Origin of the sequence: Limobrevibacterium gyesilva (genome assembly GCF_025989185.1) — a bacterium.
In the GTDB taxonomy this organism is placed as follows: Bacteria; Pseudomonadota; Alphaproteobacteria; order Acetobacterales; family Acetobacteraceae; genus Limobrevibacterium; species Limobrevibacterium gyesilva.
The window spans coordinates 1-55,969 of sequence record NZ_JAPDNT010000006.1 but is presented as its reverse complement, the minus strand read 5'-3'; the positions used below and the strand labels follow the sequence as shown (position 1 = coordinate 55,969).

Annotated in this window: 53 protein-coding genes, 2 tRNA genes and 6 pseudogenes (1 of these 61 cut by a window edge); 41 read left to right on the top strand and 20 right to left on the bottom strand. The window is 66.7% G+C overall.

Annotated elements, in window-relative coordinates:
* The 3 genes from OL599_RS10440 to OL599_RS10430 form a co-directional block, all read right to left on the bottom strand.
* A protein-coding gene (locus OL599_RS10440; protein WP_264713671.1) for a DUF2066 domain-containing protein crosses the window boundary here: on the bottom strand, positions 1-131 show its start. 637 nt of this gene lie to the left of the window's left edge; the window shows 131 of its 768 coding nt (coding positions 1-131); its start codon is at positions 129-131; its stop codon lies off the left edge, out of view.
* 64 nt (positions 132-195) lie between these two features.
* Positions 196-756 (bottom strand): hypothetical protein, encoded by a 561-nt coding sequence (locus OL599_RS10435; protein WP_264713669.1) that lies wholly within the window; start codon positions 754-756, stop codon positions 196-198.
* A 122-nt stretch (positions 757-878) separates the two neighbouring features.
* Positions 879-1,340: a hypothetical protein gene (locus tag OL599_RS10430; RefSeq protein WP_264713668.1), complete on the bottom strand. Its 462-nt coding sequence runs from the start codon at positions 1,338-1,340 to the stop codon at positions 879-881.
* A gap of 177 nt (positions 1,341-1,517) precedes the next feature.
* On the opposite strand from OL599_RS10430, the gene OL599_RS10425 reads away from it, so the two are divergent.
* Both OL599_RS10425 and OL599_RS10420 read left to right on the top strand, forming a co-directional pair.
* On the top strand, positions 1,518-1,919 hold the full coding sequence (locus tag OL599_RS10425; RefSeq protein WP_264713667.1) for a hypothetical protein: 402 nt from the start codon (positions 1,518-1,520) through the stop codon (positions 1,917-1,919).
* A gap of 63 nt (positions 1,920-1,982) precedes the next feature.
* Complete coding sequence (locus OL599_RS10420) at positions 1,983-2,135, top strand: entericidin A/B family lipoprotein (RefSeq protein ID WP_264713665.1); 153 nt, start codon at positions 1,983-1,985, stop codon at positions 2,133-2,135.
* An 18-nt stretch (positions 2,136-2,153) separates the two neighbouring features.
* Here OL599_RS10420 and OL599_RS10415 read toward each other — a convergent pair whose 3' ends face one another.
* Positions 2,154-2,375, bottom strand: a complete 222-nt coding sequence (locus OL599_RS10415; protein WP_264713664.1) for a hypothetical protein — start codon at positions 2,373-2,375, stop codon at positions 2,154-2,156.
* Between the two features lie 18 nt (positions 2,376-2,393).
* Between OL599_RS10415 and OL599_RS10410 the strand changes: the two genes are divergently transcribed.
* Together OL599_RS10410 and OL599_RS10405 are read left to right on the top strand one after the other, a co-directional pair.
* Positions 2,394-2,546 (top strand): DUF3309 domain-containing protein, encoded by a 153-nt coding sequence (locus OL599_RS10410; RefSeq protein ID WP_264713663.1) that lies wholly within the window; start codon positions 2,394-2,396, stop codon positions 2,544-2,546.
* Between the two features lie 273 nt (positions 2,547-2,819).
* Positions 2,820-2,954: a hypothetical protein gene (locus tag OL599_RS10405; protein WP_264713662.1), complete on the top strand. Its 135-nt coding sequence runs from the start codon at positions 2,820-2,822 to the stop codon at positions 2,952-2,954.
* Between the two features lie 46 nt (positions 2,955-3,000).
* Here the strand turns inward: OL599_RS10405 and OL599_RS10400 are convergent, their stop codons facing one another.
* The 5 genes from OL599_RS10400 to OL599_RS10380 form a co-directional block, all read right to left on the bottom strand.
* On the bottom strand, positions 3,001-3,963 hold the full coding sequence (locus OL599_RS10400) for an ATP-grasp domain-containing protein (RefSeq protein ID WP_264713661.1): 963 nt from the start codon (positions 3,961-3,963) through the stop codon (positions 3,001-3,003).
* A gap of 102 nt (positions 3,964-4,065) precedes the next feature.
* Positions 4,066-4,782, bottom strand: coding sequence for an SDR family oxidoreductase (locus OL599_RS10395; protein ID WP_264713660.1), 717 nt, complete (start codon positions 4,780-4,782; stop codon positions 4,066-4,068).
* A gap of 1 nt (position 4,783) precedes the next feature.
* Positions 4,784-5,923 (bottom strand): serine hydrolase domain-containing protein, encoded by a 1,140-nt coding sequence (locus OL599_RS10390; protein WP_264713659.1) that lies wholly within the window; start codon positions 5,921-5,923, stop codon positions 4,784-4,786.
* Between the two features lie 179 nt (positions 5,924-6,102).
* A complete protein-coding gene (glnA, locus tag OL599_RS10385; RefSeq protein WP_264713658.1) occupies positions 6,103-7,548 on the bottom strand; it encodes a type I glutamate--ammonia ligase in 1,446 nt (481 codons plus the stop codon).
* 152 nt (positions 7,549-7,700) lie between these two features.
* On the bottom strand, positions 7,701-8,039 hold the full coding sequence (locus OL599_RS10380) for a P-II family nitrogen regulator (RefSeq protein WP_264713657.1): 339 nt from the start codon (positions 8,037-8,039) through the stop codon (positions 7,701-7,703).
* Between the two features lie 317 nt (positions 8,040-8,356).
* Between OL599_RS10380 and OL599_RS10375 the strand changes: the two genes are divergently transcribed.
* From OL599_RS10375 to OL599_RS10365, 3 genes are all read left to right on the top strand, one after another.
* Positions 8,357-9,538: an aminotransferase gene (locus OL599_RS10375; protein ID WP_264713656.1), complete on the top strand. Its 1,182-nt coding sequence runs from the start codon at positions 8,357-8,359 to the stop codon at positions 9,536-9,538.
* A 105-nt stretch (positions 9,539-9,643) separates the two neighbouring features.
* Positions 9,644-9,719: transfer RNA gene (locus tag OL599_RS10370), tRNA-His, on the top strand.
* A gap of 46 nt (positions 9,720-9,765) precedes the next feature.
* The gene (locus OL599_RS10365; RefSeq protein WP_264713655.1) at positions 9,766-10,569 is read left to right on the top strand and encodes an aspartate dehydrogenase; all 804 of its coding nucleotides are present in this window, start codon (positions 9,766-9,768) and stop codon (positions 10,567-10,569) included.
* Positions 10,570-10,640: 71 nt separating this feature from the next.
* Here OL599_RS10365 and OL599_RS10360 read toward each other — a convergent pair whose 3' ends face one another.
* Positions 10,641-11,285, bottom strand: coding sequence for a DUF4412 domain-containing protein (locus tag OL599_RS10360; RefSeq protein WP_264713654.1), 645 nt, complete (start codon positions 11,283-11,285; stop codon positions 10,641-10,643).
* A gap of 279 nt (positions 11,286-11,564) precedes the next feature.
* Between OL599_RS10360 and OL599_RS10355 the strand changes: the two genes are divergently transcribed.
* Positions 11,565-12,407: a transporter substrate-binding domain-containing protein gene (locus OL599_RS10355; protein WP_264713653.1), complete on the top strand. Its 843-nt coding sequence runs from the start codon at positions 11,565-11,567 to the stop codon at positions 12,405-12,407.
* 9 nt (positions 12,408-12,416) lie between these two features.
* Positions 12,417-13,079, top strand: a complete 663-nt coding sequence (locus tag OL599_RS10350; RefSeq protein ID WP_264713652.1) for an amino acid ABC transporter permease — start codon at positions 12,417-12,419, stop codon at positions 13,077-13,079.
* Between the two features lie 61 nt (positions 13,080-13,140).
* Here the strand turns inward: OL599_RS10350 and OL599_RS10345 are convergent, their stop codons facing one another.
* Both OL599_RS10345 and OL599_RS10340 read right to left on the bottom strand, forming a co-directional pair.
* A complete protein-coding gene (locus tag OL599_RS10345) occupies positions 13,141-14,328 on the bottom strand; it encodes a M20 aminoacylase family protein (protein ID WP_264713651.1) in 1,188 nt (395 codons plus the stop codon).
* A 10-nt stretch (positions 14,329-14,338) separates the two neighbouring features.
* A complete protein-coding gene (locus tag OL599_RS10340; RefSeq protein WP_264713650.1) occupies positions 14,339-15,190 on the bottom strand; it encodes an NAD(P)H-binding protein in 852 nt (283 codons plus the stop codon).
* A gap of 160 nt (positions 15,191-15,350) precedes the next feature.
* Here OL599_RS10340 and rplM point away from each other — a divergent pair, with 160 nt between their 5' ends.
* The 6 genes from rplM (at position 15,351) to OL599_RS10310 (ending at position 19,496) form a co-directional block, all read left to right on the top strand.
* Positions 15,351-15,815 carry a 50S ribosomal protein L13 gene (gene rplM / locus OL599_RS10335; protein ID WP_264713649.1) on the top strand — a complete coding sequence of 155 codons (465 nt, stop codon included), beginning with the start codon at positions 15,351-15,353 and terminating at the stop codon, positions 15,813-15,815.
* Between the two features lie 4 nt (positions 15,816-15,819).
* Entirely contained in the window at positions 15,820-16,308 is a 489-nt protein-coding gene (gene rpsI / locus OL599_RS10330) for a 30S ribosomal protein S9 (protein ID WP_264713647.1), read from the top strand.
* A gap of 117 nt (positions 16,309-16,425) precedes the next feature.
* On the top strand, positions 16,426-17,259 hold the full coding sequence (locus tag OL599_RS10325; RefSeq protein WP_264713646.1) for an FkbM family methyltransferase: 834 nt from the start codon (positions 16,426-16,428) through the stop codon (positions 17,257-17,259).
* An 81-nt stretch (positions 17,260-17,340) separates the two neighbouring features.
* Positions 17,341-18,312, top strand: coding sequence for an N-acetyl-gamma-glutamyl-phosphate reductase (gene argC, locus OL599_RS10320; RefSeq protein WP_264713644.1), 972 nt, complete (start codon positions 17,341-17,343; stop codon positions 18,310-18,312).
* On the top strand, positions 18,305-18,859 hold the full coding sequence (locus OL599_RS10315; RefSeq protein WP_264713643.1) for a gamma carbonic anhydrase family protein: 555 nt from the start codon (positions 18,305-18,307) through the stop codon (positions 18,857-18,859). Before argC ends, OL599_RS10315 begins: the two co-directional genes overlap by 8 nt.
* Before the next feature lie 73 nt (positions 18,860-18,932).
* A complete protein-coding gene (locus OL599_RS10310; protein WP_264713642.1) occupies positions 18,933-19,496 on the top strand; it encodes a hypothetical protein in 564 nt (187 codons plus the stop codon).
* A gap of 33 nt (positions 19,497-19,529) precedes the next feature.
* Here the strand turns inward: OL599_RS10310 and OL599_RS10305 are convergent, their stop codons facing one another.
* Positions 19,530-21,347 (bottom strand): PHA/PHB synthase family protein, encoded by a 1,818-nt coding sequence (locus OL599_RS10305; protein ID WP_264713640.1) that lies wholly within the window; start codon positions 21,345-21,347, stop codon positions 19,530-19,532.
* 157 nt (positions 21,348-21,504) lie between these two features.
* Here OL599_RS10305 and OL599_RS10300 point away from each other — a divergent pair, with 157 nt between their 5' ends.
* From OL599_RS10300 to OL599_RS10250, 11 genes and pseudogenes are all read left to right on the top strand, one after another.
* Positions 21,505-22,470 (top strand): OmpA family protein, encoded by a 966-nt coding sequence (locus tag OL599_RS10300; protein WP_264713639.1) that lies wholly within the window; start codon positions 21,505-21,507, stop codon positions 22,468-22,470.
* Between the two features lie 94 nt (positions 22,471-22,564).
* A complete protein-coding gene (locus OL599_RS10295) occupies positions 22,565-23,785 on the top strand; it encodes an LL-diaminopimelate aminotransferase (protein ID WP_264713637.1) in 1,221 nt (406 codons plus the stop codon).
* A complete protein-coding gene (locus OL599_RS10290) occupies positions 23,782-25,074 on the top strand; it encodes a homoserine dehydrogenase (protein ID WP_264713636.1) in 1,293 nt (430 codons plus the stop codon). The genes OL599_RS10295 and OL599_RS10290 overlap by 4 nt, the downstream gene beginning before the upstream one ends.
* 14 nt (positions 25,075-25,088) lie before the next feature.
* Positions 25,089-26,072 (top strand): class II fructose-bisphosphatase, encoded by a 984-nt coding sequence (gene glpX, locus OL599_RS10285; protein ID WP_264713635.1) that lies wholly within the window; start codon positions 25,089-25,091, stop codon positions 26,070-26,072.
* A 67-nt stretch (positions 26,073-26,139) separates the two neighbouring features.
* Positions 26,140-27,858: a single-stranded-DNA-specific exonuclease RecJ gene (recJ, locus tag OL599_RS10280; protein WP_264713634.1), complete on the top strand. Its 1,719-nt coding sequence runs from the start codon at positions 26,140-26,142 to the stop codon at positions 27,856-27,858.
* Between the two features lie 61 nt (positions 27,859-27,919).
* Positions 27,920-27,995 (top strand) — tRNA-Glu (locus tag OL599_RS10275).
* Between the two features lie 59 nt (positions 27,996-28,054).
* A complete protein-coding gene (locus OL599_RS10270; protein WP_264713632.1) occupies positions 28,055-28,219 on the top strand; it encodes a hypothetical protein in 165 nt (54 codons plus the stop codon).
* A 78-nt stretch (positions 28,220-28,297) separates the two neighbouring features.
* A complete protein-coding gene (locus OL599_RS10265; RefSeq protein WP_264713630.1) occupies positions 28,298-29,395 on the top strand; it encodes a site-specific integrase in 1,098 nt (365 codons plus the stop codon).
* An 86-nt stretch (positions 29,396-29,481) separates the two neighbouring features.
* Positions 29,482-31,137: pseudogene (locus OL599_RS10260) on the top strand (efflux RND transporter permease subunit).
* The gene (locus tag OL599_RS10255) at positions 31,134-31,274 is read left to right on the top strand and encodes a hypothetical protein (protein ID WP_264713629.1); all 141 of its coding nucleotides are present in this window, start codon (positions 31,134-31,136) and stop codon (positions 31,272-31,274) included. Before OL599_RS10260 ends, OL599_RS10255 begins: the two are co-directional and overlap by 4 nt.
* 66 nt (positions 31,275-31,340) lie before the next feature.
* A complete protein-coding gene (locus OL599_RS10250) occupies positions 31,341-32,360 on the top strand; it encodes an efflux RND transporter periplasmic adaptor subunit (RefSeq protein ID WP_264713628.1) in 1,020 nt (339 codons plus the stop codon).
* A 234-nt stretch (positions 32,361-32,594) separates the two neighbouring features.
* Here OL599_RS10250 and OL599_RS10245 read toward each other — a convergent pair.
* Positions 32,595-33,250: pseudogene (locus OL599_RS10245) on the bottom strand (IS6 family transposase).
* An 810-nt stretch (positions 33,251-34,060) separates the two neighbouring features.
* A complete protein-coding gene (locus OL599_RS10240; RefSeq protein ID WP_264713627.1) occupies positions 34,061-34,192 on the bottom strand; it encodes a hypothetical protein in 132 nt (43 codons plus the stop codon).
* A gap of 1,213 nt (positions 34,193-35,405) precedes the next feature.
* Between OL599_RS10240 and OL599_RS26160 the strand changes: the two are divergent.
* Together OL599_RS26160 and OL599_RS10235 are read left to right on the top strand one after the other, a co-directional pair.
* Positions 35,406-35,558 (top strand): annotated as a pseudogene (locus OL599_RS26160) (DDE-type integrase/transposase/recombinase); the annotation flags it as partial.
* Between the two features lie 61 nt (positions 35,559-35,619).
* Positions 35,620-36,132 (top strand): annotated as a pseudogene (locus OL599_RS10235) (transposase); the annotation flags it as partial.
* On the opposite strand, the pseudogene OL599_RS10230 reads toward OL599_RS10235, so the two are convergent.
* Together OL599_RS10230 and OL599_RS10225 are read right to left on the bottom strand one after the other, a co-directional pair.
* Positions 36,120-36,656, bottom strand: a pseudogene (locus OL599_RS10230) (IS110 family transposase); the annotation flags it as partial. The pseudogenes OL599_RS10235 and OL599_RS10230 sit on opposite strands and share 13 nt — an antisense overlap.
* 257 nt (positions 36,657-36,913) lie before the next feature.
* Positions 36,914-37,183 (bottom strand): annotated as a pseudogene (locus tag OL599_RS10225) (transposase); the annotation flags it as partial.
* A gap of 473 nt (positions 37,184-37,656) precedes the next feature.
* On the opposite strand from OL599_RS10225, the gene OL599_RS10220 reads away from it, so the two are divergent.
* Entirely contained in the window at positions 37,657-38,121 is a 465-nt protein-coding gene (locus OL599_RS10220) for a cation:proton antiporter domain-containing protein (RefSeq protein ID WP_264713626.1), read from the top strand.
* Here the strand turns inward: OL599_RS10220 and OL599_RS10215 are convergent.
* Positions 38,087-38,898 (bottom strand): IS5 family transposase gene (locus OL599_RS10215; protein ID WP_264713625.1). Its coding sequence is split into 2 segments (ribosomal slippage): positions 38,087-38,553 and positions 38,553-38,898, totalling 813 coding nucleotides; the frame shifts between segments, so codons are not numbered across the junction. The two genes, OL599_RS10220 and OL599_RS10215, sit on opposite strands and share 35 nt — an antisense overlap.
* 432 nt (positions 38,899-39,330) lie before the next feature.
* Here OL599_RS10215 and OL599_RS10210 point away from each other — a divergent pair.
* Both OL599_RS10210 and OL599_RS10205 read left to right on the top strand, forming a co-directional pair.
* Positions 39,331-40,587, top strand: coding sequence for an efflux RND transporter periplasmic adaptor subunit (locus OL599_RS10210; protein WP_264713624.1), 1,257 nt, complete (start codon positions 39,331-39,333; stop codon positions 40,585-40,587).
* A gap of 13 nt (positions 40,588-40,600) precedes the next feature.
* Positions 40,601-43,774 carry an efflux RND transporter permease subunit gene (locus tag OL599_RS10205; RefSeq protein ID WP_264713623.1) on the top strand — a complete coding sequence of 1,058 codons (3,174 nt, stop codon included), beginning with the start codon at positions 40,601-40,603 and terminating at the stop codon, positions 43,772-43,774.
* Positions 43,775-44,082: 308 nt separating this feature from the next.
* On the opposite strand, the gene OL599_RS10200 is transcribed toward OL599_RS10205, so the two are convergent.
* Positions 44,083-44,922, bottom strand: a complete 840-nt coding sequence (locus OL599_RS10200; RefSeq protein WP_264713622.1) for an IclR family transcriptional regulator — start codon at positions 44,920-44,922, stop codon at positions 44,083-44,085.
* An 80-nt stretch (positions 44,923-45,002) separates the two neighbouring features.
* On the opposite strand from OL599_RS10200, the gene OL599_RS10195 reads away from it, so the two are divergent.
* The 6 genes from OL599_RS10195 to OL599_RS10170 all read left to right on the top strand — a co-directional run bounded on the left by OL599_RS10195 (position 45,003) and on the right by OL599_RS10170 (position 52,993).
* Positions 45,003-46,076, top strand: a complete 1,074-nt coding sequence (locus OL599_RS10195; protein WP_264713621.1) for an extracellular solute-binding protein — start codon at positions 45,003-45,005, stop codon at positions 46,074-46,076.
* Positions 46,077-46,145: 69 nt separating this feature from the next.
* Entirely contained in the window at positions 46,146-47,222 is a 1,077-nt protein-coding gene (locus OL599_RS10190; RefSeq protein WP_264713619.1) for an ABC transporter ATP-binding protein, read from the top strand.
* Positions 47,222-48,082 (top strand): ABC transporter permease, encoded by an 861-nt coding sequence (locus OL599_RS10185; RefSeq protein ID WP_264713618.1) that lies wholly within the window; start codon positions 47,222-47,224, stop codon positions 48,080-48,082. Before OL599_RS10190 ends, OL599_RS10185 begins: the two co-directional genes overlap by 1 nt.
* A gap of 86 nt (positions 48,083-48,168) precedes the next feature.
* Complete coding sequence (locus OL599_RS10180; RefSeq protein ID WP_264713617.1) at positions 48,169-48,882, top strand: ABC transporter permease; 714 nt, start codon at positions 48,169-48,171, stop codon at positions 48,880-48,882.
* Positions 48,879-50,933, top strand: a complete 2,055-nt coding sequence (locus OL599_RS10175) for a hydantoinase/oxoprolinase family protein (RefSeq protein ID WP_264713616.1) — start codon at positions 48,879-48,881, stop codon at positions 50,931-50,933. The genes OL599_RS10180 and OL599_RS10175 overlap by 4 nt, the downstream gene beginning before the upstream one ends.
* Positions 50,930-52,993 (top strand): hydantoinase B/oxoprolinase family protein, encoded by a 2,064-nt coding sequence (locus OL599_RS10170; protein ID WP_264713615.1) that lies wholly within the window; start codon positions 50,930-50,932, stop codon positions 52,991-52,993. Before OL599_RS10175 ends, OL599_RS10170 begins: the two co-directional genes overlap by 4 nt.
* 13 nt (positions 52,994-53,006) lie before the next feature.
* On the opposite strand, the gene OL599_RS10165 is transcribed toward OL599_RS10170, so the two are convergent.
* Positions 53,007-53,531 carry a transposase gene (locus OL599_RS10165; protein WP_408886932.1) on the bottom strand — a complete coding sequence of 175 codons (525 nt, stop codon included), beginning with the start codon at positions 53,529-53,531 and terminating at the stop codon, positions 53,007-53,009.
* Positions 53,532-53,639: 108 nt separating this feature from the next.
* Between OL599_RS10165 and OL599_RS10160 the strand changes: the two genes are divergently transcribed.
* The 4 genes from OL599_RS10160 (at position 53,640) to tnpC (ending at position 55,841) form a co-directional block, all read left to right on the top strand.
* On the top strand, positions 53,640-54,107 hold the full coding sequence (locus OL599_RS10160) for an IS701 family transposase (RefSeq protein WP_264713614.1): 468 nt from the start codon (positions 53,640-53,642) through the stop codon (positions 54,105-54,107).
* 46 nt (positions 54,108-54,153) lie between these two features.
* Positions 54,154-54,537, top strand: a complete 384-nt coding sequence (gene tnpA / locus OL599_RS10155) for an IS66-like element accessory protein TnpA (protein ID WP_264713613.1) — start codon at positions 54,154-54,156, stop codon at positions 54,535-54,537.
* Positions 54,534-54,881, top strand: coding sequence for an IS66 family insertion sequence element accessory protein TnpB (gene tnpB, locus OL599_RS10150; RefSeq protein ID WP_264713612.1), 348 nt, complete (start codon positions 54,534-54,536; stop codon positions 54,879-54,881). Before tnpA ends, tnpB begins: the two co-directional genes overlap by 4 nt.
* A gap of 63 nt (positions 54,882-54,944) precedes the next feature.
* Entirely contained in the window at positions 54,945-55,841 is an 897-nt protein-coding gene (gene tnpC / locus OL599_RS10145) for an IS66 family transposase (protein ID WP_264713611.1), read from the top strand.
* The last annotated feature ends 128 nt before the right edge of the window (positions 55,842-55,969 follow it).

The following is a 55,969-nucleotide window of genomic DNA, read 5'->3' as shown; positions in this document are numbered from 1 at the left end:
TCGGCGCGGGTCGTGGCCACGGTGCCGGTGACGATGGCGCTTGACTGGTAGAGGTCCTGCCAGCCGGCTGCCTGGGCCGTGGCGGCCAGGCAGGGCAGGGCGAACGACATCAATGCGGCGGCAACACGCATGGGCCGGATCCGTTCTGCGGCGAGGCAGCGGTGATGGCAGCGCCGGACAGCGGTCCGCTTGAGATCACCGCGCGGCCGAGCGCATCTGGTCGAGATCGGCGGGCTGGCAACTGACGACGTACCAGGACCCCTGCGGGTCGTAATTTCGCTGGATCGTCCGCGCGGTCTCGGGGGGTGGCGGCGCCGCGGTCCACAGCATGCCGCGCGGCGCCAGCGACGCCGGCACCTCACCCATGACACGATGCGGCTCGACCATGTCGTCGCCGCGTTGCTGCCCGCCGAGCTGGATCAGCGCGATCGTCCCCTTGGCCGGCACCGGACCGCCTGCCACCACCGCGGCATCCTGGTAGACGCCGACCCATTGGCCGGATGAGCAGCGGAACCTGACGAGGGTTGACGACTCCAGGCTTTCCGGCGGGAAGAAAGCGAACACCGCACTGGAATGCAAGCGCGAGGCCTGGGCCTGCTTCTCCTGGTCGATGTCCTGGCGGGTGAGGGGCGGCCCGATCTCGCCGGCCACCAACCGGCCCTCGGGCGGGCGGACCGAGCAGGCGGAGGCCAGGAGGACGAGCGCGGTCACGCCGGCGCCGCGACGGACGCGGGCGCCATGCACGAGGGGAGGCATCGGTGGATCGGAATGGCGCAGGCAGTGCGGCTTCATGTGTCGTTCGGTCCTGTTCGGCAGCGCCGGACGCGCGAACCGTGCGCAGGCAGCATAGCAGCCGCAGCATATTCTTATGCAGGGTCTCAGAAGAGCAGGTTGAAGAGACCGCTCAGGCACGCCGCCAGCAACAGCCCGCCGACCACCCAGATCGAGTAGCCACGGAGGCTCGGTGCTGGCGCGCCCGCGGACGTGGGGCGGGGATGGGCCGGGAGCAGTGCTACGAGACGGGCCGCAATCGTGCGGGCATCGGCCTGGCTCCATACGCTTTCCGGCATGGCCGCGATGGTGCGGGCGAGGCTGTCGGCGGCGGCGGCGACCGGCAGGCCGGCCAGGCGCCCGGCCTCGCGCCAGGGGTCGCTGCCAAGGCGCGCGAACACGGACACGACAGAAAGGGTCATGCCATTCCGTTCGATGCCGACATCTGCGAACAGGAAGGGATTGAGATCGGAGTGGCGCAGGGCGAAGACGTCTGGTGCGTTCATGGAATACCCTTTCAAATCGAAATACAGCAAAGTATTACTACGGTATATTTCCGAAAAATTCAATAAAATACCTCATCTGCCTGCCTTCTCACCATGCACGATAATTGCTCTTGGCTGGTGATCGGCCGGTGTGAAGCGAATATCTGGTCGGGCCTTGTAATGAGCAGGTATCGGATTATGTCAATGACACCTGATGCGTGACGATCCTCTCGGGGTCTGCTTGATGGACTGCCGGAGGCAATGCTGAGTGCGGCGTTGCTTGCCCAAACGGGCCGCCGTCTGGACGATCCGCAGCCACACGATGGCGGCATCCGATTTCGGGTGTCGCAGGGCCGGTTCCGCGACGATGCGCCGGACCCAGCAATGAGCGACACAACAGTGAAGCGAACAATCATGTCACGCGGCATCACGACGATCCTCGTTCTCGCCGGGCTGGCGTCTGGTCTTGTCGCATGCGGTCAGAGCACGGGCGATCGTGCCGTCTCCGGCGGCCTGATCGGTGCCGGCGCCGGCGCCGCGGTCGGCGCGGTCAGCGGTGGCAGCGTCGGCGGTGGTGCCTTGATCGGCGGCGCCGTCGGTGCCGTAGGCGGTGCCGCGACCAGCAGCCGCGACGTCAATCTCGGGCGGCCGGTCTGGCGCTGAGGCGCGATGCCGGCTCCATCGGACGGCCGAAACCAACCCGCATTCACAGCAAAGGACACGCCCATGACCCGGACCTTCCAACTGACGCTGACGCTTCTGGCCCTGCTGACGGCCGTGCCGTTGCTGGCTGCGTGCCATACGACCGCAGGCGCCGGTGAAGACATCTCCCAGACGGGCAAGGCGATCGAGAAGAGCGCGGTCAAGCACACGCCGTGACCAACGGCTCAGGCGGCTTCACCATTTTCGTGCACCATGGGGGATCAGCGTGGCCAAGGGTCGGAAACGAAGCAGCCGTGAACCCAAGAAGCCGAAGGCGAAGAAGCCGGGCATCAGGCCGGTCAAAGTGACCGGCGCCTCGGTGCCCGGCAGGGAAATGCCGCTGAAGCCATGAGCAAATAGCCGCGCCTGCCGGAGGCGGCTTTCAGGTCGCAGGCGGCGGCGTCGCGCACCCGTCATATGGACGGTGGGGGTGTCATGTCGACGATTCTGCTGATCATCGTTCTGTTGCTGCTTGTCGGCGCGTTGCCGACCTGGCCGCACAGCGCCAATTGGGGCTACGTCCCCAGTTCCGGTCTTGGCCTGGTGCTGGTGATCCTGGTGATTCTGCTGCTGACGGGACGCCTCTGACACGAGCGGAAAAATCTGCGTATAGCCACTCTGCCGGCTCCACCATGTGCCGAAGCAGCGCCACGCGAAAGCCGGGCGTCGGATCTGATTTTGTCAAAAGGCGATACGATATAATACTGTCTGTGCTGGTGCTGGCGGCCTGCCACGCCGTGGCGGCTGCAAACGAAGGCGGCTTCCAGGCCGGCAAGGCGGTCCAGAAGACGGTGGCCAGGCGGGCGCCGAAGGCGCGCTGTTTGGCTGCGGCATCCTATTCGTGCAACCCGGAGAACAGACATGGCCAAAGGTCAGAAGCGCAGCGGCCGCGAACCCAAGAAACCCAAGGCAAAGAAGATCAGCACCGGGCCGGCCGGAACGACCGCCCCGTTCCTGCCCGAAAAGAAGCCGTCGCCGAAACCCGCGGGCAAATAGCCCTGCGGGTCAGCGTCGGCTCCGACGCCGTCGTACGTGTCGGCGCTCAGGCCGCGGCGGTGTGGGTGCGGGCGAGTTCAGCGCCCAGGTATTCGGCGAGTGCCCCCATGCCGGAACGCCCGGTTCCGGCAACCCCTGCGCGTGCTTCCGCCTCGGCATTGTAGTTGGTGTTGGTGTTCACGTCGTAGACCAGCACGCGGCCGGTTTCGTCGACGATGAACTCGATGCCGGCGACGTCGATGCCGACGCCGGACAGGAACCGCTCCAGCCGGGCGCGGAAGGCGGGGGCGATGCCGTCGGTCACGGTGAACTTGTGCGCTGGGCGGTCGCCGACCGGGCACACGGCGTCGCCAATGGCGCAGACATCGGCCGGGCACAGTTCGAAGCCTTCGCTGGTGTCCACCTCGACCGCGTAGACGAAGCGGCTGCCGACGAACTCGGCACGGGTGATCACCGGGCGCGGCGCATGCACGTATTCCTGCAGCAACTGCAAGCCGTCCACTGGTTCAACGTAGCCGGCACCCTGGACGTGCGCCTCCAGGCCCTCGAGCGTATGGAACAGTTGCACCCCCAGGCCCTTGCCGCCGCGGTTGGGCTTCAGGATCACCGGGCCGCCGGCAAAATGGGCGCGGGCGGCGGCCACGATCTCGTCGCGGCCAGCGACCAGCACGGTACGCGGCGTGCGGATGCCCGCGGATTCCAGGGCGGCGTATTGGCGGACCTTGCTGATCTCCAGGTCCAGCGCCGCCGGGCCGTTGATGACGCGCCGGCCCCAGCGACTCAGCCAGGCCAGCACGCCGGCGGTGAGCTCGGCGGCGTAGCGGTGGTCGCGCGTGTGCGAGGAGGCGCTCATGCGGTTGTAGAACACGCCCTCGGGCGGTGGCGCCGATAGGTCGAAGGTGCCGGTGTGCAGGAACCACTCGGCCCACGGCAGATGGCGCTGATCGAGCGCGGCGGCCAGCGGCACCACCCAGGCCGCGTTTTCATGCAGGACGTGGATGCGGCTCATGGCGTAGGTCCTCCGGATGGGACGCGACGGCGCGTGGTGGCCGCCAATTTCCGGAAGATAGGAGTCTTATCCGCAATTCACAATATTCATCAGTATTTACAATTATTCAACGTAGATCATCTTTCGCGTCATGCCGCCATCCACCACGAATTCGCTGCCGGTGACGAAGCCGCTTTCAGGCCCCAGCAGGAAGGCGGCCATGGCGGCGACGTCCTCGGGCGTGCCGACCCGCCCGGCTGGATGCTGGGCGTGGTCCTGCGGGCGCAGATCGCCACCCGTGGTGTCGATCCAGCCAGGGCTGATGCAGTTCACGCGTATGTCCGGACCCAGGCTGGCCGCCAGCGCATGGGTGAGCGCCAGCAGGCCGCCCTTGGAAGCCGAATAGGACTCGGTGTCCGGCTCGGACATGTGGGCGCGGGTGGAGGCGATGGTGACAATGGCGCCGCGCGTGGCCCGCAGCAGGTCCTCGGCGGCGCGGGCAAGCAGGAACGTGCTCGTGAGGTTGGTCGCGAGCACGCGGTGCCAGTCGCGAACGGTCAGGTCGGCGAGTTTCTTGCGGACCATGATGCCGGCGTTGCACACCAGCCCGTCCAGGCGTCCCTCGCGCTCACGCAGGACGTTGACGATGCGGATCACCTCGCTCTCATCGGCGATGTCGGTCTGCTCGAAGCGGGCGGGGGCGCCGATGCCGGCGGCGGTTGCCGCACCCCGGGGATCGCGGTCGGCCAGTACGACGCGCCAGCCGCCGGCGGCCAGTCGGCCGGCGATGGCCGCGCCGATGCCGCGCGCGGCCCCGGTGACAAGGGCGGTCTTCGTCATCTCACCCGGCCGGGACCTCCGCCTTCAGCGCCGCCATGACCTGGCCGATCCAGGCATCGAGGACGGCGGTGTCGATCCAGCGTAGCACGGCAACCAGGTCGTTCGCCGGGTCGATCCAGGTGACATTGCCGCCAGCGCCGAGGGCGAAATAGCTGTCCGCCCCGGCGGACGGCCTGGAGCGGCGCCCCGTGTTCAGCCACCACAGCAGGCCGTAATCGGGATTGATGGCGCAGGGGGCGACGGACTCCGCGATCCAGCTTTGCGGCAGGATGCGCCGGCCGCCCCAGCTGCCGCCTTGCGCCATCATCAGGCCGATCCGCGCCTGGTCCTCGGCGTGGATGAACACGCCGCCGCCCCAGTGGCCGCCGCCGGAGACGGATTGCACCTGCCGGCCGCCGATCTCGACAAAGGAGTTGTGGTAGCCTTCCCAGTGCCACTCGGTGGAGGCGCCGAGCGGCTGCATCACGCGCTCGGCGAACACATCGGGCAGGGCGCGGCCGAAGCGGCGCAGCAAAGCGAGGCTCAGGCGGTTCACCCGCACGTCGTTGTATTCCCAGTAGCTGCCGGGCGCCTGCAGCGGCCGCGCCGTGCCCTTCTGGTGTGCGGGGCTGCCACGGAACTCGGTGGCGAGCGTGCGGTAGCGGTCGATCATGTCGGCCTTGCCGAACAGCGTGCCTTCCCATTCGCTGGTCTGCTGCAGCAGGTGGCGCCAGGTGATGGCGCCGTTGTGCGGACCGTCGAAGCCGCCGTCATGGACGGTGCGGCCGACGGGTTCGTCGAGGTCGGCGATCAGGCCGTCGGACACGGCGAGGCCGGCGAGGATCGACAGGTAGCTCTTGGCCACGCTGAAGGTCATGTCGACCTGGCGCGTGTCGCCCCAGCGCGCGACGAGGCGGCCGCCGCGAAGCAGCAATCCGTTGGGGCCGCCGCGCGGGGCGGTGGGGCCGATGATCGCGTTGTCCGGCGGCGGCTCGAAATTTCCGGCTTCGAGCTGGGCCTTGATGTCGCGGCGCCAGGGCGATTCGTGCGCCTCGGCGAAGGCGATGGCTTCGGCCAGCCTCGCGGAGTCGAAGCCGGCCTCGGCGGGGGTGATGCGCTGCCAGTCCTGGCCATGCGGCGGGGGCACGTAGCGGTCGGTCATCGTGGCGTTCCGTTGCTTCGGGTGGGGCCGCATCTTGCGGGCACCACGGAGCGGCGGAAAGGGGCGTGTCCGCAAGGTGGCGCAGGGCGGATCACGGCGCGCCGGCTGCGCCATCCGGACATGAAAACCCCGCCTCCGTTGCCGGAGGCGGGGCGTTCAGCCGGAAAAGCCGGTCGGTGTCAGACGGAGTAGTACATCTCGAACTCGACGGGATGCGGCGTGTGCTCGAAGCGGTACACCTCGTTCCACTTCAGTTCGATGTAGCTCTCGATCTGGTCCTTGCTGAACACGTCGCCGGCCAGCAGGAAGTCGTGGTCGGCGGCGAGCGCGCCGAGGGCCTCGCGCAGGCTGCCGCAGACGGTGGGAATGCCCTTCAGCTCTTCCGGCGGCAGGTCGTACAGGTCCTTGTCCATCGGGTCGCCCGGATGGATCTTGTTCTTGATGCCGTCCAGCCCGGCCATGGCCAGCGCCGCGAAGGCCAGGTACGGATTGGCGGCGGCGTCGGGGAAGCGGACCTCGACGCGCTTGGCTTTCGGGCTGGTCGTATACGGAATGCGGCACGACGCCGAGCGGTTGCGGGCGGAGTAGGCCAGCAGCACCGGCGCCTCGAAGCCGGGGATCAGGCGCTTGTAGCTGTTGGTCGACGGGTTGGTGAACGCGTTGATCGCCTTGGCGTGCTTGATGATGCCGCCGATGTAATACAGGCACAGCTCCGACAGGTCGGCATAGCCGTTGCCCGCGAACAGCGGCTTGCCCGCCTTCCAGATGGACTGGTGGGTGTGCATGCCCGAGCCGTTGTCGCCGTAGATCGGCTTCGGCATGAAGGTCGCGGTCTTGCCGTAGCTGTGGGCGACATTGTGGACGCAGTATTTGTAGATCTGCATCTGGTCGGCCATCGTTGTCAGCGTGCCGAAGCGGGTGCCCAGTTCGTGCTGGGATTGCGCCACCTCGTGGTGGTGCTTTTCGATCGGCAGGCCCATCTCGCCCATCGTGGACAGCATCTCGGCGCGCAGGTCGCTGTCGCTGTCCACCGGCGGCACCGGGAAATAGCCGCCCTTCACCACCGGACGGTGGCCCATGTTGCCTTCGGGGTAGTCCTTCAGGCTGGCTTCGGGGCCTTCGATGCTGTCGATGTGGTAGGTGCCGTAATTGCCGCCGGTGCCGAACTTCACGCTGTCGAACACGAAGAATTCGGCCTCGGCGCCGACCAGCAGGGCGTCGCCGATGCCGGTGGCCTTCACATAGGCCTCGCAGCGCTTGGCGGTGCCGCGCGGGTCGCGGCTGTAGGATTGGCCGGTCGACGGCTCGAAGATGTCGCAGAACAGGATCAGGCTCGGCTTGGCCGAGAACGGATCCATCACCGCCGTGTCGGCATCCGGCATCAGGATCATGTCGCTCTCGTTGATCGCCTTCCAGCCGACGATCGAGGAGCCGTCAAACATGATCCCGTCGCGGAACGCATCCTCGTCGATGGTGGAGATGTGCTGGGCGGTGTGCTGCCACTTGCCGCGCGGATCGGTGAACCGCAGGTCCACGTATTCGACGGAGTGCTCCTTCATCATGTCCAGCACACGCTCGATGCTGCCTTTGCCTGCGCTCGGCGCGGCCGCGGCCTTCTTCGCCATACCCCGATTCCCTCGTCAAAACAGCCGGCGGATCGCTCCGCGGCGATGGGTCGAAGCCGCCCCACGCGGCCCCGATGCCGGCCCCCTTTGGCGGTGTGCCGCAGGGGCCGGAAGATGAGTCCCCCGGGCGCACCGCGCCCGAAGCGATGTTGTCAGATCGCGTCTTCGCCGCGCTCGCCGGTGCGGATCCGCACGACCTCCTCGACGCTGCTGACGAAGATCTTGCCGTCGCCGATACGGCCGGTGCGGGCGGCGTTGACGATCGCCTCCACGGCCCGCTCCACCACATCGTCCTCGCAGACCACTTCGATCTTCACCTTGGGCAGGAAGTCCACGACGTATTCGGCGCCGCGGTACAGTTCCGTATGCCCCTTCTGGCGGCCGAAGCCCTTGGCTTCGACGACCGTGATGCCCTGCAGGCCGACCTCGTGCAGCGCCTCCTTCACCTCGTCCAGCTTGAATGGCTTGATAACCGCCTCGATCTTTTTCATCCGTACCTGTGCGCCCGGACTGCCCCGGGTACCTCCCTCGTGCCAACGAACCGCGCATCCCGCGGACAGGGAAGGCGGGATAATAGGGTTGCATGTTGCGTGCCACCCGGCAATCAGCGGCACATGGCGCCGTTTTCCCGGGGCTTGCACATTGTTTTTGCAGGGGTTCCCGCCTGTTGCTTGGGCGAGCGCTGCCTGTTTTCCGGGCAGGTCAGGCGATATGCGAGCGGCGCGCGGGCGGGCGGCGGTTGAACCACCGGCCCGGGCGACCCATACTGGGCGACCCGATCTGGCACCCATCAAAAGGCTCGCACGCGGTGAAGACTCCGAACTCCCTGCTTTCCAATGTCGGCACGACGATCTTCACGGTGATGTCGGCGCTGGCCGTGCAGCATGGCTCGATCAATCTCGGCCAGGGCTTCCCGGACACCGACGGGCCCGAGGACGTGCTGCGGACGGCGGCCGAGGCGCTGCTGGACGGGCGCAACCAGTATCCGCCGATGACCGGCGTGCCCGAGCTGCGCCGGGCGGTGGCGGCCACCAATGCCCGCTTCTACGGGCTGGAGGTGGACCCCGACAGCGAGGTGGTGGTGACCTCCGGCGCCACCGAGGCGATCACGGCGAGCCTGATGGCCCTGGTGAATCCGGGCGACGAGGTGGTGCTGATCGAGCCGCTGTACGACACCTATCTGCCGGTGGTGCGCCTGCTGGGCGCCATCCCGCGGCTGGTGCGGCTGACGCCGCCGAAATGGGAGCTGCCGCGCGCCGAGCTGGCCGCCGCGTTCGGGCCGAAGACCAAGGCGATCCTGCTGAACACGCCGATGAACCCGACCGGCAAGGTGTTCACCGGCGCCGAGCTCGCCTTCATCGCCGAGCTGCTGCAGAAGCACGACGCCTATGCCATCTGCGACGAGGTCTATGAGCACCTGACCTTCGATGGCTGGAAGCATATCCCCCTGATGACGCTGCCGGGGCTGCGCGACCGCTGCCTGCGCATCGGCAGCGCCGGCAAGACGTTCTCGCTGACCGGGTGGAAGGTCGGCTACATCACCGCACCCAAGGCGCTGGCGGCGGTTGCGGCCAAGGCGCACCAGAACCTGGTCTTCACCACGCCGCCGAACCTGCAGCGCGCCGTGGCGGTGGGGCTGGGCAAGGACGACGCCTATTTCGCGCAACTGTCCGCCGACCTGGCGGCGCGGCGGGACCGGCTGTCCGAGGGCCTGGCCCGCATCGGGTTCACGGTGCTGCCGGTGCAGGGCAGCTATTTCGTGACCGCCGATTTCCGCCCGCTGGGGTTCAACGGCGACGACGTCGCTTTCTGCCGGCACATCACCGAGCAGGCCGGGGTGACCGCGATTCCCGTGACCGCGTTCTACGAGGGCGCGGCGCCCAACCATTTCGCCCGCTTCGCCTTCTGCAAGCGGCCGGAGGTGCTGGACGAGGCGGTGGCGCGGCTGGTCAGGCACTTCGCGCGGGAGGCTGGACGCGCGACCGCCTGACGGCCGCGCCGGCGCGATGCCGTGCGGCATGCACGACATTGACGCGGCAGGGCGCTTCGTCCTAAACGGCCCCCACTGGAAGTCGGGGGGTGATCCCTCTCGATGGCGGGCATAGCTCAGTTGGTAGAGCGCCAGGTTGTGGTCTTGGATGTCACGGGTTCGAGTCCCGTTGCTCGCCCCAGTTTTCCTTCCCTGAATTTCTCGTCCCGACGCATGAGGCCGACACCATGACGCTCACGGTTGCCATTGGCGGGCTGGGCGCGATCGGGCTCGATGTCGCGCGCGCCCTGGATCGGGGCGTGGACGGGCTGCGATTGATTGCGGTCAGTGCCCGCGACAAGGACCGGGCGCGCGCCAATGTGGCCGGGTTCGCCGCGCCGCCGGCGGTGGTGGACCTGCCGGAGCTGGCGCAGGCCGACATCGTGGTGGAGGCGGCGCCGGCCGCGGTGTTCGAGCAGATCGCCGGGCCCGCCATCGCCGCCGGCCGCATTTTCGTGCCGAGTTCCGTGGGCGCGCTGCTGCCGCGCATGCACCTGGTGGAGCAGGCGCGCGCCACCGGCGCCCGCATCGTGGTGCCGACCGGCGCGCTGCTGGGCCTGGACGCGGTGCGGGCCTGCGCCGAGGGCGCGGTGGACAGCGTCACCATCGAGTCCCGCAAGCCGCCGAAGGGGCTGGTGGGGGCGCCGTACCTGGACCAGCACGGCATCGACGTGCTGGCGGTGACCGCGCCGACCGTGATCTTCGAGGGCAATGCCTTCGACGCCGCCGCCGGCTTTCCGGCCAACGTGAACGTGGCGGCGGCGCTGGCCTTGGCCGGTATCGGGCCGCAGCGCACCACGGTGCAGATCTGGGCCGACCCCGGCGTGACCCGCAACATCCACACCATCCGCGTGGAGGCCGCGGCGGCGCGGCTGACCATGACCGTGGAGAACGTGCCGAGCGAGGCCAATCCGCGTACCGGCAAGCTGACGCCGCTGTCGGTGCTGGCCTGCCTGCGCGGGCTGACCTCGACCTTGAAGATCGGCAGCTAGGAGCTGCTGCCGCTGGGGGGGATCTCGTTCGCCGGAGGGTGATCGGTGCAGATAGAAGCACCGAGCGTGGTTCAGCGCGCGGGGACTGCCGGGCGGCCCACACCGGGCGGCATCATGCCCGGCGTCATCCCCGCCGGCAGCTCCAGCTTCCTGAAGTCGGCCGGGGGCTGGAACACGCTGTCGGGCAGTGTGGCGTAGCTGACGGCGGTGGCGGTCACGTGCGTCGGGGCTCCGCCGCCTTCGCTCGATTCGCCGCGCAGGACCACGCCGTCGTCGGCGATGCAGGCGGTGCCGCCATGCGCCGCATCCTTGCGCACCTCCCACACCGTGCAGCGCAGGCCGGCGACTGTGTCCGTGCCCTTGCGGGTGAAGGCCATCTTGTCGTTCAGCGTAAGCATGGCCGTGCGCGACGGGTCGAGGGGAATTTCGGTGTACATGCGCTGCTCGGCCATCACCATGACCACGCGACTGGCGGCCCGGTCCATGAGCATGTAGCCGGGCATGCCTGGAGCCTCCATGCGCATCCGCTTGCCGCCGGCGGCGAGATAGATGCGCATCGTGTTCGGCATGTTCGGGGCGCGGCTGCGGGCGTCGGTGACGTAGTCCACGGTCACGTCGCGGGTGGGCTCGAACGGCGGGTGGTCCTGGGCCGCAGCGGCCTGCAGGCTGGTCCCGACCAGCACGACGGCCGCCAGCCGAGCGGTTGATGCCTTCATCCATGCCTCCCTGAACCGGACGATCGCGCCATGGTCCGGTGAGGCGCATGGAACGTCAACTCACTGTCGTGTTGCCACGGCGATCGTTCCGCCTTGCCTGCGGACGCGGGCCGTGCATGTGTTCACGGGTCACCAGGGTGGTTTCGAGCAGTTCTGCCGCGTCCACCCGCACGACGAGGTGCTCGTCCAGGCGCTGTTTGTATGCCGGCGATATCGATCCGGACAGCGTACGTGCCGGGCATGATTGGGGATGGCCCGCAAACAAGGGGAGGAAAGACGATGACGAACCGACTGTCACGCCGTGGCCTGGCCGGGATCGCGGCACTCGCACCGGTGGCCCTGATCGGCAGCGCGCAGGCGCAAACCGCCAACGAAAGCACCTTCGAGCGGGTGACGCGCACCAAGGTGCTGCGCATCGCCGCCCTGCCGGGCGAATTGCCGTATTTCCAGAAGGACATCACCACCGGCGAATGGTCCGGTGCGGCGATCGACATGGCCAAGGACATCGCCAGGATCTGGGATGCGAAGCTGGAATATGTCGAATCCACCTACGGCAATTCGGTGCTGGATCTGCAGTCGAACAAGGTCGATCTCGCGTTTGCGCTGAACCCGACGCCGCAGCGGGCGCTGTCGATCGGGTTCACCCATCCGATGATCATTCATCCCTTCGGCTGCATCGCGCGCAAGGGCTTCGACCCCAGGACGTGGGACGATATCAACAAGCCCGAGGTGCGTGTGGTCTGCGATCTCGGCTCGCTGCACGAGGTGTCGGCGCGGCGATTCGCGCCGAAGTCGCAGATCACCGCCTTCAAGACGCGCGACGATGCCATTCTGGCGCTGCAGGGCGGGCGCGCGGACGTGGACATCCTCGCGGCCATGCTGGGCCTCACCGCGCTGGCCAAGAACCCCGGCCTGGGCAGCTATCGCCTGCTGACCAATCCGACGGTGGCGCTGCCGAGCAACCTGGGCGTGCGGCGCGAGCCGGACACGCGGTTCCTGGAGGTGCTCAACGCCTGGCTGGACATGAATCGCGGCACCGGCCAGATCCGCGAGTGGATGATCGCGGGCATCGAGAAGACCGGCGCCAGGCGCGCGGACATTCCCGCCGAGCTGTCGTTCTGAGGCGGGTTGATGGGATACGAGTGGAGCTTCGGCTTCCTGTGGCGATACCAGAGGCTGTTCGTCACCGGGATCGAGGTGACTCTCGCTTTCACCCTTGGCACGATCTTCCTGGGCCTGGTGCTGGGGCTGGTCATCGGCATGGCCAGGCTGTCGAAGTCCTGGCTGGTGAACGCGCCGCTGGTGGCACTCATCGAGATCTTCCGCTGCACGCCGTTGCTGGTGCAGATCGTGTGGTTCTACTACGCGCTGCCGGTGCTGTTGGGCGTGCAGATCCCCGCCATCGCCGCAGCCACGATGGTGTTGTCGCTCTATACCGGCGCCTTCTATGCCGAGATCTTCCGCGGCGGCATCGTCTCGATCGAGCGGGGGCAGTGGGATGCGGCGCGGGCCATGGGTTTGCGGCCCTGGTACATGATGCGGCTGGTGATCCTGCCGCAGGCGATCCGGCGCATGGTGCCGCCGTTCATGAACCAGTCGATCATCCAGTTGAAGAACACCTCGCTGGTCTCGACCATCGCGGTGCCGGATCTGTTGTACCAGGGCCAGCTCATCACGGCGGACACCTACCGGCCGCTGGAAGTGTACACCGTGGTGGCGGTGATCTATTTCGTGCTGCTGTTCCCGGCGACGCTGATGGCGCAGGCGTATGAGAAGCGGCTGGCGAAGGCGTAGCCGGCGCAGGTGATGCGCTGGCCCGAAGCGGCGGGGAAACCGGCGCTTCGGGCGGCGTGCCTCAGCGCCGCGGCAGGAGCTGCTCGGCCAGCGTCGCCCAATAGCTGGCGCCCACCGGCAGGACTTCGTCGTTGAAGTCGTATTTCGGGTGGTGCGGCATGGCGTCGTCGGGACCGCGGCCCGCGCCGAGCATGATGTAGCTGCCCTGCTTGGCGTTCAGCATGAAGGCGAAATCCTCGCCGCCCATGGTTGGCTTGGCCATCGGCGCCACCCGGGCATCGCCGGCCACCGCCTGGGCGGCGCGGACGGTGAGCGCGGTGGCGTCGGGATCGTTCACGGTGGGCGGATAGGCGCGGTCGAACATCACCTCGGCCTGGGCGGAGAAGCTTTCGGCGATGCCGGTGGCGAGCTTGCGCACGCCGGCCTCCAGGCGGTCGCCCACTTCGGGCGTGAACCAGCGCGCGGTGCCTTTCATGTGCACCGTCTCGGGGATGACGTTGTAGATGTGGCCGCCGGAGATGTGGCCGATGGTGACGACGCCGCTCTCCACCGGCTCGATGCTGCGGGCCACGATGGTCTGCAGGGCGGAGACGATCTGGGCGGCGACGACGATGGGGTCGATGCCGCGATGCGGGTGGGCGCCGTGCGCGCCCTTGCCGGTGATGGTGATCTCGATATTGGCGACGGCGGCCATGGTGGGGCCGTTGCGCCACAGGAAGCTGCCAGCCGGAGCGGCGGGCCAGTTGTGCATGCCGAACACCATGTCCATCGGGCAGCGCTCGAACAGGCCCTCTTTCACCATGATCTCGCCGCCGGCCAGGTTCTCCTCGGCGGGCTGGAAGATGACGTAGACGGTGCCGTCGAAGTTGCGTGTCTCGGCCAGGTACTTGGCGGCGCCCAGCAGCATGGTGGTGTGGCCGTCATGGCCGCAGGCATGCATCACGCCGGGGGTCTGGCTCGCATGGGCGGCGCCGGTTTCCTCGTGGATGGGCAAGGCGTCCATGTCGGCGCGCAGGCCGATCGCCTTGCCGCCGGCGCCGGAATGGGGGCCGCGACCGCGGATGACGCCGACCACGCCGGTGCGGGCCATGCCGGTGATGATCTCGTCCACGCCGAATTCACGCAGCTTCTCCTGCACCACGCCGCTGGTGCGGACTTCCTGCAAGGCGAGCTCGGGGTGGCGGTGCAGGTCGTGGCGCCATTCCGTCATCTCGGCGTGGAAGTCGGCGATGCGGTTGATGATGGGCATATGCAAGTCCTCAGGATGGGAAGGTGCGGGCCAGCCCTTCCTCCAGGGGAATGGGCCGGACGCCCAGGGTGCCCAGCATCGCGTCGATCGGGAAGGCCTTGTCCTCCAGCAGCCGGCGGATTTCGGCGGCGGTGATGCGCGGCACGAAAGGCAGCAACCCGGTGAGCGGGGCGAGCGCCATCAGCACAGGGGCGGGAACCGGCATGATGCGCGGGCGGCGCTGGCCGGCGGCCCTGGCGACCGCACGGACGAAGTCGGCATAGGGCAGGGGCGCCGGGCCGGCGATGACGACGGCGCGCGGGCCCGGCCAGTCGATTGCCGTGGCGGCGAGGATGCAGCGGGTGACGTCGTCCTGGTGGATGGGCTGGACCAGGGCCCGGCCCCCGCCGGGCAGCGGCACCACGGGCAGGCGGCGCAGCAGGGCGGCCAGGCGCTGCACGTTGTCCTCGCCTTGGGCGCCGTAGATCATGGTGGGGTGCAGCATGACGCCGGACCGCCCGGAGCCGAGCAGCGCCGCCTCGCCGGCCTGCACGCCGATGCCGTGACCGTCCGGCCAGCGCGTGTAGCGGCGGGTGCTGCCGAGCAGCACGAAGCGGGCCTGGTCGGGCGCGGCCGCCAGGATCGCCGCGGTATGGCGGGCATGCGCGCAGGAGACGACCACTCGTGCATCGCCGAGGGCGTCCGCCAACGACAGGCCATCGGTAAGGTCGGCGGCCCGGCGCTCGCCGGGCAGGCCGAGCGCACGCCATTTGGCGCTGTCGCGCACCACAGGGACGTAGGGAATGCCGGAGTCCGCGAGCGTCCGGCACAGCGCCGAGCCGGAACGGCCGGCAGCGCCGATGACGTGAATCCGGTCAGGCATGGTCGGCCGAGTCATCACCCATTATGTCAATATAACGCAATCGAGAGCCTGGTCACAGGCTGCTGGCGGGTTGTGGTATCATGATACCACCACTGGAAACCCTTGACGGAATGCGGTCCCGACGGCATAAGCCGCCGCCTGTTTCAAGGGATACCCCCAGATGAAGACAACCCTCTCGCTGAAGCCCGCGGAGGTGCAGAAGGACTGGGTGCTGATCGACGCCGAGGGCGTGGTTCTTGGCCGCCTCGCCGTGATCATCGCCAGCCGCCTGCGCGGGAAGCACAAGCCGCAATTCACCCCGCATGTCGACTGCGGCGACAATGTCGTCGTGATCAACGCGCAGAAGGTGAAGGTCACCGGCAAGAAGGCCGACCAGTCGGTGTTCTACTACCACACCGGCTATGCCGGCGGCATCAAGGGGCGCAGCATCCGCCAGCGGCTGGACAGCGCGCATCCCGAGCGGGTGCTGGAGAAGGCGGTGGAGCGCATGATCACGCGCGGCCCGCTGCAGCGCAAGCAGATGAAGCACCTGCACATCTATGGCGGCGCGGCGCACCCGCATGACGGGCAGCAGCCCAAGACGCTCGATGTCGCCGCCATGAATCCGAAGAACAGGAGGGGCTGATCCGATGTCCGGAACCCAGACCCGTACGCTCGCCGACCTGAAGGACCTCGCCGTCGCCCAGGCGGTGCCGACCGACAAGCCGAAGGCCGAGCCGAAGCGCGACGCGCTTGGCCGCAGCTATGCCACCGGCCGCCGCAAGAACGCAGTGGCGCGCGTGTGGATCAAGCCCGGCAAGGGCGAGATCCTGGTGAACGGCAAGAAGGTGGGCCAGTATTTCGCCCGCCCTGTGCTGCGTATGCTGATCACCCAGCCCTTCCTGGTGGCCGACCGCTACAACCAGTTCGACGTGTTCTGCACGGTGACCGGCGGCGGCCTGTCCGGCCAGGCCGGGGCGCTGCGCCACGGCATCAGCCGCGCGCTCACCTATTACGAACCGGAGCTGCGCGGCATCCTGAAGGTGGCGGGCTTCCTGACCCGCGACAGCCGCGTGGTCGAGCGCAAGAAGTACGGCCGCGCCAAGGCACGCCGCAGCTTCCAGTTCAGCAAGCGCTGACTGGCGGGACTTTCCTGCGCCGCGAAGAAGGGGTTGCCTTTGGGCAACCCCTTTTTTGTGCCTGCGGCCCGTGGTCTGGTGGCGGACGGCGCGGCACAGCCGCGATTCGGGGGGCCGATGGATCTGCTGGTGTCGCGGCTGGCGAAATGCGGCGCGATCGCGCGGCGGATGCTGGTGCCGGTGGACGGCATCCGGCTGCTGCCGGCTGGTGCCCGGCGGTGGCGCGTGGCGACCGCGGGGCGGTGGGCCGATGTCCGGATGCGGGCGGGGACGACCGATCTGGCGGTATTTTTCCAGGTCTTCGTCGCGCTCGAGTACCGCCTGTCGAACTGGGGTTTCTGGGGCGCCCTGTCGCAGGCCTATGCGCGCATCCTTGCCGACGGGAAGCGGCCGCTGATCGTCGATTGCGGCGCCAATATCGGATTGTCGTCGGTCTATTTCCGCCTGCTGTTCCCCGACGCGCTGATCTGCGCGGTGGAACCGGAGCCCGGAAACGACGCTGCCTTGCGTGCCAACGTGGCGGGGCTGGGCATCGAGGCCCTGAACGTCGCGGTGCATCACCGCCCGGCGGCGGTCCGCATGGTCGATCCCGGCACCGGCCAGTGGGGGTTCCGCACGGTCGAGACGGCGGCGGCGGACGCGGCCGTGCGCGCCGTCTCAGTGCCGGAGATCCTGGCCCTGCCGGCGTTCGCGGGGGCGGTGCCGTTTCTGATCAAGGTGGACATCGAGGGATTCGAGGCGGAGCTGTTCGCGGCGGATTTCGGCTGGATCGACCTGTTTCCGCTGCTGGTCATCGAATTGCACGACTGGCTGCTGCCGGGCCAGGCCAGTTCGCGCAGCTTCGTGCAGGCGCTCGCCGGCAGCGCGCCGCGCGACCTGCTGTTCCGCCGCGAGAGCGTGTTCAGCGTGCGCAGCGACATGCTGCGGCCGGATGGTGCGGCGCGCGGCTGATCCGCGCGCTGGTCAGCCCCATTCCTCTTGCCTTCCGGGTCGGCTACGGAGAACGATGATGCACGAGAGGAGAATTGCGCCATGGCGAACACGGCCACCGGGAGTGTCGGAAAGGTCTTCATCGACGGCGAGGCCGGCACCACCGGCTTGGGCATCCGCGAGCGCCTGCTGCGCGTGCCTGGGGTGGAGCTGCGAAGCCTGACCGCGGAGACCCGCAAGGACCCCGGCGCCCGTCGTGCGATCATGGAAGAGGTGGACCTCGTGGTGCTGTGCCTGCCGGACGCGGCGGCGCGGGAATCCGTGGCGCTGGCCGACGGCCTCGGCAAGCGGGCGCCGAAGCTGCTGGACGCCAGCACCGCCCACCGCGTGGCGCCGGACTGGGTCTATGGCTTCCCGGAAATGGAGCCGGGCCAGGCCGCGCGCATCGCTGCCGCCAACAAGGTGTCGAACCCCGGCTGCTACCCCACCGGCGCCATCGCCCTGCTGCGGCCGCTGGTGGATGCCGGGCTGATCCCGCCCGACTATCCCATCACCATCAATGCGGTCAGCGGCTATTCCGGCGGCGGCAAGTCCATGATCGCCGATCACGAGGGCAAGGGCGGGCCGGCCTTCGAGCTGTATGCGCTGGGGCTGGAGCACAAGCACCTTCCGGAGACGCAGCTCCATACCCGGCTGGCGCGGCGGCCGATATTCGCGCCGTCGGTCGGGCATTACCGCCAGGGCATGCTGGTGTCGGTGCCGCTGCACCTGGACACGCTGCCCGGCAAGCCGTCCGGGCCCGATCTGCACGCCGTTCTGGCGGCGCGCTATGAAGGGGCGCCGCTGGTGCGGGTGGTGCCGCCGACCGCCGACGGCAAGCTGGAGCCGGAAGCGCTGAACGACACCGACATGCTGGAGTTGCGTGTCTATGCCAACGAGGCGCACCGCCAGGCGGTGCTGGTGGCGCGGCTGGACAACCTGGGGAAGGGTGCGTCCGGCGCCGCGGTGCAAAATATCGGCCTGATGCTGGGCCTGACCGAAGTGGCGCGCGCCAGGGAGCCGGAACATGCCTGACCTTCCGCTGGGCCTCTCCGGGCCGCTCTATACGCTGGACGGCGTCAGCCCGAAGGTGGCGGCGGACGCTTTCGTCGCCCCCAGCGCCGCGGTGATCGGCGACGTCGAGATCGGGGCGCTTTCCGGCATCTGGTTCCACTGCGTGCTGCGCGGCGACACCAACTTCATCCGCATCGGCGCCCGTACCAACATCCAGGACGGCACCATCATCCACGTGAATGCCGGCCAATATCCTACGATTATCGGCGACGACGTGACCGTGGGCCACGCCGCCATCATCCATGCCTGCACCCTGAAGGACCGCGCTTTCGTCGGCATGGGGGCGACGGTGCTGGACGGGGCGGTGATCGAGGCGGGCGGCATGCTGGCCGCAGGCGCGTTGCTGACACCGAACAAGCGCATCGGTCCGAATGAGCTGTGGCAGGGCTCGCCGGCCAAGCTTTGGCGGGTGATGGATGCCGAGGAGCGCGCGAAGTTCGACAGGACGGCGGCGCACTACGTCGAATTGGCGCAACGCTTCCGCAACGGCTTGGGCGCAAGGGGATGACAGCGGCGCTGCGCGCGTCCATGTGATGCATCGGTCGGCAAGGAGCGCGACCGGGATTCGAGGGCAGACGGCCATGAAGCGCGTCATCACCCTGATATTGCTCGGCCTTGTTGCGGGCTGCGGATCGCAGGTGACACCCAACCAGGTGAACCTGCCGCCCGACGCACTCAATTACGGCGGCATCGGCGCCGGCTATTCGGCCATCGACTTTGCCGCCTATGTGTTTGCCGACCCCGCCCGCGCACGCGGCCGGCCGGGAGCGGCGGCGGGGGCGGTTGCGTCGCTGGAGTACATGGCAAGCGACATGCCGGGCAATCCGCGCTGGGTGATCATATCGCCCCTGGTGCTCGACGATCTCGTCAGGGCGCGGGCCGAAGTGCGCAACGCGCTGGGCATTTCCCAGGCGGTGCCGGCGCAGACCGTGGTCGACGGGTTGCTCGCCTCGGCACGTGGACTCGACAAGCGTGACGACGCGGCGGTGCGCGCGGCGCTGCAGCCGCCGGTGTTCACCTGGGGGCCGGATCGCACCGTCGAGCGTCTGGCCAACATGCCCTACCTGCAGATCGCCAACAGCGCGACACTGCGGGCGTCCCAGCAGCAGTACGAGCACAACGACCACTGCTTCCTCTGCCGGTGACAGGCGGCACCGGCCGGCCCGGGCCGGCGCGCGTCAGCTCAGCAGCACCTTCACATAGCTGCCGGGCGCATCCTCGACCGGTTGCAGCTTGCCGTCGCCCGGCGCGCGCGCCTTCACCTGGCGCTTGTCGAGCCCGGTGATCCAGCGCTGCCAGTCCGGCCACCACGACCCTGCGATCTCGGTAGCGCCGTGGAACCAGTCCTCGGGTTCCTCGGGCAGATCGGTGTTGATCCAGTGGCTGTACTTGCCGCCGTCCGGCGGGTTGACCACGCCGGCGATGTGGCCGGAGGCGGCCAGCACGAAGCGGCAGGGCCCGCCCAGCAGATGCGTGCCGCGATAGGTGCTCTTCCACGGCGCAATGTGGTCCTCGCGCGTGGACAGGAAATAGGCGGGCGCCTTCACGCGGCGGAGGTCGATCGGCGTGCCGGCAAGGCTGATGCCACCGGGCTGGGCGAGCCGGTTCTCCTGATACATGTTGCGCAGGTAGAAGCTGTGCATCCGCGCCGGCATGCGCGTGGAATCGCTGTTCCAGTACAGCAGGTCGAACGGGAACGGGTCGTTGCCCATCAGGTAGTTGTTGACCACGAACGACCAGATCAGGTCGTTGGCGCGCAGCATGTTGAAGGTCGTGGCCATGTCGCTGCCTTCGAGATAGCCGCGCTTGCTCATCTTCTCTTCGAGCATCTTCAGCTGCTCCTCGTCGATGAAGACGTTGAGCTCGCCGGATTCGCGGAAATCCATCAGCGTGACGAAGAACGTGGCCGACCTGATGCGGTCGTCGCCGTCGGCCGCCATCCAGGCCAGCGTCGAGCCGAGCAGCGTGCCCCCGAGGCAGTAGCCGATGGCGTTCACCGCGGTCTCGCCGGTGGCGGCCTCGATCGCGCTGAGCGCATCGAGAACGCCCTCGCGCATGTAGTCGTCGAAGCCCTTCTCGGCCAGGTTCGCGTCGGGATTGACCCAGCTGACGATGAACACGGTGTGGCCCTGCGACACCGCCCAGCGCACGAAGCTGTTCCGCGGCCGCAGGTCGAGGATGTAGTACTTGTTGATCCAGGGCGGCACGATCAGCAGCGGTCGCTTCAGCACCTTCTCGGTCGTAGGAGTGTACTGGATCAGCTGCATCAGGTCGTTCTGGTAGACCACCTTGCCGGGCGTGACCGCGATGTTCTCGCCGAGCCTGAAGGCCTCCATGTCAGTCATCTTGATGCGCAGGTTGCCGCGGCCGCGCTCGAGGTCGGCGAGCAGGTTGTTCAGGCCCTTGATCAGGTTCTCGCCGCCGGTCTCGGCGGTCTTGCGCAACACTTCCGGGTTGGTGAGGAGGAAGTTGCTGGGGCTCATCGCGTCGATGAACTGGCGGGCGTAGAAATCGACCTTCTGCGCGGTCGGCGCATCCAGTCCGTCCACCTGGGTGACCACGTCCTGCACAAAACGGGCGGAGAGCAGGTAGGACTGCTTGATGAAGTCGAAGACTTCGTTGTCCTTCCAGGCGTCGTCCTTGAAGCGGCGGTCCTTCGGGTCGGCGCTGATCACCGGGGCGGTGTCCATCCCCATCATGCGCCGCGCGGTGTTCTGCCAGAGCGACATGTAGTCCTGCCAGAAGCCGATCTGCGCCTGCACCAGCTTGGCGGGGTTGGCCATCAGCCGGGCGGTCATCTCCATGAAGGCGCGGCTGATGTTCAGCGGGTCGGGACTGGCGAGTCCTTCCTCCGCCTGGCGCTTCAGCCATTCGCCGACGATGCGCTGCGAACGCTCGGCGATGTCGGCCATCGAGCGGCCGAGCTCGGCAGGGTCGGGCAGCTTGAACGTGCCGGCCTCCTCGTTGCCCTGTGTCGGCTTCTTCTCGTCGGCCATCGGTGGCGTCCTTTCCGTCGGAGCCTGCACACTGCTACATGTGCCGCGCAAAGGATGCGGCGCAAGCCGGGAGCGGGTCCGACCTATGGCAATTGCAGGCAAGTATCGTGTTACAGGGCTGCCCGATACCGTTCAAGAGAGCCTCGGAAGGGGCCTGATGCGCGCGCGGCTCGCCGGCTGCATCGCCGGCTGCCTGGTCCTTGCCGAGTGCTCGTCGCCGGCCTCGCTGAACCCGGTGGAGTGGTGGCACGACCTGGAGGGCGGGCGAATCGCCTCGACCCGGCCGCCGCCGCCGAATGCGGACGCGCCCTATCCCAACCTCGCCTCGGTGCCGTCGCGGCCCGCGGCGATCGATGCGGCGGCGCGCGGCCGGATCGCCAACAGCCTGGTCGCGGACCGGGCCAACGCGCAGTATGGGGCGAGCATCGCGCCACTGACCCCGGCGGGCGCGCCGCCGCCACGCCCGCCGGCATCCGCGGCGCCGCAGGGGGATATGAGCGCGTCCCTGGACGCGGCATCGAAACCCCCCGCGCCCCCCGCGCCGCCCGTGGCCGCGCCAACGCCGACATCCGCCCCGCCGCGCCGTGCACCGGTCGGAGCGGTGGCGGCAGCGCCGCTGGCCGCGCCACCCGCGCCGGCGCCTGCCGAGCCGGCGCCAACCCCGACAGCCGCCGCGGCGGGCGCAGCGGCAGCAGATGTCGCGGCGTTTCCTGGGATTCCCGACCGTCCGCCGCCACCGCCGTCGATTGCCGGTGCCGGCGTCCCCGCCACGACCGTTCCGACGCCGCCGCCGCCGACCCCGCCGGCTCCGCCGGCACCGCCACTGGCGCCGGGTGAGCCGGTGGCAGTGCCGTTCCCGGCCGGCTCGGCCGTGCTTCCGGCTGCGGTACAAGGGCAGTTGAAGACGCTGGCGCAGCGGCGTGGCAACGCGAGCATCGCCGTTGCCGGCTATGGCGAGGCGCTATCGAGCGAGCCGGCCGACCAATCGGCCGCGCTGCCGCTGGCGCTCGAACGCGCGCACGCGATCGCCAGCGTCTTGCAGGCCGCCGGCGTGCCGGCCAGTGCGCTGCACATCACCGCGGAGGCGGCGGGGCGTGGTGGCGTCGCGCGGATCGCCGATTGATCCCCGACCCGGTTCGCGCCCAGACCTGGGCCAGGCATTGCCAGACTCGCGCGACTCGGCTCTCTAGGCCCCATGTGTGACGGACCCGTTCCCAATGCCTGAAGAGTTCCACCGCATCCGCCGCCTGCCGCCCTACGTCTTCGCCGAGGTCAACAAGGCCAAGGCGCAGGCGCGTGCCGCGGGCGAGGACATCATCGACCTGGGCATGGGCAACCCTGACAGCCCGACGCCGCCGCATATCGTGGCCAAGCTGGTCGAGGCCGTGCAGGATCCGCGCACGCACCGCTATTCTGTCAGCCGGGGCATCGCCGGCCTGCGTCGCGCCCTGGCGGGCTACTATCAGCGCCGCTTCGGCGTGCAGCTGGACCCGGAGACCGAGGTGGTCGCGACGCTTGGGTCGAAGGAGGGGCTGGCCAATCTGGCCGCCGCCATCACCAGCCCCGGCGACACCATCCTGGTGCCGAATCCGTCCTATCCCATCCACCAGTTCGGCTTCATCATTGCCGGCGCCTCGGTGCGCAGCCTGCCCGCGACGCCCGATGACGACATGCTCCAGGCGCTCGATCTGGCGGTGCGGCACTCGGTACCGAAGCCGACCGCATTGATCGTGAATTTTCCTTCTAATCCAACGGCATATCTGGCGGACTTGGAGTTCTACAAGCAGGTCGTCGGGTTCTGCCGCAAGCACGGGATCTGGATCATGTCCGATCTCGCTTATGCCGAGATCTATTTCGGCGACAAGGCGCCGCCGTCGATCCTGCAGGTGGAGGGGGCCAAGGACATCGCCGTGGAGTTCACCAGCCTGTCCAAGACCTATTCAATGCCCGGCTGGCGGATGGGTTTCGCGGCGGGCAATCCACGGCTGATCACGGCGCTGACGCGGATGAAGTCGTATCTGGACTATGGCGCGTTCACCCCGATCCAGGTCGCGGCGACGGCGGCGCTGAACGGCCCGCAGGACTGTGTGCAAGCGATGCGTGACTTGTATCGCGAACGTCGGGACGTGCTCGTCCGAGGCCTGCAGGCGGCTGGGTGGGACGTGCCAAGCCCGGAAGGCTCGATGTTCGCCTGGGCGCCGATCCCGCCGCGCTTCGCCCATCTGGGCAGCGTCGCATTCAGCAAACTGCTGCTCGCCCGCGCGAAGGTGGCGGTGGCGCCGGGCATCGGCTTCGGCGAACATGGCGACACGCATGTGCGCATCGCGCTGGTGGAGAATACTCACCGGCTGCGCCAGGCGCTGCGCAATATCCGTGGCTTCCTGCAGGCGGACAATGCCTCGCCGGCCGAGCCCGCCTCCCAGGGAGACCATTCATGACCCGTCCACTCTCCGTCGGGATTGCCGGCCTGGGCACGGTCGGCACCGGCGTGCTGACGATGTTGCGCGAGAACGCGGACGTGATCGCGGCCCGCGCCGGCCGCTCGATCGCCGTGACCGCCGTGTCCGCCCGCGACCGCACCCGCGACCGCGGCATCTCGCTGTCCGGACTGCGCTGGTACGACGATCCCGTGGAGCTGGCCGCCGATCCGGCCGTGGACGTGGTGGTGGAGGTGATCGGCGGCTCCGACGGACCTGCCCGCGCTTTGGTGGAGGCGGCGCTGGCGGCGAAGAAGCCGGTGGTGACCGCCAACAAGGCATTGCTGGCCGTGCACGGGGCCGAGCTTGCGGCAATGGCGGAGCAGACCGGCGTTCCGCTGGCCTTCGAGGCGGCGGTGGCCGGCGGCATCCCCGTGATCAAGGCACTGCGCGAGGGCCTGGCGGGCAATCGCCTCAGCCGCGTGACCGGCATCCTGAACGGCACCTGCAACTACATCCTGACGGTGATGCGCGAGCGCGGCCGCGAATTCACCGAGGTGCTGCACGAGGCGCAGAAGCTTGGCTATGCCGAGGCCGACCCGTCCTTCGACGTGGACGGCATCGACGCCGCGCACAAGCTGGCGATCCTGGCTGCCCTCGCATTTGGCCGCCCCGTTGCATTCGATGCCGTGTATGTCGAGGGCATTCGCCAAGTCTCGGCGGTGGACATCGCCTTCGCCGGGGAACTCGGCTACCGCATCAAGCTGCTGGGCATCGCACGGCGCACCGATGCCGGCATCGAGGCGCGGGTGCATCCCTGCATGGTGCCGCTTTCGGCGCCGATCGCGCGGGTGGACGGGGTGTTCAATGCCGTCGTGGCAGAGGGCGATTTCGTCGGCCGGGTGATGCTGGAGGGCCGCGGCGCCGGCGCCGGCCCGACTGCGTCCGCCGTGGTGGCCGACCTGGTGGACCTCGCGCGCGGCCGGTTCACGCCGGTCTGGGGGGCCGGATCGGGGGCATTGTCGGATGCGCCGTCGGTGCCGATGGCGGCGCATGTCGGCGCCTATTACCTGCGGCTGATGGTGGTGGACCGCCCCGGGGTGATTGCTGACGTGACCGCGGTGCTGCGCGATGCCGGCGTGTCGCTGGAGAGCATGCTGCAGCACGGCCGCAGCCCCGGCGAGGCGGTGCCGGTGGTGCTGGTGACGCATGAAACCGGAGAGGCGGCGATGCGCTCAGCGTTGGCCCGCATCGCCGCGCTGGACGCCGTGCTGGAAGAGCCCGCGTTGATCCGCATCGAAACGGCCTGAAGAGAGGAGTCCGCATGAGCACGAAGCTGGAACAGGTCACCGACCGCAACCTCGCACTTGAGCTGGTGCGCGTCACCGAGGCCGCGGCCTTGGCCGCCAGCCGCTGGATGGGGCTTGGCAAGAAGAACGAGGCCGATGGCGCCGCGGTCCATGCAATGCGCCGGGCATTCGATACGGTGGCCATCTCCGGCACCGTGGTGATCGGCGAGGGCGAGATGGACGAGGCGCCGATGCTGTATATCGGCGAGCGGGTGGGCGCCGGCGGCCCGGCCATGGACATTGCGGTGGACCCGCTGGAAGGCACCACGCTGACCGCCAAGGGCGGGCCCAATGCCCTGGCCGTGGTGGCTCTGGCCGAGCACGGCAACTTCCTGCACGCGCCGGACATCTACATGCAGAAGATCGCGGTCGGCGGCGGGTTGCCGGAGGGCGTGGTGGATATCGACGCGCCGGTGGGCGAGAACCTGCGCAACCTGGCGCTGGCCAAGAAATGCGAGGTGTCCGACCTGGTTGCCTGCATGCTGGACCGCGAGCGGCACGCGGAGCTGATGGCCAAGACGCGCGAGGCCGGCGCGCGCATCATGCTGCTGAGCGACGGCGACGTGGCCGGGGTGATGGCGACGGCACAGCCGGAGGCCGGCGTCGACATCTTCATGGGCTCCGGCGGCGCGCCCGAGGGCGTGCTGGCCGCGGCGGCGCTGCGCTGCATCGGCGGGCAGATGCAGGGGCGTCTTCTGTTCGAGGATGCGACGCAGATCGAGCGCGCGCGCGGCATGGGCGTCACCGATCCCAACCGCACCTACAGCATCACCGAAATGGCGCGTGGCGACGTGATGTTCGCGGCGACCGGCGTTACCACGGGCGCAATGCTGCGCGGCGTGCGGCGGTTTGGCCACGGCGCCGTGACGCATTCGGTGGTGATGCGCAGCAAGTCCGGCACCGTTCGCTACATCGAGGCGCACCACAACTTCGCGACCAAGACCTGGACCGAAAACTGAGGTGGGGGCTTCGGGCACCGGTGCGCCAGTCCTGGGCGTCGCCCAGAGCCTGACCGGCCGGCGTTGGGTGTGGCGTGAAGCCGAGGACCGGGTGAGCCTTGGGATCGCCCAGCGGCTTGGCGTGCCGGAGATTCTGGGGCGCCTGCTGGCCGCGCGTGGCGTGGGCATGGAGGGAGCAGGCGACTTCCTGGAGCCGACCCTGCGCGCGTTGCTGCCCGATCCCAGCGTGATGGCCGACATGGACGTGGCGGCCGAGCGAATTGCCGATGCCGTGCGCCGTGGCGAGACGGTGGCGGTGTTCGGCGACTACGACGTGGACGGCGCCTGCAGCGGCGCGCTGATGGCGACATTCCTGCGCAGCCTGGGCTGCCGCGTGCTGTCGCATGTGCCGGACCGGACGGCCGAGGGCTACGGGCCCAACGTGCCGGCGCTGCGCTCGCTGATCGAGCGCGGAGCGACGCTGATCCTGTGTGTGGATTGCGGCACCGCCGCGGGCGATGTGCTGGGCAGCGTGCGCGGCCAGGCCGACGTGGTGGTGTTGGATCACCACAAATCCGAAGGGCCACCGCCGGCCGTGGTGGCGACGGTGAATCCGAACCGCCTCGATTGCGACTCCGGCCTGGGGACGTTGTGCGCCGCGGCGATCGTCTTCCTGACCGCGATCGCGACCGTGCGCGCCTTGCGCCGGACCGGGTTCTTCTCCGGTCGTCGCGAGCCGGACCTGCTGGGGCTGCTCGATCTGGTGGCGCTGGCCACGGTATGCGACGTGATGCCGCTGACCGGGCTCAACCGCGCCCTGGTGACGCAGGGGCTGAAGGTGATGGCGCGGCGGGAGCGGCCAGGGATTGCCGCCCTGCTGGAGGTGGCGCAGGCCAAGGACCGGCCCAATGCGATGACACTGGGCTTCGCGCTCGGCCCGCGCATCAATGCCGCCGGCCGGATCAGCGAGGCGGATCTGGGCTTGCGGTTGCTGCTGTGCGAGGACCCTGTGGAGGCGCGGGGGTTGGCCGCCACGCTGGACGCGGTGAACCGGCAGCGCCAGGCAGTGGAGGCGTCGATGCTGGACGCGGCCCTGCAGGCGGCCGAGGCGCAGCTTGCTGCCGGACACGCGGCGGTGCTGGTGAGCGGGGCGCAGTGGCACCCCGGTGTGGTTGGCATCGTTGCCGGGCGTATCAAGGAACGTTTCAACCGCCCGGCCTGCGTGGCGGGTATCGCCGACGGGATGGCCAAGGGGTCCGGGCGGTCGGTGGGAGGGCTGGATCTGGGGGCGGCGGTGATTGCGGCCCGTCAGGCCGGCATTCTCGCCACCGGCGGCGGGCACGCGATGGCGGCCGGGTTCTCGCTGGCGGAGGCGCAGCTGGCGGCCTTTCACGGTTTCCTGGATACGCGGCTGGCCGACGCCGTACGGCTGCCCCCGGCGGCGGACCTGGCGGTGGAAGGCACGTTGGCGGTACCGGGCTGCACGACGGAGCTGGCGTCGCAGATCGGCCGGCTGGCGCCGTTCGGGAACGGCAACGAGGAGCCGGTGCTGATCCTGCCGCGCACGCGTGTGGTGCGAGCTGACCGGGTGGGCCGCGAAGCCGCGACCATCCGGGCCTTCGTCGAGGGCGAGGGCGGCGGCGGGCGGCTGAAGGCGGTGATGTTCCGTGCCAAGGAGGGACCGCTGCCGGAGGCGCTGCTGGGGCGCGACAGGCTGCCACTGCATCTTGCGGGGCACCTGCGCGCCGAGGAGTGGAACGGGACGGTGTCGGCCAGTTTCATCATCACGGACGCGGCGATTGTGTGACGGGGCCACCGTGTTGGGCTTGACCCCCGGGACGCCCTCGGCTACCCAGCGCGCGGTCGCAGTCCCGTTCGTCTAGAGGCCTAGGACACCGCCCTTTCACGGCGGTAACAGGGGTTCGAATCCCCTACGGGACGCCAATCTTTCTTGTTTTTTGGTCCAATTCTGGCCCGATGTCCCCCCAAAGGGGCGGTGGACCATGGCGCGCACGAAATCCAAAGAGAACTCGCTCGACCCGGCGACGGGCAGGCCGCTGCCACTGGGTGTCGCCTATCGCGGCCCCTACCAGTATCGTGCCCGGAAGCTGATCGACGGGACCCGGGTCACCAAGACATTCGAGACCGCCAAGGTTGCTCGAGAGTAGCTTGACGACGCGGCCACCGCGATCCGCAAAGGGGAGTACGTAGACCGTCGATCCCTGGACAAAGTTAAACTAAAGGAATTGGTCCAGAGCTTCGTCGACCAACGGATGCAGGACGGCGGCTTGCGGCGCGGCGCTGAGGAGGACCGCCTTGGGCACATCCCGGCAATCCTCGGCGATTTCATCGCCGACGTCGTCCTGTCGAAGCTTACCTCGAAATCCGTGGTGGGCTTCAGGGACCGCCAGCAGTCGCTCTACGCCCCGAGTACGGTTGTCAAGCGCCTGAACCTACTCGCGACAGTGCTGAATTGGGCAAGGAAGGACCCGTGGTACTTGCCGCTGGCCGTGAACCCAGCGTCGGCGGATTTGGTCGAGCGGCCCTCGGATGCAGATGCGAAGCGGGACCGCAGACTTCTAGTCGTGAGCCGCGCCCAATTGAGGCATGCGGCCGCCCGCGGCGAGGAGCCGCCGAAGAACGAGGAGGAATACCTTTACGATGCGGTAGCACGGTCAGAGAACAAGTGGGACATTTGGCTAGTGAAATGGGCGATTGCCCAGGCAATGCGTCAAGGCGAGTCGTTCGCACTCCGATGGCACGACGTCGATCTTGACGCGAAAATTGTGACCGGTCGCGGCCGGCACAACCGCGGCACCAAGAATGCGAAGCACCGGAAGGAGCGGGGGCCCGAGTTGCGTCCGTTAATGCCGCAGGCGATCGCCGTGCTTGAGGCCGTCATGCCGGTTGGTGGCCTGCAGCCATCTGCGCTGGTTTTTCCTGCTGGGAGCCAGATGGCGTTCAGAGTGCGGTTCGCCCGCCTGCTGGCGCGAGCGCGCGTGAGGCATATCCCGGCCCCGCTGAAGGAACTCGGGTATCTCAGCGACCTCACGTATCACGACCTGCGCCACGAGTCGGCGAGCCGTCTTGCGGAGATCTACAAGAATCCTTTGGACCTCATGCGCATCACCGGTCACCTCGATCTGAAATCGCTGAACCGGTACTACCAGCCGAATCTTATACACGGCTCGCGGAACTTGCAGTCGCCTGAACCAATTGAGCAACGCAGCGTTGCCGAGCTGCCCCCCTTGTTCGTGCCGCCCGTGACCACGTTCAGGCGTCAGAGATCTCCCGCTCAGCCCGTACCCTTTGCGTATCCTTCCGGCGAATGCCGTGAGATGTAGCAGCTCAGGCGGCCGCTAGGTCGGGGAATTGGGTGCGCCAGTGCCACGGCAGCAGTTCGTGCAGGCGCGACGCCGGGTGATCGGCGATTAACGCACGGTTCAACCGGTTTCGCGACTTCTATGGCTGGCTGCTCGCCGGCATCCTACGCCGACGGATACTGATACCTGTCGTGGCCGCGACCGTAGTGGTCGGCGCCGGCGCGCTCTCCCTCTTCGTCGGCACCGACTTCTTTCCGGGTGTGGACGCGGGCCTGATACAGTTGCATGTCCGTGCGCCGGCGCGTACGCGCATCGAGCGGACTGAGCAGATCTTCCAGGCGATCGAGGACAACATCCGCGAGCAGATCCCGGCCAACGAGCTGCGGCTGATGCTCGACAACATCGGCCTGCCGCAGCGCACGTACAACCTCGCCTTCACCGACGGCAGCACGATCGGGGTGAACGACGGTGTCATCCAGATCGAGCTCGCCGAGGGCCACCGGCCGACCGCGGAGATCATCCGTAAGCTGCGCAGTGAGCTGACGACAGCGTTTCCGTACGTGCAGTTCTACTTCCAGCCCGCGGACCTAGTGACGCAGGTGCTGAATTTCGGTGTGCCGACGCAGATCGACGTGCAGGTGCAGGGACGCGACCGCGAGAACAACAAGCGGATTGCGGCACTGCTGCAGCAAAGGATCGCCGCCGTGCCGGGTATCGTCGATGCACACGTGCAGCAGGAGCTCGACGCGCCCGAACTCTCCTACACGATCGACCGCACGCGGGCGCAGCAGTTGGGCTTGAACATGCAGGAGGCCGCCAACGACCTCAATATCAGCCTCAGATCGTCGGAGCAGGTCTCGCCCAACTTCTGAACCGATCCGAAGAACGGCATTCCGTACTATTTCGCGGTGCAGACGCCGGAATACCGGATTTCGAACAAGACCCAGCTCGACAACACGTTGGTCGCCAGCAGTTCCAGCGTCAACGGCACGCCGATCCCCAACATGCTCGGCAACATTGCCGAAGCGAGGCGTGTTGCTGTTCAGTCCGTCTACAACCAGTCCAATATCCAGGCGGTCTACGACGTCTATGGCAGCGTGCAGAATCGCGATCTCGCCAGCGCGGCGGCAGTGATCCAACGGATCGTCGACGAGGTCGCGCCGCAGCTCAAGCCCGGCAACCACATCGTTATCCGCGGCCAGATCGAGAGCATGCACGCAGCTTGCGGCAATTTGACGATTGGTCTGCTGTTCGCCGCGGTGTTCGTCTACATGCTGATGGTGGTCGACTATCAGAGCTTCCTCGATCCCCTGGCCGTGGTGCTCGCGCTGCCGGGTGCGGGCGCCGGCATACTGCTGATGCTGTTCGTCACTGGCACGACGCTCAGCGTGCCCTCGCTGATGGGCGCTATCATGGCGGTCGGCGTTGCCTCGGCAAACTCGATCCCGCTGGTGACCTTCGCGCGCGAGCAGCGGCAGACCGGAATGAGCGCATTCCAGGCGGCGTTGTTCGCCGGCACGACACGACTTCGCCCCGTGCTGACGGCCGCCGCCGCGATGATCGTCGGCATGACGCCGATGGCAATCGGCGGCCCGGGCGAGGAACAGAACGCCGTGCTCGCGCGCGCCGTTATCGGCGGGGTGATAGTCGGCACCATGACTACGCTGCTGTTCGTGCCCTACCTCTATTCGGTGATCGGTCGTTTTGAGCAGAAGGAAGCCGAACTACCTGCGTCCCTAACGTATCAAGGATCGTCGCCATGACCTATATGCCCGTGCAGCCGGAGGTTCGAGAGGACCCGCAGCAAACCCCGGACGAACTTCGGCGGCGGCGGATCGCCCGAAGGCTTGGTCTTGGTGCAGTCGCCACCGTTGCGCTGCTGGTCGGCGTTGGCGCCTGAAGTCACGCCAGCCGCGAAGCAGGGACGGTCGCGGCGCTGGAGGTGCAGCGGAACGCGGTGCCAATCGTGCGCACGGTGACCGTGAAGGCCGAAACGGGGCCGCGGACGATCGAGCTGCCGGGTAATATGGCGGCATTCGACAGCGCGACGCTCTATGCCCGTGCCACCGGCTATATCAGCTTCCGCGATGCCGATATCGGCAGCAAGGTGCACAGAGGCGACGTGCTCGCTGTGATCGCGGCGCCCGACCTCGATCAGCAGCTCGCCCAAGCGAAGGCACAGCTGGCGCAGTTGCAAGCGGCGGTCGGCCAAGCCGAGGCGAATGCCGAACTGGGCCGCGTCACCGATGCGCGCACGTCGCGACTCGTCGCCCAGGGCTGGTCGAGCCGACAGCAGGGCGACCAGGACCGGCTCAGCTTCGCCTCCAGCAAGGCGGCGCTGGCGGTCGCGCAGGCGAACGTGGTGGCGCAGCGCGCCGCCGTCGATCGGCTGCAGCAGCTTGCGGCTTTCGAGCAGGTCACGGCGCCGTTTGACGGCGTGATCACGAGCCGGAAAATCGACGTTGGTAGCCTCGTCACCGCCGACGCGGCGAGCGGAACGCCGCTATTCTCCATCGCGCGAACGGACGTGCTGCGTGTGCAGGTATACGTGCCGCAGAGCGGCTACTTCGGCATCGTGGACGGCGATCGCGCGACGCTCCCGATTCCGGAGCTGCCGGGCCGCACGTGTGTGGGCAAAGTGGCGCGCAACGCGCAGGTACTGGCCGACTGCACGCGCACGCTGCTTGCGGAAGTCGTTGTCGACAACAAGGACGGCACGCTGACGGCTGGCCTCTATGGCATCGTTCATCTGCAGGTGCATCGCGCGAATCCGGTCGTGCTCGTGCCCTTCCAGGCGGTGATCTTCAATGCCGCGGGGCTGAATGTCAGCGTCGTCATTGATGGGAAGGTGCAGCTTCGCCAGCTTGACCTTGAGGCAGACGGCGGCGTCGTGGTGGAGGCGCGCGACGGACTGAAGCCAGGCGATCAACTTATCCTCAATCCACCGATCAACCTGACCGAGGGGATGCGCGTGCGAACGAGTTAGACTCGCCCCGCTCACTCACGGCAGCAGCAAATGCGATCCAGAGCCATCCAAGCGGCAGCGCGACAGCCGCCCCTGGCTCAATGCCACGTCTGCCTCGCGCAGCTTGCCGATGATCTCCTCCGCCGGCATTGCCAACTTAACCGATGCCGAGACGTGGGAGGGCAATCGGCAGGCGACAGCAACGCATCACGCTGTTTGCTGGACGCAGGTTTCCTGTCGCCAGATCCGGAATGTCTACGACCGCGCGCGACGGTCGCGGGCTGCGGGCAAGAGATGGCGCCGTGGCCGGAAGTGACCGTAGATCATGGCGTGCGTCGACAGGAGCCGCTATGCCTGATCTGGCGACTTGAACCTCTGCATCTGCCGCTCTCGTCGCCGAGTGGATCGATACGACTTCTCGGCTCGATTGTTCAAATACCTGCTCGTCCGATGCCGGGCATCGGGCAGAACCGCTCGCTGAGCAACACCGTAGCTGCGCAGGCCGTCAGTGACGAGGCGTCGTGGCTTGTATCTCAGCCCATGCAGTTGCAGAAACGCCTCGCAGCCGCGCCGTTGCGCCGATCCTACACCAGGATGTCCAGCACGACGCCGTGCTGATCTACCGCGCGCCACAGATAGGGCACCACGCCGCGGATGCGGATGAACACCTCATCGAGGTGCCAGGTATCGCCGGGCTGCGGTCGTCGCCGGCGCAGTCTTCTGGCGAAGCCGGCACCGAACTTCCGGCACCAGTGCCGGATGCTTTCGTGGGTCACCACGATGTCGGGCTCGGCCAAGATCAGCTCGACGTCACGTAGGCTGAGGCCAAAGACGTGATACAGCCAAGCCGCGTGGCTGATGATCTCGGCCGGAAACCGGTGCCGGTAATAGGTGCTGGGCTGTGGTATCATCCCGCCAGCCTCGCCCAACGTCCGTCCAGGCGCCACTCGTTGTTAACTTGGCAATGCCGGGTGGCATCCTGTTGCTTCGTCGTGGCCCCGACACGAAGGCGCCGACGCCGGATTGAACAGCCTTCCCTCTGGTCGGACCTCTCTCGCTAAGCTAGGCGTCTGCCTTGCCTTCACATGCTGACCTTCGGCCCGCGAGCACGCCGTTGCGTTGCCACACGTCCAGGTCCCAGGACTTCTCGGCTGGATCAGGCTCTTTCGAAAGCGGAGAACACAAGTTCCGAATGGAGAAACACATATCAGGAAGGACGTAACACCTGTTCCGTGTCGGGCAACGGCATTCCGGAAAGACGGAACGCGGGCGCAATCAGCCGGGACGCCGTATTCCGGCGCGGATCGGCCAGCGCCATTCGCACCAAGCGCCTGGGCCGTGACAGGGCAGGAACACACCACGCCGTTTGTCAGCGCAGTCCGCTGCGGCCTGGGTGTCCGACAGGCCCTGGTCCAGCGCGCGGGTCAGGTTGATGGTGGCCTTCTGTCAGAGCTGACCGCAACGATCCTGCTCGGACACACGGCAACCTGCCGTAGGCCCACGGCAGGTTGCCGGAGCCATACGGTATTTTACGGTGCCGCCATTGGGGGTAACGTCGCCTTCACACCCAGAATCCCGATCTGCGCGTCGGTGATCACCTGTCTGGACTCGGGCAACACGTTTGCCGCTTGGGTCCGCGCGAACGGCAACGGGTCCCGGGGCATTCTGCCAGCCTCGTGTCGAAGCATTGGTCCCATCCTGGCTGTGGCAGTACTGAGCCGCTAGGCGATCACGCCCTCGTAGATGTGCCGCCACACCTGACGTCCGCCGTCGCGCGGTGCATGACGGGCCGGGCCGCGACCCTGGGTCACGGCGGCCTTCCTGGCCTCCAGCCCGGGGAGTGTGGCCGTCATTCTGCCAGGCACCGAAGGGCTGTTCGGTCTGCGGCCAGACCTGAGGAAAGGCAGCCGAAGCGCTCGATGCGGCGACTTCCGCGCCGATGTTTCACGACTACCCTCAGTCACGGCTGGCCTACCGGTTGGTTGGATGACGTCAGGGAGCCGCTCTGGGCACCGACACCAAATGCAGACGCCGGTTCAAATGCGCAATTTCCTAGCTATCAGAAGCTCTCCGCTGCGGCCGCCCTGTCGGGATCCACCGCTGCCGTTGTCAGCCGAGACCGGCCTTTCTCTCGAGTTATGGCGCCCCGCCATTCGTTCGGGTGACGCGTCATCCGATGTTTGCCTCTTCGCAAGTTCGGTCTCGTCCCCCCGTTACTCCGGGATCGCGTAACACATTTTCGGAAACAGCACCGGTGTCGGTGTCTGCGATCGGCACGGGGTATGGCACCCGCAGTCGTAAGCCGGGGCACCACGGGAATGGTGCAGCGCATGCTCCAAGCCGGCCATGTGGCCCGGGTGGCCCTCGTCACCAAGCCCACTTCAGCCGACTGAAACCTGAGACGGGCGCGCTGAAACTCAAGCTTGCGGGCCGACATCGAGCGGATTCCAGCACATCGGCCAAGCATGCCGATGCCACGTTCGCAGGCGGCTCAAATACGATGTCGGCCGTACCGATCTGATGTCAGGCATACACGGGGGCGTCACTCGACGGCGGAGCGGGGAGGGATCTGTCCTCTCGTCGGGGCGAAAGGGCGACCGGTGCTGACCAAGGCAATGTCGCTACGACGGGAGTGAGAGTTGTTTCGATTAAACTGCGCGTGCGGCGGGTACGCGTCGATGTGCTGCCCCCTCCGAGGGTTCTGTCAGCCCTTGCGCCAGTCGTTGGATGGGTCACGCTGTCTCCGGTGTGAGGGGATGAAACGGGATGCTGTGCCCGAAATGTCGATCGACGTCTATCAGCGAGCGGCCTGAGCGGACCACGCAAGGCTATCGCCGGTTCCGCTGCGGGCACCGCTGCAAGAAGTTCAACGAACGTAGCGCCGGTGTGCTCAATCGTGTACAGTATCCCAGTGATGTCATCGCTCTCGTGGTGTTCTGGCGGTTGCGCTACAAGCTCAGCCTGCGGGATCTTGCCGAGATGTTCCTGACACGCGGGTTCATCTTCAGCTACGAGGCCGTGCGCGATTGGGAAGCCAAGCTGACGCCAGCATTGGCGGAGAACTCGCGCCGGCGACGCAAAGGCAGAGTCGGTCGGAGCTGGTACGTTGATGAGACGTATATCCGGGTGCGTGGCCGATGGCGGTATCTCTATAGGGCGATCGATCGCGACGGCGCTTTGGTCGACGTCATGCTGAGCGAGTACCGCGATCTCGCAGCCGGGGGGTGTTGGAAATTTTGTGTGGAGGGTCATACAGTTACCCTGAGGGCAGGAGGGATATATGACGATCCGGACCGAGTTGATCGAGGAGTTGCTGGCGGGCAAGGATCCGCAGGAAGTATTCGCGCAGGATGGGCTTCTGGACGAGCTGAAGAAGGCGTTAGCGGAGCGGATCCTCAATGCCGAGATGGATCAGCACCTGGCCTCGGAGCGGGCCGAGGCGGACGGGGGCGATCCGCGCAATCACCGCAACGGCCATAGCCGCAAGACCGTGTTGAGCGGGACCGGCAAGCTGGAACTGCAGGTGCCGAGAGACCGGCAGGCCAGCTTCGAGCCGCAGCTGATCGCCAAATATCGCCGGCGTTTCCCGGACTTCGATGAGAAGATCGTCTCGCTCTACGCCCGGGGCATGACGGTGCGCGAGATCCAGGGCCATCTGCGCGAGCTCTACGGCATCGACGTCTCGCCGGACCTGATCAGCGTCGTCACCGATGCCGTTCTGGAGCAGGTGGCGGAATGGCAGAACCGGCCGCCCGATGCGCTCTATGCCCTGGTGTTCGTCACGGCAAAGCGCTCGTCCACGGGAAGGAGTTGTTCCGCAAGCCATGCGCGGCCTTTTGGACCGAAGAGGTCCGCTGCCGGACAGGGTGGGACACGGTGCGAATGCAGGATCGACTGCACGATGTTCTTCAGACGCGTGCGCTGGCGTACCAGCTGGTTTCGCCGGGTAACCTGACGGCGCAGCGCTTGGGTCCGCTCGTCGGGCACCCATACTTCTGGCAGGAACCCGCTCGCGTAGACCCGGGCCAGCACCGATGCATCGATGCTGTCGGTTTTGATCTTCGCGTGCGCGATCAGCCGTACCTGCTGCGGATTGGCGATCACCACGCGACCGGCGTGCGGGCGCAAGACCTCGGACACCGCCGCGGCATTCCCGGTCGCCTCGATCACGACATGATCGTTATGGGTCAGCGACCGCGCAAACACCGCCAGCCGGTCTCGACGCATCTCGATCCGACCAAGCCGGATGAGGCTTCTGGCTTCCAGCGCCACCGCTTCCGCGAAGACGCGGTGGATATCCAGTCCGATGATACGCACCCTTCTGCCCCTCCTCGGTTAAGCCGACGGGAGCCAACGGGCAACACGACACATACAGATCCGCGCTCACGGCGCATCCGGGCCAGTCGCAGAGGCGGCCACGTAACGAGCTCGAGCTCTCGGCTCACAGTCTGATCGACGGCCTGCCCGCACCTACGTGCTCCCGATGCCTCTCGTCCCGGATGGTCGCACCATAGCGCCGACCCGCATCTTGGATCAGCCGAACGCAAGGCACCGAAATCATCATGCCGGATAACGGCGTCATTGACGTCCTCATAGCCAGCGAGGCGGCCAAACACGAACTGTCGCCACTGCCCCGTCTATAGATGACGGGTGTTCTTGTCCCGACGGCACGCCGACGCCACTGCACCTGCGAGATCAGTGAGGCCGAGCACGTCATCCAGTTCTCGATGCACCAGGATGCCGTCATCGGAAGTGATGCGGCTGCCATGGAATTCCAGCTTCAGGCGGCGGTCAAAACCGACCCGCAGAGCGCTATCATCCGATTCACCCGCTGGGTGTCCCATGAACCCACTACCATGACCAACGTAACGTCCGGATATTCAGGGCAGATTTGGCCGATTCGTACAACTATATTGTCGTTCATAGGGGAAATCCGGGCTTAGAGGAGGGTGACTGACCTCTCTGGCTGGGCGAGGCAGAGGGCGATCCGGCGCCGTTGCTGCGGCCTGCGCCGGATCCCACATTGCGGACGTGACCTGTGAGCGGGAAGGTGAACAGTCCGCGGAACAACGGGCCGGAGCTGCCGGACCCGGCTCCGTGACAACGGTCCTCGTGTAACCTATCGAACGTAGAGCCGGCGCAGCGCGCTCCTGTCCGGTGACACCGTGTCGGCTCATCCGCGAGATGAGCGTTTCCGCGGACCGGAGGTCGCGGCCCGGCCACTGGCTGAAATGGCCGCGGCTGCCTCCCGTAGCGCCACGAGAGTGTCCGTCCCATTTCCGGTGATCGGCATGGCTACGCACCGATAGAGTGACCGATGAGTCTTCGCAAGTCTATCAAGTCGTTCTCGGGCGCTTCGCTCGGCTCGTCCTTCGTTGTGGTCATAGTGGCGCCAGCGACCTTGGCGGCGAATGAAGCGCATAGGCAGCCCTCCGAGGTCCTATTCGTCACGCAGATCGTCCTGCTGCTGATCGTCGGACGGCTGCTTGGCGAAGGGATGCAGCGCCTCGGTCAACCCGCCATCATGGGACAGTTGCTCGCCGGCATCCTGTTGGGCCCTTCCGCGCTGGGTGCCCTGCTGCCCGATGTCCAGCACGCCATCTTCCCGATGACCGGGGAGCAGAAGGGCATGCTCGACGCCGTGTCTCAGCTTGGCATCCTGATGCTGCTCCTGCTGACAGGCATGGAGACCGATCTCGCCCTGACTGCGAAGATGCGCCGCGCCGCAGTCAGCCTTAGAGCGCCTTTCAAAACCGTCCTGCCAATGCGCGCATGCAGATGAGCGAACAGGCGAGTGAGGTGAAGGCGTGATGGATGTCGAGCCTTCGTTCATAGCGGATGGTGTGCTGTCTGAATTTGTTGAACCATGCGAAGCTGCGCTCGATCACGCATCGGTGGTGGCCGAGCTTCTGGCTTGTCTCCACGCCGCGCCAGGCGATGCGTGGCTTGATACGGCGACGCAGGCAGGCGCGCCGGCAGCGCCGGTGGTCGTAGGCTTTGTCGGCGTGCAGCTTGTCGGGTCTGCGTCGCGGTCGGCCGCGCTTGCCTGCGACATGCGGCACAGCTTCCAACAGGTCGTCGAATGGCATGCTGCCGTGGACATTGGCCCCGGTCAGCAGAAAGGCGAGCGGGATGCCGCGGCGATCCGTGATCAGATGGCGTTTGGTGCCCGGCCTGCCTCGGTCGGTCGGGTTCGGACCTGTCGCGACACCTCCTTTTTGGCCGCGATGGACGAGCTGTCCATGCAGGCCCGGCTCCAATCGATGCGGTCTGCGTCATGCAGCTGGCGCAGCAACTCGCGGTGCAGGCGGTTCCACACCCCGTCCGCTTGCCAGTCGCGCAGTCGCCGCCAGCAGGTCACGCCCGACCCGCAACCCATCTCCGCCGGCAGCATCTCCCATGGAATGCCAGTGCGCAGCACGAACAGGATGCCGGTCAAAGCCGCGTGCGCGGAAACAGACGGCCGACCGCCCTTGGGCTTAGGCGGAACAGGTGGCAGCATCGGCTCGATGATCAGCCACAGCGATTCGGGCAAAGGGGAGCGGGCATCCCTCCTCATGAATCAGGCTCGATCCGAGTACAAGGGTTTTGAAAGGCGTTCTAAGGTGATGATCCCAGCCGGGAAGCGATGGCGATAGGGAGGATAGGGTAACGGCCTCATCCCACCAATCTTGCCCAGCTCGGCTCGGCCTGCCAGCCAAGGTGACCGCGACGATGTCTATCGCGTTGCTGGGCGGGCGCCGCACTGGCGGCCACGACCGGTCCCGAACACATCCAGCCTTTGCCAGCTGGTCCGGAATGCGCGATATTGTCACCTGACGACGCGTCCATGCGGAAAGGCGCGATCGAAACTGCTTTGCGCCCATAGCCGCAACGCGACAGCCAGCGTTCGACACTGGATCGGGCTTGTCGGCACGGCCTAATTTGTCATAAAGAGTAGCCATTCCCGTGTCTGCCGCCGCTGAGGTCGAAGACCGGGGAGAGTTTTTTAATGAAAACGCAACGTCGTTGGCGGTTCCTCGACATATTTCTCGGGTGCCTTGCTGCAACAACAGTTGCCCGTGCTGCAGCGGCTCAGGATGGACCGCCTGCGCCGCAGGTGGCATTCGCTGTTCCCCTCGCTCGGCGCGTCGCGCAATGGGACGAGTACACCGGCCGCTTCGAGGCCGTACAGCGCGTGGAGGTGCGGCCGCGCGTCTCAGGCTATATCGCTGCGATCCATTTCACGGACGGTGCGATCGTCGCCAAAGGCGATGTGCTGTTCACCATCGACCCGCGGCCCTACGAAATTGCTGTTGAGCAAGCGCGCGCCGACGTTTTGCGTAACCAGGCGCAGGTACAACAGGCGGCGGTAGATTTCAGCCGAGCGCAGGATCTGGTAAGAACTGCCGCGGTGACGGTGCGCGAGCTCGACCAACGGCGCGCGACGCTCGACGTTGACCGCGCCCAGCTTATGTCTGCCGAAGCCTCGCGACGCAACGCCGAGCTCAACCTGGAATGGACACGCGTGACCGCACCCTTCGCCGGGCGAATCTCCGACCGCAAGGTGGACGCCGGCAATCTGGTCACCGGCACCGGCGACCCGACACTGCTGACCACTATCGTGACACTTGACCCGATCCATTTCGTGTTCGAGGCATCAGAGACCGATTACATCCGCTATGCCCGACTCAACGCGAGCGGCCAGCGGCCGTCCTCGCGCGATGTGCCGAATCCCGTGCAGGTGCGGCTTAGCGACGAGACGGAATGGACGCATATGGGCCGGATGAACTTCGTTGACAACGAGGTGAACGCGCATTCCGGCACCATCCGCGGCCGCGCGGTGTTCGATAACAAGGACTATTTCTTTGCGCCGGGCACGTTCGGGCGACTACGCGTGTTCGGCGGCTTCATGGACGTCCTGCTGGTGCCGGATGGTTCAGTGGTGTCGGACCAGGCACGCAAGATCCTGTTCACAGTCGGCGCCGACAATAAGGTCGTGGCGAAGCCGGTGACGCAGGGACCGATTGCGCTCGGGCTTCGGGTTGTTGTCGCCGGTCTTGCGCCGGATGACAAGGTGATCATCGGCGGACTCGCGAACCCATTCGTTCGTCCAGGCGCCGTGGTGAAGCCGACGCCCGGAGAGATCATGCCGGTTGAAGCGAAGCCGGATGCTGGCGCGGTGCCGGCGCGGCCGCTCGAGGTGAAAGCGGGGGAGGTGAAGGCGGGCAGCGATGCCAAGCCCGCCGAGCGGCCGGCCACAAACTGAGCGCGCGCGGCTCATGCGCTTCTCGCATTTCTTCATCGACCGTCCGGTCTTCGCGACCGTCCTGTCGCTGATCCTGATAATCGCGGGCTCGATTGTTCAGAGTAGCCTGCCGATCTCGGAATACCCGGAGATCGCGCCGCCAACGGTGAACATCCGGGCCGTATATCCCGGCGCCTCCGCGCAGGTGCTGGCCGAGACGGTGGCAACGCCAATCGAGCAGGAGGTGAACGGCGTAGACAACATGCTCTATGTCGTGTCGCAGTCGGTGGGCGACGGGACTCTGTCAATCGACGTCGTCTTCAAGCCCGGCACCAACATCGATACCGCACAGGTGCTGGTGCAGAACCGCGTGTCGGTCGCCGAGCCGAGACTGCCGGAGGACGTGCGGCGGCTCGGTGTCACGGTGCGCAAGGCCTCGCCTGACCTTATGATGGTCGTGCACATGATCACGACCGATGGCTCGCGTGACCAGCAATACATCTCCAACTACGCGACACTCTACATCAAGGATGTTCTAGCTCGGCTCGACGGCGTGGGCGACGTGCGCATCTTCGGCGCGCGTGACTACTCGATGCGCGTCTGGCTCGACCCCGGCAAGGTGGCGGCGCGCGGGCTCAGTGGGGCCGACGTGGTGGCTGCGCTGCGGGCGGCCAATTTGCAGGTTGCGGCCGGCGCGATGAATCAGCCGCCTGCGAAATCCGAAGGAGCGTTCCAGCTTTCGGTGCAGACACTCGGGCGGCTCGTTGAGGAGGAGCAGTTCGGCGACATCGTAGTCCGCGCCGACCCCGACGGCGGCTATGTGCGCATCCGCGACATCGGCCGCGTCGAGCTCGGTTCGCAGGACTATACGATCAACGCATATCTCAACCGGGACGTTGCAACCGCGATCATTATCTTCCAGCGCCCTGGTTCCAACGCGCTCACCACCGCCGCCGCGGTGAAGGCGGCGATGGAGGAGGCGAAGCGCAACTTTCCGCCGGGGATGGACTATCGGGTGGTGTACAACCCGACCGAGTTCATCCAGCAATCCGTGAACGAGGTGGTGCGCACCTTGTTCGAGGCGATCGGCCTCGTCGTGGTCGTCGTCATCGTGTTCCTGCAGACCTGGCGGGCGGCGATCATCCCTGTTGTCGCAATCCCGATCTCGCTGATCGGCTGCTTCCTGCTGATGGGCGCAGTCGGCATCACTTTCAACACGCTGTCGCTCTTCGGCCTCGTGCTTGCGATCGGCATCGTTGTAGACGACGCGATCGTGGTGGTGGAAAATGTAGAACGCTACATCAGCCAGGGCCTCACGCCGCGCGAGGCCGCACACAAGACAATGGACGAAGTGGGCACTGCTCTGGTGGCGATCGCGCTCGTGCTGTGCGCGGTGTTCATCCCGACCGCCTTCATCAGCGGCTTGCAGGGCGCGTTCTACCGACAGTTTGCGATCACCATCGCGGCTGCCACAGTGATCTCCTGCTTCGTCTCGCTCACCCTCTCGCCGGCGCTCGCCGTAATCCTGCTGAAACCGCACGAGGCGGCGCCGAAGCCCACGCTGCTGTGGCGGCTTGCCGCGCCGGTGCGCTGGTTCTTCGCGGGCTTCAACTTCGTGTTCGACCGGCTGTCGCGCGGCTACGGGGCGATGACCCGACGGCTGGTGCGAGTCGGCGCGGTCGCTCTCGTGGTATATGCAGGGCTTATCTTTTTCGCCTACGACCGTCTCGCCAAGACACCCACGGGCCTTATCCCGCAGCTCGACCGCGGCTACCTGATCACCGCATTCCAGTTGCCGCCGGGCGCGTCGCTGAGCCGGACGGATACAGTGGTCCGGCAGGCGTCGAAAATCATCCTTGAACGGCCGGGTGTGCAGAACGCAGTGGCATTCGTCGGATTTGACGGGGCCACCTTCACCAACGCGCCGAACACCGGCGTGATCTTCGTTCCGCTCAAGCCGTTTGAGCAGCGCGTGCCACTTGGGCTTACCGCCGCGCGCATCCGCGCCGACCTGCAGCAACAGCTCGCACTATTGAGTGATGCCTTCACCTTTGTGCTGGAACCCCCCTCGGTGCCGGGCATCGGCACCGGCGGCGGGCTTAAGCTCTACGTGCAGGACCGCGCGGGACGCGGGTTGCCGGCGCTCGAGCAGGCCACCTGGATCGTCGCCGGGTCAGCCGCGGGGATGTCGGGCTTCAACCAGGCTTTCACGCTATTCAACACGCACACGCCACAAGTCTATGCTGATATCGACCGCACCAAGGCGGAGAAGCTCGGTGTGCCGATCGACAGCGTGTTCGAGGCGCTGTCGGTTTATATGGGTTCGGCCTATATCAACGACTTCAACCTGCTGGGCCGCACCTACCAGGTGAACGCACAGGCCGACAACCAGTATCGCCTGACCTTGCGCGACGTGGAGAACCTGAAGGCGCGCAACAACCGCGGCGACATGGTGCCGATCGGCGCAGTGGCGACATTCCGTGACACGACAGGGCCGTTCCGTGTGCCGCGCTACAATCTCTACCCGGCGGCCGAGGTCCAGCTTAATTTGAACCGCGGCTTTTCGACCGGACAAGGGATCGCCGCGATCGAGAAGATCGCGCATGAGCGACTGCCGCAGGGCTTCGGCTTCGAGTGGACCGAGATCGCGCTGCAGGAGAAGCTCGCCGGCAACACCGCGATCATCGCGTTTGGGCTCGCCGTGGTGTTCGTGTACCTGCTGCTGGCGGCGCTGTACGAGAGCTGGCTGCTGCCGCTCGCGGTGGTGCTGATCGTGCCGATGTGCATCCTCGCCGCGATGCTCGGCGTGAACGCGCGCGGGCTCGACCGGAACATCCTGGTGGAAATAGGCCTGGTGGTACTGGTTGGGCTGGCGGCGAAGAACGCCATCCTGATTGTGGAGTTCGCCAAGCAGGCCGAGGACGAAGGGGCGAACCGCTTCGATGCGGCGGTGGCAGCGGCCCGGACAAGGTTGAGGCCGATCCTGATGACCTCGCTCGCCTTCATATTCGGCGTGGTACCGCTCGCGGTGGCGACCGGCGCGGGTGCAGAGATGCGGCAGAGCCTGGGCACTGCGGTGTTCGCCGGGATGCTGGGCGTGACGCTGTTCGGGTTGGTGTTCACGCCGGTGTTCTACGTGCTGGCCCGATGGCCGGCGCGGGCAGGACGACGGCCGGTTGAACGAACGGAATCGGGATCGACAAGCTGAAGGCGTGAGGCGTAGAGGTTTCTATTTGATCTGACGGACTGTCGATCTGGCGTGGTGGGTGTCCGCCGGATCGAGCTGTTGAATCCCCCTTCTACGCAGCCTCAGCTACGTTCTGCTTTTCGCGCGCCCAGGCCGCGGAGTTTTGCGAGCTGTATGCCCTGTGACCGGTCATTGACCGTCTCTCGGTCGGGCCATCGCGTGCCGGCGATGTATCGGCGGAGATCGACGAGCTGCTTTGACACGAGGGGTAGAGTCATCCCCCTTCATGATTCAGCTCCGAACAGCGTACAAGTGTTTCGAAAGGCGTTCTAAATCGCGCACGATGCTGCCGGAGCCGATGACGGCGTGGCGTCCTGGACCACGGATCTCGCCAACCAGACCAGCCGTGGCCCTATTTCGCCCACTAGTTGTTCGGCCTTCAGCTGATAGGCCGGCGCACCACAGTTCAGCGCGTAGAGCGGTTCGCCGGGGCGGCTTCGGACCGGCACGCCGACCGTATGCACGCCAGATTCGAATTCGCCTATGCTGACGCAGAAGCCGTGGGTCGCGACCTCCTCGCGTGCCCGCTCGATCTTCTGCCTGGCAATCTGCCATGCGGCCTCGTCGGCAAGCTTGATCTCGTCCATGGCGCCGGCAAAATCCGCCTCGTCGAGCCCCGCGAGATAAGCCCAGCCCATGGCAGAGCGGCAGAGCGGCAGCCACGATCCGACGTCGAAGCGAAAGGGCACGGGGGAGGGCCCCTTGCAGCATTCGAGATAGATCATGTTGTGCTGGTGGCGCGCGCCGAGCGAGACCGAGGCCCGCGCCTCGTCGGCCAGCGCCTGCATGCTCGGGCGAATGCGGTAGCGCAGCGGGATGCCACCGAGAAAGGCGTAGCTCAGGGTCAGCACGACAGGTGTCAGCCTGTAGCCCTGTGCAGCGGGGTCATAGGAGAGGTAACCCAGTGCGACTAGGCTGCCCGTCAACCGCGATACCGAGGAAGGCGGAATGCCGGTGCGACGCGAGATCTCATGATTCTGCAGAGCCGCATCGCCGGATCGGTACGCCCGCAGGATATCGAGGCCTCTGGCGAGCGGAGCGATGACGGGAAACGACGCATTCTTGGGCGAATTGCTTCTAGGTCTGGCCATTTCCCTCTTATATTCCATATTACGGAAAATGAAACCCGTATTGCAGAATTCATTTTTAGTGCTAGCGTCGTCCTCACAGACGCTGTCGGAGACCTATCATGACCGTTTCGCGCTCCCCGACTTTCGGTTCACAGGCACTGTCGCGTCGCGCTTTCACGGCGGCCGGCGCGGCAAGCGTCGCGATGAGCTTCTGTGGCCGGGGCGCGCGGGCGCGGGAGACGGCCTTTACGATCATGACGGTCGGCGGCACCTGGGGCGACGCGATCCGCAAGATCATCGCCGAACCCTTCGCCAAGGCTCATAATTTACGACTTACCTTCGACAACCGGCCAAATGCCCAGCAGCTCGCGGCCCTCCAGGCGAGCCGCGGCCAGCCGACAATCGACACGATCGAGCTCGGCGGCCCGCGCATGGGCCAGGCGATCGCGCTTGGTCTTATCAGCAAGATCGACCAGGCGCTGGCGCCGAATATCAAGCGCGTGTTCCCGGTGCTGAGGAACGACTACTGGGCTGCGCGCAGCATCGCGCCCTGGGTGCTGTCGTTCGACAAGCGGGTATTCTCGAAGGAAGAGGTCGAGCAGCGCGGCTGGTCGATCCTGACCGACCCGAAGGTCAAGGGGCGCGTCGCCATCCCGAATTTCGGCTGGATGGGCGAGGTGTGGCTCAACTCGGTCAACCAGGCTGCCGGTGCCCGCTATGATCAGCTCGATCCGGCCTTTGCGCTCGCCCGCAAGGTGACCAAGGAGAATGGTGGCGTCGTCATGATCTCCAACGACCAGGGCATGAAGCTGTTCTCCACCGGCGAGATCGTCGTAGCGCCCTTCTGGAGCGGTCGGACGCTCGAGTTGCAGCGCAAGAACCTGCCGCTCAACTTCGCGCTGGTGAGGGGTTGGAGCCCCTATGGCTTCGGCTTCAGCGTCGTCGCCGGCCGCGCCAATCCTGACCTCGCGCAGAAGATGGTCGACTTTTCACTCTCGGACGAGGCCCAGCTCGCCTTCGCCCGCGGTTTCGCCTATGTGCCGACCCTGCAGGGCCTGGAGATTCCGAGCGATATGCCGGATTCCAGGATCGCGCCGGCCGCCTTCGATCTGGCTGCGAACCTCGATTACAGTGAGGTCGTCAAATATTCCGATGCCAGCCTCGAGCGCTGGAACAAGGAAGTCGTCGGGTAGAGCGTCTCCGTCCTTCGCCGCAAGGCGGAAGCCTTTCAATTTCTTGTTCCATCGCCGGCGATCCCCCCCATGATCCAGCTCGAAACCATCGGCAAGCGCTTCGGCGATTTCGAAGCGGTCCGATCCGTCTCGCTGACGATCGGCGAGGGCGAGTTTGTCTCCCTGCTCGGGCCGTCCGGCTGCGGCAAGACGACGACGCTGCGCATCGTCGCGGGTTTCGAGACGCCGAGCTCCGGCCGGCTGCTGATCGGCGGCCGGGACATGACTGGCGTGCCGGTCGAGCGGCGCGGCTTGAGCATGGTGTTCCAGAATTACGCGCTGTTTCCGCATCTCTCCGTGTTCGAGAACGTCGCCTTTGGCCTCAAGCTGAAGCGCATCGCCAAGCCCGAGATCGAGGAACGGGTTCGCAAAGCGCTTGACCAGGTTGGCCTTGTCGGGTTTGACGGCCGCTCGCCCCGGCAATTGTCGGGGGGCCAGCAGCAGCGCGTATCGCTCGCCCGCGCGCTGGTGGTCAATCCGTCGGTGCTGCTGATGGACGAGCCTCTCTCCAATCTCGACCTGAAGCTGCGCGAGCAATTGCGAAGCGAGATCCGCTCGCTGCAACGCTCGCTCGGCATCACCGCCATCTACGTAACCCACGACCAGGACGAGGCCATGGCCATGTCCGACCGGATCGCGGTGATGAATGCCGGCCGCATAGAGCAGGTGGGCGCGGCGCGCGACATCTACGAACGGCCGCGCACGACCTTTGTCGCGAGCTTCATCGGCCAGTGCAATCTGCTGCCGGGCACGCTCGAGGGCACGCGCTTTCGTACCCCTCGCGGGCTGACAATGGATGTCGAGGCCGCAGCCACCTCGTCCTTCGAGCGGGGTGACATCCGCCTCGCCATCCGGCCCGAGACGATCCATTTCGGCGAGGTTGCGGCCGGCAACCGGCTCACCGCCCGCGTGGCGGATGTCGTCTATCTCGGCGACATCGCGCAGGTGACGGTCGCACCGCTCAATGCCGGCGGCGCCGAGGCGGAACCGCTGGTCGCGGCGTGGCGGACGCTGCGTGGCCAGGCGACGCCCGCTGTCGGCGACAGGATCTCCCTTGCGGTCGCACCGGCCGATTGCGTACCGGTCTTCGAGCGGGCGCCCGACTGATGGCCAGCAAAGCGCCCCTCATGTCGCACTCGTGCTGGCTGACCGCGCCGAGCATTGCGGTGATCGCGGCGGTACTTGTCGCGCCGCTCGGCCTGATGCTGCTGTTCAGCTTCTGGGAGTTTGTGCCGGGCAAAATCACGAACTATGCGTTGACCTTCGAGAACTACCGGCGCTTTCTCGGCGATGCATTCTATCTCGGCGTCATCGCCAAGACGGTGCAACTCGGCGTGACCGTGACGGTCCTGTCGCTGGTACTCGGCTATCCCGTTGCCTTCTTCTTGGCGCGGACGAAGAGCCGCCTGCAACCGCTGCTCGTCTATCTCGTCTTTGTGCCGATGATGATCAGCCTGGTGGTGCGCGCCTACGGCTGGATGGTGCTGCTCGGCTATAACGGCGTGGTCAATGCCGTGCTGCTCCGGCTCGGCGTGATCGACATGCCGCTGCGCATGCTGAACAGCGTCACGGCGGTGGTCCTCGGGCTGGTCGAGGTGCTGCTGCCCTTCATGGTCGTGCCGCTTATCGCCGTCCTGAAAGACATCCCGCCATCGGTCGAGGAAGCCGCGCGAGCGCTCGGCGCCGCGCCGGCGCAGGCCTTCTTCAAGGTGACGCTGCCGTTGAGCGTCCCCGGCATCATCTCGGGATCGCTGATCGTCTTTTCGCTTGCCATCACCGCCTATGCCCTGCCGGCCCTGCTCGGGGGCGCACAGGTCAAGATGATCAGCGCCATCGCATATGACTCGATGCTGGTCAGCTACAACTGGCCGTTCAGTTCGGCCGTCGGCATGGTCATGGTCGTCGTGTCGTCGGCCCTGATCTACGGCTACCTGCGTTTTGTTCCGCAGAAAGCGCAGGGCCTATGACGGGGAACAAGCGCTCGCCGGTGTGGATCGCGGTGTCGATCGTGACCGCCTTGACGCTCGCCTTCGTACTGGCGCCGATCATCGTCGTGCTGATCGAAGCCTTCAACGACAGCGATGACATGACTTTCCCGCCTCAGGGCTTGACACTGCGCTGGTTCAGGGCCTTCGTCGAAAACGGCGACTTCGTCACCTCGCTGGTCGTCAGCCTGAAGCTCGGGCTGATCGCCGCCGCCATATCGACCGCGCTCGGCACGATGGCCGGAATAGCGCTGGCGCGCTCCAGGTCATCGAGCGCGTCGCTCGAGACGCTGCTGATGGCGCCGCTCTATGTGCCACGCGTGCTGATCGGCCTGTCGCTCCTGCTGGCGTTCGCCTGGCTCGACGTCACGGGCGCGCTCTGGGGCATGATCCTTGGCCATGTGCTCATCACCATGCCCTATGCCACGCGGACGGTCGCGGTCGGTATGCGGGCGGTCGAGCTCTCAGTGCAAGAAGCCGCCCGCATGCTGGGCGCCACCCGCTGGCAGACATTCCGGCTGGTGACGATGCCGATCATCCGCAGTTCGCTGCTCTCCGGTTTCATCTTCGCGCTGATCATCTCGTTCTCGGACATCTACCTGGCGATCTTCATCTCCGGGCCGGAGACCATCACGCTGCCGATGCGGCTTTTCACCTTCATGGAATGGGACCAGTCGCCGCTGGTCGCCGCCGCTTCGGCGATCCAGATCGCCCTCATCCTGGCCGTCGTCGTCGTGACGGGGCGCCTGTTCGGGCTTTCCGGGCCCGGGAGAGTAGAATGATGTACCCACAGCACAGTCTCGGCATCGATATCGGCGGAACGTTCACCGATTTCGCGCTCTGGCTCGCCGACGAGCGCCGCTTCGTGACCATGAAGGTTCCAACCACACGAGCCCGACCGGCCGCGGGCGTCATCAGCGGCCTCGAGCGCCTTGCCACGGAGCATAACGTCCAGCCCTCTGACATCGGCTATTTCGTCCATGGCACGACCATCGCGCTCAACACGCTGATCGAGCGCGACGGCGCCAGACTCGGGATGCTGGTGACCCGCGGCTTTCGTGATCTGCTCGTCATCCAGCGGCTGCGGATGCCGACACCCTATCACTGGCGGACCGGACGGCCGGAGCCGCTGCTGCCGAGGCGGCATGTGTTCGAGATCACCGAGCGCCTCGGCCCCGATGGCGAGATCGAGACCGATTTCGTCGACGCCGACGTCGATGTCGCGATCGACGCGGCACGCGCAGCGGGGCTCGACGGCCTCGTCGTCTGCTTCATGCACGCTTATCGCAACCCCGTTCACGAGCAGCGCGCGCGCGACTGGATCGGCGCCAAGGCGCCTGATCTCTTCGTCTGCTGCTCTCATGAAATCTGGCCGCGCATGCGAGAATATGAGCGGGCGCTGATCTCGATCATGAACGCCTATGTCATGCCGAAGGTCGACGGCTATCTGGGCGATCTCCAGACGCGGCTGGAAAGCGTGGGGCTGGACGCGACGCCGTTCATAACTCAGTCGGCCGGCGGTATCGTCACCGCGGCAAGCGCCCGGCGCTTTCCGGTCGAGACCTTGCTTTCCGGGCCGGCGGCCGGCGTGATGGGCGCGGTCGAGGCGGCGCGGCTCGTCGGCGTCGGCGATTTCGTCACCCTCGACATCGGCGGCACCAGCGCGGATGTTGCCTTCGTCGACGGCGGCGTTCCGCGCATCAGCCAGAGCGAACACGTCGCGGACTTCCCGTTGCTGATGCCGGTGATCGGCGTCTCGTCAATCGGCGCCGGCGGTGGGTCGATCATCACCGTCGACGAGATGGGCGTGATGCGCGTCGGTCCGACCAGCGTCGGCGCCGATCCGGGACCGGTCTGCTACGGCAAGGGCGGCACCGTGCCGGCGGTGACCGATGCCTTTCTCGTGGGCGGCTTCCTCAACCCCAGGACCTTTGCCGGCGGTCGGCTGGACATCTCGGTGGACGCAGCGCGCCGCGCACTCGTGTCGCTTTCGGGCCGGCTTGGCCGCGACGAGGCCGGCACGGTCGAGGCGGTCATCCAGGTGGCGGTCAGCTCGATCTATGCCGAATTGTCCAACCTCGCCGCCAAGCAGGGCGTGTCGGTACGCGACTATGCGCTGCTGCCGTTCGGCGGCGCCGGTCCATTGCTCGCGGCACCCGTAGCCGAGGAACTCGGCATTCGCCGGATCATCGTCCCGGCCAATCCGGGAACGCTCTGTTCTCTCGGCGCGTTGCTCTCCGATGTCTCAAAACCGTTCGTGCGATCCATCGTCCTGCCGCTGGCGGAAGCCCGGGGCGTGCTCGCGGACGCCTTGCGCGACCTTCGCGACCGGGCGACGACCTGGCTTGCCAGCGAATCCCCCGGGCTTGCCGGCCATCGCTTCGATGTGGCGGCCGACATGCGCTATATCGGCCAGTCCTACGAGATCGACGTCGCGGTGGAGCCGGACTGGCTGACCAGCGGCGATCTGGCGTCGATCTCCGCGGCATTCCACCAGCGCCACCGCGCCATGTTCGCCCATGCCGACGCTGCAGCACCGGTGGAGATCGTCGACCTGCGTCTGACCATTGCCGGGGCGACCGAGAAGCCTTTCGCGGGAGGAGGCTCGAAAATCGAAGCCAAGGCTGCTGCACGAGACACCACGCGTCCGCTGGTGGTCGGCGGCCGCTTCGTGCCGGTTCCGGTCCTCTCACGCCAGGCCATGGCCATCGGCACCAGCATCGCCGGGCCGGCCATCGTCGAACAAGATGACACCACGATCTATGTCGCGCCGGGATGGAATGCGCTCGCACATGAATCCGGCACGCTCATCATGGAAAGACCAGCGCAATGAGCGTCGACGGCGTCCTTCTCGGCATCTTCAACAACTATTTCCGAGCCGCGGCCGAAGCTGCCGGCTACACGCTGGAGCGTACGGCCTACACGACCTTCATCAAGGAAAGTCAGGACTTCACGACCGGCTTGATCACGCCGGCTGGGCAGCATTTCGCATTTCCGGTCTCGATCGGCGCCCAAAGCTATATCGGCATCGATTACTCGACCTTCATCGCCTCTCTCGCACCATGGCGCGAAGGCGATATCGGCATTGCCAACTGCCCCTTCGCCACCAAGGGCGTCTCGACCCACCTTCCTGACTATCACCTCTTGAAGCCGATCTTCGCGGAAGGCGAACTGGTCGCCTTCGCCTGGGCCTTCATCCACTCGTCGGACATGGGCGGGATCGTCGCCGGCAGCATCCAGCCGAGCGCCTACGAGATTTTCCAGGAAGGCATCCGCATCACGCCGAAAAAGCTCTACCGCGAGGGCGTCCTGCAGGAGGACGTCAAGGAGTTCCTTCTCTCCAACGTGCGTATTCCCGACAAGAACTGGGGAGATCTCAATGCCGTTATTTCGGCTCTGGGGATCGCCGACACACGCGTCCGGCAGGCTGTGGTGAAATGGGGGCTGGACGCAGTTCGCGAGGGGCGCGAGGCGCTGATCGACTATACCGAACGCCGTACCCGCGACATCATCCGTACGATGCCCGCGACGGCATGGAGCTTCGAGGACTATCTCGAGGACGATTTCGTCTCCGACGTGCCGGTGCGCGTCAAGCTGCAAGTGTCGAAGGACGGCGCCGACGGCCTGCATTTCGACTTTACCGGCTCCGATCCGCAGGTGCAGGCGGCGTTCAACCTGGCGACCAACGGACGCCATCCGTTCCTGTGTCTCGCCATGTTCGGGTTCTTCCGCACCCGTGACCCGGGGTTGCCGATCAATGCCGGCCTCATCCGGCCGTTCCGCTTCACGGCGCCCGAGGGCACCGTCGTCAATGCGCGCTTTCCGGCCGCGACCGGCGTGCGCTATGCGCTGACGCAGCTGATCTTCACCATCGTGCAGGGCGCGCTGGCGGGCGCCTTCCCCGGCACGGTTCCGGCGGCCGGCGCCGGCCAGGCGACAATCCCGGCCATCTCGACCATCGATCCCAAGACCGGTCAGCGCCAGGTGACGGTCATCCAGCCGATGATCGGCGGGTCCGGCGGCAGGCCCTGGGCCGATGGCGTCGAAGGCTGCGACATTTCACTTGGGTCGCTGCGCAACACACCCTGCGAGATTCTCGAACATGAGGCCGGCCTGCGGGTCCTGACCTATTCGGTCATTCCGGACAGCGGCGGCGCCGGCAATCATCGCGGCGGCAGCGCGCTGCGCCTCGATGTGCGGCTGATGCATCCGAACACCGTATTCACGGCGCGCGGTATGGAGCGCACCAAGTTCCAACCATGGGGTCTCGATGGCGGGCGGGCCGGTGCCCCGGGCGATTGCGTGCTCAATCCCGACACGCCGCGGGCCAAGCGCCTCGGAAAGGTCAATGTCGAGCACCTCTCCGCCGGCGACGTCATCAGCCTGCGCACGCCCGGCGGCGGCGGCTATGGCGACCCGACGACTCGGGCAACTTCCAAGGTGCTCGCCGATGTCCTCGACGGGTTCATCAGCGCTGAGGCGGCGCGGGATGTCTATGGCGTGCTGATCAACCGGGGCGCGGTCGATGAGGCGGCCACGACGTCGAAACGCCAGACGGGCGAGCGAGCCAGTGACGCCCCCCGGTTCGATTTCGGCCCGGAGCGGACGGCCTATATGCGCCAGTTTCCCGCTGCCGTTCTAGACGAACTGAGCGGATTGCTCTCGGGCCTACCGACGAGCCTGCGCTACCGGGCAAAGCAGGTGGCCTTCGTGGCAATGCGGGCCGAATTCCAAGGCGAGCCGGTGGCCACCGGCTGGCTTCGCGCCAATTGGGGCCAAATCGAAGGGCGCCTGATGGGCGTCGCCTTTATCACCCAAACACAGCAACGGCGGAGGGAATCGGGACGCCGCCCTGCGGTGTTCGCCACAGCTGTCGTCCGACAGCCGACCTGACGACAGCGGGCAACTACAGGGCGGGCGTAATTCGAGACCACAGCGGTTTGACGACCTCTCGCTCCTTGCGTGTCCGGCGCCTCGCATGTCCGGCCAGCACTCGTTGGGACCAACGGAAGCCGATCTCATTGAGATACAGGTCGGCATGGGGCGGGCTTATGTGATGGAAGACGCCAGCGACGGTGCGGCGCACGCGGTTGTCGAAGCCTTCGGTTGAATTGGAATGGACGGCGCCGCGCGCATATTCCCGTTCCGAGTGGCGGACGGTGTCGCGTGCAGCAAAGGCCTCACCGATCGACATGAACGACTTCCACTCGTCGCGCATCAGGTGGGCCGACGGATCGACTGTTTCGTCCAACACCCGGCGCGCCTCGTGCTCGGACACGTTGGCAACCACCCGAGCCCGTGCCTTGTATGTCTCGCTCGGCCCCGATTGGCGGTAAGTTGACCGGGCGTCGGCGGACGGAAGCCCGACCCGGCCCGGGGTGCGCGAGCTTGTGGGAGAGCGTGGTGCTCCGTCCGCTGTTTTGTCCGGTATCCCGAACAGTCGCTTGGGCCGCCCGCGCGATCGGTCGACTAGTACTACAGTTGCGTTTTGGGCGAAACCCCGACTCTCTGTATCGCATTGATTCGGGAATATCAGGGAATGCTGGTTGCAACATGGTCCGGTTCGCTGCTGGCCTGGGAACTGGAACTCACCACCTTCAAATCGCAGCTGAGTTCGGCCTTTGGCCGGGCCGAGTTACGGCGCTCGGCCAGCGCCTTCATCGACGGCCTGCTGTCATGCGTGGCACGCAAGACCGGCTGGCAACTGGCTGAACAAGCCGGGCTGGAACGACCATACCGGCTGCAATCCTTGCTGGGCTGCAGCTCCTGGCAGGCGGACACGCTACGCGACCTGGTGCGGGCCGACGTGCTCGCCACGCTGGGGGATGCCGGCGGAGTTCTGGTGGTCGATGAGACCGGTTTCCTCAAGAAGGGTACGCATTCAGTCGGCGTCGCGCGGCAGTATTCCGGCACGGCAGGGCGAGTGGAGAACTGCCAGGTCGGCGTGTTCGTCGTAAGCGTCCGGCGAGTCCGCCTTGTGCTGCGCGGTGCGGCTGGTTCAGCGTAGTGCCATGGCTGGGGACAGAAGTGAGGCGGCCACAGTGGCTGCTCCAATGCAACGGATCGAGATCGTGGGTGATCGGCGCCGAGCGCACGACGCTGGGTTCCGTGCCGAGATGGTGACGCAGTCGCTGGCTGCCGGCGTTGGTGTCAAGGACCTCGCTCGGCGAAACGGCATCTGCGCGAGCCTGATCTATCGCTGGCGACGAGAGCAGCCGGACGTGGAGGCAGGCGCGGGCGCGCACTTGCTGCCGGTCCGGATCGCTTCGGAGAACCCGCCGCCGTGTGTTGCCCCGGCTCCGCCGCGGCCATCGCCTCCAGTGTCACGGCCCGCGGGCTCGATCGAAATCGAGCTTGCCGGCGGCGTCCGGGTTCACGTCGGTGGCGATGTGAGCTTGCCGGCACTGCGTCGTGTCATTGCGGCCTTGCGTGGATGATCGCACCCGCTCCAGGCGTCCGCATCTGGGTGGCGGCCGGGGTGACCGACATGCGGCGCGGCTTTGATGGCCTTGCGTCGCTGGTGCAGCAGCAACTCGGGCACGATCCGTTCGGCGGTGCGCTGTTCATCTTCCGGGGGCGCCGCGGTCATCTGCTGAAGATTCTGGCCTGGGACGGTCAGGGCCTGGTGCTCTATGCCAAGCGGCTGGAACGGGGCAAGTTCGTGTGGCCGCAAGCCAAAGACGGTGTCGTATCGCTGACGCCGGCACAGCTGTCGATGCTCACGGAAGGGATCGACTGGCGGATGCCGGCACGCACCTGGCAGCCGGAGATGATGGGCTGAGACAGGTCTGGCAGCGTCAGGTTTTGCTTGGCGCGACGCGGACGTGTCGGCGAATTTACGGTCATGCCGGACACCACTGCCGCATTGCCCGACGACGTCGCCACCTTGAAGGCGATGTTGCTGGCGCAAACCGCGGAGTTGGCGCAGAGCAGGGCGCTCCGCCAGGCGCAGGAGGCGGATCTGGCTGCGGCCAGGGCCGGGCTCATCGAGCAGCGCTTCGAGATCGAGGCGCTCAAATCGCGGCTTGCCAGGCTGTTGCGACTGACGTTTGGCCGCTCATCGGAGAAGCTCCGTGACCAGGTTGAGCAGCTCGAACTGACGCTCACCGACATTGACGAGATGCTGGGCGAGATCACCCCGGCCAACGGCCCGGCGGACGGGCAGAGTGAGGCTGGAGGACGCAAGCCGGCCCGCCGGCCATTGCCCGAGGCTCTGCCGCGCGACGTCGTCGAGCACGCCGCTGCTTGCGCCTGCCCGGCCTGCGGCGGCGCCTTGCGGCCCTTCGGCGAGGACGTCACGGAGATCCTGGACTATGTGCCGGGATCATTTCGCGTGATCCGGCACGTCCGCCCGAAGCTGTCCTGCCGGAGTTGCGAGACGATTGCGCAGGCGCCGGCGCCCAACCTGCCCATCCGCCGCGGCCGTGCCGGACCTGGTCTGCTGGCGCATGTGCTGGTCGGCAAATACTGCGACCACTTGCCTCTGCACCGCCAAGCCGAGATCTACGCCCGCGAGGACATTGACCTCAGCCGCTCAACGCTGGCCGACATGGTGGGCCAGGTCGCAGCCCTGATACGCCCGCTGGTCGATGCCCTGGCCAAGCATGTGATGGCGGGCGAGCGGGTACACGCCGATGACACGGAAGTGCCGGTGCTGGAGCCGGGCCTGGGCAGGACCCGCAAAGCACGGCTTTGGACCTATCTATGGACGGTCCCCGCTCCGCAAGGACATTCGTGTTGATCCGACGAGTCGTCGGTGCAGCTATCTATCCGGCCTCTTTGGCCTTGCGGCCGCGGGCCTCGATGAGATCCGCGGGGCGGCGCTCAAGTACGTGTGGCGGGCTGTTGCTGCCCGATAGGTCCAACGAG

Coding starts and splice junctions, on each gene's coding strand:
- OL599_RS10435 (WP_264713669.1), bottom strand. CDS start 756: ATGCCTCCCCTCGTGCATGGCGCCCGCGTCCGTCGCGGCGCCGGCGTG.
- OL599_RS10425 (WP_264713667.1), top strand. CDS start 1,518: ATGCTGAGTGCGGCGTTGCTTGCCCAAACGGGCCGCCGTCTGGACGAT.
- OL599_RS10420 (WP_264713665.1), top strand. CDS start 1,983: ATGACCCGGACCTTCCAACTGACGCTGACGCTTCTGGCCCTGCTGACG.
- OL599_RS10415 (WP_264713664.1), bottom strand. CDS start 2,375: ATGACGGGTGCGCGACGCCGCCGCCTGCGACCTGAAAGCCGCCTCCGG.
- OL599_RS10410 (WP_264713663.1), top strand. CDS start 2,394: ATGTCGACGATTCTGCTGATCATCGTTCTGTTGCTGCTTGTCGGCGCG.
- OL599_RS10405 (WP_264713662.1), top strand. CDS start 2,820: ATGGCCAAAGGTCAGAAGCGCAGCGGCCGCGAACCCAAGAAACCCAAG.
- OL599_RS10400 (WP_264713661.1), bottom strand. CDS start 3,963: ATGAGCCGCATCCACGTCCTGCATGAAAACGCGGCCTGGGTGGTGCCG.
- OL599_RS10395 (WP_264713660.1), bottom strand. CDS start 4,782: ATGACGAAGACCGCCCTTGTCACCGGGGCCGCGCGCGGCATCGGCGCG.
- OL599_RS10390 (WP_264713659.1), bottom strand. CDS start 5,923: ATGACCGACCGCTACGTGCCCCCGCCGCATGGCCAGGACTGGCAGCGC.
- glnA (WP_264713658.1), bottom strand. CDS start 7,548: ATGGCGAAGAAGGCCGCGGCCGCGCCGAGCGCAGGCAAAGGCAGCATC.
- OL599_RS10380 (WP_264713657.1), bottom strand. CDS start 8,039: ATGAAAAAGATCGAGGCGGTTATCAAGCCATTCAAGCTGGACGAGGTG.
- OL599_RS10365 (WP_264713655.1), top strand. CDS start 9,766: ATGACGCTCACGGTTGCCATTGGCGGGCTGGGCGCGATCGGGCTCGAT.
- OL599_RS10360 (WP_264713654.1), bottom strand. CDS start 11,285: ATGAAGGCATCAACCGCTCGGCTGGCGGCCGTCGTGCTGGTCGGGACC.
- OL599_RS10355 (WP_264713653.1), top strand. CDS start 11,565: ATGACGAACCGACTGTCACGCCGTGGCCTGGCCGGGATCGCGGCACTC.
- OL599_RS10350 (WP_264713652.1), top strand. CDS start 12,417: ATGGGATACGAGTGGAGCTTCGGCTTCCTGTGGCGATACCAGAGGCTG.
- OL599_RS10345 (WP_264713651.1), bottom strand. CDS start 14,328: ATGCCCATCATCAACCGCATCGCCGACTTCCACGCCGAGATGACGGAA.
- OL599_RS10340 (WP_264713650.1), bottom strand. CDS start 15,190: ATGCCTGACCGGATTCACGTCATCGGCGCTGCCGGCCGTTCCGGCTCG.
- rplM (WP_264713649.1), top strand. CDS start 15,351: ATGAAGACAACCCTCTCGCTGAAGCCCGCGGAGGTGCAGAAGGACTGG.
- rpsI (WP_264713647.1), top strand. CDS start 15,820: ATGTCCGGAACCCAGACCCGTACGCTCGCCGACCTGAAGGACCTCGCC.
- OL599_RS10325 (WP_264713646.1), top strand. CDS start 16,426: ATGGATCTGCTGGTGTCGCGGCTGGCGAAATGCGGCGCGATCGCGCGG.
- argC (WP_264713644.1), top strand. CDS start 17,341: ATGGCGAACACGGCCACCGGGAGTGTCGGAAAGGTCTTCATCGACGGC.
- OL599_RS10315 (WP_264713643.1), top strand. CDS start 18,305: ATGCCTGACCTTCCGCTGGGCCTCTCCGGGCCGCTCTATACGCTGGAC.
- OL599_RS10310 (WP_264713642.1), top strand. CDS start 18,933: ATGAAGCGCGTCATCACCCTGATATTGCTCGGCCTTGTTGCGGGCTGC.
- OL599_RS10305 (WP_264713640.1), bottom strand. CDS start 21,347: ATGGCCGACGAGAAGAAGCCGACACAGGGCAACGAGGAGGCCGGCACG.
- OL599_RS10300 (WP_264713639.1), top strand. CDS start 21,505: ATGCGCGCGCGGCTCGCCGGCTGCATCGCCGGCTGCCTGGTCCTTGCC.
- OL599_RS10295 (WP_264713637.1), top strand. CDS start 22,565: ATGCCTGAAGAGTTCCACCGCATCCGCCGCCTGCCGCCCTACGTCTTC.
- OL599_RS10290 (WP_264713636.1), top strand. CDS start 23,782: ATGACCCGTCCACTCTCCGTCGGGATTGCCGGCCTGGGCACGGTCGGC.
- glpX (WP_264713635.1), top strand. CDS start 25,089: ATGAGCACGAAGCTGGAACAGGTCACCGACCGCAACCTCGCACTTGAG.
- OL599_RS10270 (WP_264713632.1), top strand. CDS start 28,055: ATGGCGCGCACGAAATCCAAAGAGAACTCGCTCGACCCGGCGACGGGC.
- OL599_RS10255 (WP_264713629.1), top strand. CDS start 31,134: ATGACCTATATGCCCGTGCAGCCGGAGGTTCGAGAGGACCCGCAGCAA.
- OL599_RS10240 (WP_264713627.1), bottom strand. CDS start 34,192: ATGACGGCCACACTCCCCGGGCTGGAGGCCAGGAAGGCCGCCGTGACC.
- OL599_RS10220 (WP_264713626.1), top strand. CDS start 37,657: ATGAGTCTTCGCAAGTCTATCAAGTCGTTCTCGGGCGCTTCGCTCGGC.
- OL599_RS10210 (WP_264713624.1), top strand. CDS start 39,331: ATGAAAACGCAACGTCGTTGGCGGTTCCTCGACATATTTCTCGGGTGC.
- OL599_RS10205 (WP_264713623.1), top strand. CDS start 40,601: ATGCGCTTCTCGCATTTCTTCATCGACCGTCCGGTCTTCGCGACCGTC.
- OL599_RS10200 (WP_264713622.1), bottom strand. CDS start 44,922: ATGGAATATAAGAGGGAAATGGCCAGACCTAGAAGCAATTCGCCCAAG.
- OL599_RS10195 (WP_264713621.1), top strand. CDS start 45,003: ATGACCGTTTCGCGCTCCCCGACTTTCGGTTCACAGGCACTGTCGCGT.
- OL599_RS10190 (WP_264713619.1), top strand. CDS start 46,146: ATGATCCAGCTCGAAACCATCGGCAAGCGCTTCGGCGATTTCGAAGCG.
- OL599_RS10185 (WP_264713618.1), top strand. CDS start 47,222: ATGGCCAGCAAAGCGCCCCTCATGTCGCACTCGTGCTGGCTGACCGCG.
- OL599_RS10175 (WP_264713616.1), top strand. CDS start 48,879: ATGATGTACCCACAGCACAGTCTCGGCATCGATATCGGCGGAACGTTC.
- OL599_RS10170 (WP_264713615.1), top strand. CDS start 50,930: ATGAGCGTCGACGGCGTCCTTCTCGGCATCTTCAACAACTATTTCCGA.
- OL599_RS10160 (WP_264713614.1), top strand. CDS start 53,640: ATGCTGGTTGCAACATGGTCCGGTTCGCTGCTGGCCTGGGAACTGGAA.
- tnpA (WP_264713613.1), top strand. CDS start 54,154: ATGCAACGGATCGAGATCGTGGGTGATCGGCGCCGAGCGCACGACGCT.
- tnpB (WP_264713612.1), top strand. CDS start 54,534: ATGATCGCACCCGCTCCAGGCGTCCGCATCTGGGTGGCGGCCGGGGTG.
- tnpC (WP_264713611.1), top strand. CDS start 54,945: ATGCCGGACACCACTGCCGCATTGCCCGACGACGTCGCCACCTTGAAG.